This window comes from Streptomyces sp. NPDC057253, assembly GCF_042669125.1.
Taxonomy (GTDB): Bacteria; Actinomycetota; Actinomycetes; order Streptomycetales; family Streptomycetaceae; genus Streptomyces.
Map to the genome: position 1 here is coordinate 1 of NZ_JBHUXV010000056.1, position 57,302 is coordinate 57,302.

At 70.1% G+C, this 57,302-nt stretch carries 49 protein-coding genes; 33 read left to right on the top strand and 16 right to left on the bottom strand.

Features of this window, described 5'->3' with window-relative positions; translation table 11 throughout:
• Window positions 1-189 precede the first annotated feature (189 nt).
• The gene (locus ACFULQ_RS27475; RefSeq protein ID WP_383548532.1) at window positions 190-1,179 is read right to left on the bottom strand and encodes an LLM class flavin-dependent oxidoreductase; all 990 of its coding nucleotides are present in this window, start codon (window positions 1,177-1,179) and stop codon (window positions 190-192) included.
• Between the two features lie 114 nt (window positions 1,180-1,293).
• Here ACFULQ_RS27475 and ACFULQ_RS27480 point away from each other — a divergent pair, with 114 nt between their 5' ends.
• The 11 genes from ACFULQ_RS27480 (at window position 1,294) to ACFULQ_RS27530 (ending at window position 11,747) form a co-directional block, all read left to right on the top strand.
• Window positions 1,294-2,556 carry a MaoC family dehydratase N-terminal domain-containing protein gene (locus ACFULQ_RS27480; protein WP_383548534.1) on the top strand — a complete coding sequence of 421 codons (1,263 nt, stop codon included), beginning with the start codon at window positions 1,294-1,296 and terminating at the stop codon, window positions 2,554-2,556.
• A gap of 50 nt (window positions 2,557-2,606) precedes the next feature.
• Window positions 2,607-3,911, top strand: a complete 1,305-nt coding sequence (locus tag ACFULQ_RS27485) for a class I adenylate-forming enzyme family protein (protein ID WP_383548537.1) — start codon at window positions 2,607-2,609, stop codon at window positions 3,909-3,911.
• 138 nt (window positions 3,912-4,049) lie between these two features.
• Entirely contained in the window at window positions 4,050-4,814 is a 765-nt protein-coding gene (locus ACFULQ_RS27490) for an SDR family NAD(P)-dependent oxidoreductase (RefSeq protein WP_383548540.1), read from the top strand.
• Between the two features lie 35 nt (window positions 4,815-4,849).
• Window positions 4,850-5,614, top strand: coding sequence for a crotonase/enoyl-CoA hydratase family protein (locus ACFULQ_RS27495; protein ID WP_383548543.1), 765 nt, complete (start codon window positions 4,850-4,852; stop codon window positions 5,612-5,614).
• Window positions 5,615-5,643: 29 nt separating this feature from the next.
• The gene (locus ACFULQ_RS27500) at window positions 5,644-6,414 is read left to right on the top strand and encodes an SDR family NAD(P)-dependent oxidoreductase (RefSeq protein WP_383548545.1); all 771 of its coding nucleotides are present in this window, start codon (window positions 5,644-5,646) and stop codon (window positions 6,412-6,414) included.
• 11 nt (window positions 6,415-6,425) lie between these two features.
• Window positions 6,426-7,529 carry an acyl-CoA dehydrogenase family protein gene (locus tag ACFULQ_RS27505; protein WP_383548548.1) on the top strand — a complete coding sequence of 368 codons (1,104 nt, stop codon included), beginning with the start codon at window positions 6,426-6,428 and terminating at the stop codon, window positions 7,527-7,529.
• A gap of 5 nt (window positions 7,530-7,534) precedes the next feature.
• Window positions 7,535-8,659 (top strand): acyl-CoA dehydrogenase family protein, encoded by a 1,125-nt coding sequence (locus ACFULQ_RS27510; protein WP_383548551.1) that lies wholly within the window; start codon window positions 7,535-7,537, stop codon window positions 8,657-8,659.
• Between the two features lie 169 nt (window positions 8,660-8,828).
• Complete coding sequence (locus ACFULQ_RS27515; RefSeq protein ID WP_383548554.1) at window positions 8,829-9,431, top strand: acyl-CoA dehydrogenase family protein; 603 nt, start codon at window positions 8,829-8,831, stop codon at window positions 9,429-9,431.
• Window positions 9,428-10,231: an enoyl-CoA hydratase/isomerase family protein gene (locus ACFULQ_RS27520; RefSeq protein WP_383548557.1), complete on the top strand. Its 804-nt coding sequence runs from the start codon at window positions 9,428-9,430 to the stop codon at window positions 10,229-10,231. The genes ACFULQ_RS27515 and ACFULQ_RS27520 overlap by 4 nt, the downstream gene beginning before the upstream one ends.
• Before the next feature lie 270 nt (window positions 10,232-10,501).
• A complete protein-coding gene (locus ACFULQ_RS27525; protein ID WP_383548560.1) occupies window positions 10,502-10,993 on the top strand; it encodes an acyl-CoA dehydrogenase family protein in 492 nt (163 codons plus the stop codon).
• Window positions 10,994-11,126: 133 nt separating this feature from the next.
• The gene (locus ACFULQ_RS27530; RefSeq protein WP_383548564.1) at window positions 11,127-11,747 is read left to right on the top strand and encodes a TetR/AcrR family transcriptional regulator; all 621 of its coding nucleotides are present in this window, start codon (window positions 11,127-11,129) and stop codon (window positions 11,745-11,747) included.
• A gap of 38 nt (window positions 11,748-11,785) precedes the next feature.
• Here ACFULQ_RS27530 and ACFULQ_RS27535 read toward each other — a convergent pair whose 3' ends face one another.
• Complete coding sequence (locus tag ACFULQ_RS27535) at window positions 11,786-14,452, bottom strand: glycoside hydrolase family 78 protein (protein WP_383548566.1); 2,667 nt, start codon at window positions 14,450-14,452, stop codon at window positions 11,786-11,788.
• A 114-nt stretch (window positions 14,453-14,566) separates the two neighbouring features.
• Here ACFULQ_RS27535 and ACFULQ_RS27540 point away from each other — a divergent pair, with 114 nt between their 5' ends.
• The 10 genes from ACFULQ_RS27540 (at window position 14,567) to ACFULQ_RS27585 (ending at window position 29,446) form a co-directional block, all read left to right on the top strand.
• Window positions 14,567-15,580, top strand: a complete 1,014-nt coding sequence (locus ACFULQ_RS27540; protein WP_383548569.1) for a LacI family DNA-binding transcriptional regulator — start codon at window positions 14,567-14,569, stop codon at window positions 15,578-15,580.
• A 248-nt stretch (window positions 15,581-15,828) separates the two neighbouring features.
• A complete protein-coding gene (locus tag ACFULQ_RS27545; RefSeq protein ID WP_383548572.1) occupies window positions 15,829-18,276 on the top strand; it encodes a beta-glucosidase in 2,448 nt (815 codons plus the stop codon).
• A gap of 82 nt (window positions 18,277-18,358) precedes the next feature.
• On the top strand, window positions 18,359-19,915 hold the full coding sequence (locus ACFULQ_RS27550) for an ABC transporter substrate-binding protein (RefSeq protein WP_383548575.1): 1,557 nt from the start codon (window positions 18,359-18,361) through the stop codon (window positions 19,913-19,915).
• A gap of 13 nt (window positions 19,916-19,928) precedes the next feature.
• Window positions 19,929-20,870, top strand: a complete 942-nt coding sequence (locus ACFULQ_RS27555; RefSeq protein ID WP_383548578.1) for an ABC transporter permease — start codon at window positions 19,929-19,931, stop codon at window positions 20,868-20,870.
• Window positions 20,867-22,678, top strand: a complete 1,812-nt coding sequence (locus ACFULQ_RS27560; protein ID WP_383548581.1) for a dipeptide/oligopeptide/nickel ABC transporter permease/ATP-binding protein — start codon at window positions 20,867-20,869, stop codon at window positions 22,676-22,678. Before ACFULQ_RS27555 ends, ACFULQ_RS27560 begins: the two co-directional genes overlap by 4 nt.
• Window positions 22,675-23,526: an ABC transporter ATP-binding protein gene (locus ACFULQ_RS27565; RefSeq protein WP_383548584.1), complete on the top strand. Its 852-nt coding sequence runs from the start codon at window positions 22,675-22,677 to the stop codon at window positions 23,524-23,526. Before ACFULQ_RS27560 ends, ACFULQ_RS27565 begins: the two co-directional genes overlap by 4 nt.
• Window positions 23,527-23,639: 113 nt before the next feature.
• Window positions 23,640-26,060, top strand: coding sequence for a CaiB/BaiF CoA transferase family protein (locus ACFULQ_RS27570; protein ID WP_383548586.1), 2,421 nt, complete (start codon window positions 23,640-23,642; stop codon window positions 26,058-26,060).
• Window positions 26,061-26,194: 134 nt separating this feature from the next.
• Window positions 26,195-27,256 carry a DUF2889 domain-containing protein gene (locus tag ACFULQ_RS27575; RefSeq protein ID WP_383548589.1) on the top strand — a complete coding sequence of 354 codons (1,062 nt, stop codon included), beginning with the start codon at window positions 26,195-26,197 and terminating at the stop codon, window positions 27,254-27,256.
• 154 nt (window positions 27,257-27,410) lie between these two features.
• Window positions 27,411-28,784, top strand: coding sequence for an MFS transporter (locus ACFULQ_RS27580; RefSeq protein ID WP_383548592.1), 1,374 nt, complete (start codon window positions 27,411-27,413; stop codon window positions 28,782-28,784).
• Window positions 28,785-28,834: 50 nt separating this feature from the next.
• Window positions 28,835-29,446, top strand: a complete 612-nt coding sequence (locus tag ACFULQ_RS27585) for a TetR family transcriptional regulator (protein WP_383548653.1) — start codon at window positions 28,835-28,837, stop codon at window positions 29,444-29,446.
• A gap of 78 nt (window positions 29,447-29,524) precedes the next feature.
• Here ACFULQ_RS27585 and ACFULQ_RS27590 read toward each other — a convergent pair whose 3' ends face one another.
• Window positions 29,525-31,420: an RICIN domain-containing protein gene (locus ACFULQ_RS27590; RefSeq protein ID WP_383548656.1), complete on the bottom strand. Its 1,896-nt coding sequence runs from the start codon at window positions 31,418-31,420 to the stop codon at window positions 29,525-29,527.
• 299 nt (window positions 31,421-31,719) lie between these two features.
• On the opposite strand from ACFULQ_RS27590, the gene ACFULQ_RS27595 reads away from it, so the two are divergent.
• Entirely contained in the window at window positions 31,720-32,652 is a 933-nt protein-coding gene (locus ACFULQ_RS27595) for an MBL fold metallo-hydrolase (protein WP_383548595.1), read from the top strand.
• Between the two features lie 69 nt (window positions 32,653-32,721).
• Here ACFULQ_RS27595 and ACFULQ_RS27600 read toward each other — a convergent pair whose 3' ends face one another.
• Window positions 32,722-33,672 carry an AraC family transcriptional regulator gene (locus ACFULQ_RS27600; protein WP_383548598.1) on the bottom strand — a complete coding sequence of 317 codons (951 nt, stop codon included), beginning with the start codon at window positions 33,670-33,672 and terminating at the stop codon, window positions 32,722-32,724.
• A gap of 122 nt (window positions 33,673-33,794) precedes the next feature.
• Here ACFULQ_RS27600 and ACFULQ_RS27605 point away from each other — a divergent pair, with 122 nt between their 5' ends.
• Window positions 33,795-34,547, top strand: coding sequence for an SDR family NAD(P)-dependent oxidoreductase (locus ACFULQ_RS27605; RefSeq protein WP_383548600.1), 753 nt, complete (start codon window positions 33,795-33,797; stop codon window positions 34,545-34,547).
• A gap of 123 nt (window positions 34,548-34,670) precedes the next feature.
• Here ACFULQ_RS27605 and ACFULQ_RS27610 read toward each other — a convergent pair whose 3' ends face one another.
• Both ACFULQ_RS27610 and ACFULQ_RS27615 read right to left on the bottom strand, forming a co-directional pair.
• Entirely contained in the window at window positions 34,671-34,892 is a 222-nt protein-coding gene (locus tag ACFULQ_RS27610) for a hypothetical protein (protein WP_383548603.1), read from the bottom strand.
• A 130-nt stretch (window positions 34,893-35,022) separates the two neighbouring features.
• Window positions 35,023-35,967, bottom strand: a complete 945-nt coding sequence (locus ACFULQ_RS27615; protein ID WP_383548605.1) for a LysR family transcriptional regulator — start codon at window positions 35,965-35,967, stop codon at window positions 35,023-35,025.
• Between the two features lie 107 nt (window positions 35,968-36,074).
• Between ACFULQ_RS27615 and ACFULQ_RS27620 the strand changes: the two genes are divergently transcribed.
• Entirely contained in the window at window positions 36,075-36,971 is an 897-nt protein-coding gene (locus ACFULQ_RS27620; protein WP_383548608.1) for an NAD(P)H-binding protein, read from the top strand.
• Window positions 36,972-37,040: 69 nt separating this feature from the next.
• Entirely contained in the window at window positions 37,041-37,415 is a 375-nt protein-coding gene (locus ACFULQ_RS27625; RefSeq protein ID WP_383548658.1) for a darcynin family protein, read from the top strand.
• A gap of 204 nt (window positions 37,416-37,619) precedes the next feature.
• Here the strand turns inward: ACFULQ_RS27625 and ACFULQ_RS27630 are convergent, their stop codons facing one another.
• Window positions 37,620-38,225, bottom strand: coding sequence for a TetR/AcrR family transcriptional regulator (locus ACFULQ_RS27630; RefSeq protein ID WP_383548611.1), 606 nt, complete (start codon window positions 38,223-38,225; stop codon window positions 37,620-37,622).
• Between the two features lie 84 nt (window positions 38,226-38,309).
• Here ACFULQ_RS27630 and ACFULQ_RS27635 point away from each other — a divergent pair, with 84 nt between their 5' ends.
• Window positions 38,310-39,227, top strand: a complete 918-nt coding sequence (locus tag ACFULQ_RS27635; RefSeq protein WP_383548613.1) for an alpha/beta fold hydrolase — start codon at window positions 38,310-38,312, stop codon at window positions 39,225-39,227.
• Between the two features lie 206 nt (window positions 39,228-39,433).
• On the opposite strand, the gene ACFULQ_RS27640 is transcribed toward ACFULQ_RS27635, so the two are convergent.
• Window positions 39,434-40,036: a TetR/AcrR family transcriptional regulator gene (locus ACFULQ_RS27640; RefSeq protein WP_383548616.1), complete on the bottom strand. Its 603-nt coding sequence runs from the start codon at window positions 40,034-40,036 to the stop codon at window positions 39,434-39,436.
• Here ACFULQ_RS27640 and ACFULQ_RS27645 point away from each other — a divergent pair.
• From ACFULQ_RS27645 to ACFULQ_RS27670, 6 genes are all read left to right on the top strand, one after another.
• Window positions 40,016-41,368: an aminotransferase class III-fold pyridoxal phosphate-dependent enzyme gene (locus ACFULQ_RS27645; protein WP_383548619.1), complete on the top strand. Its 1,353-nt coding sequence runs from the start codon at window positions 40,016-40,018 to the stop codon at window positions 41,366-41,368. The genes ACFULQ_RS27640 and ACFULQ_RS27645 overlap by 21 nt on opposite strands.
• Window positions 41,365-42,630 carry an MFS transporter gene (locus ACFULQ_RS27650; protein WP_383548622.1) on the top strand — a complete coding sequence of 422 codons (1,266 nt, stop codon included), beginning with the start codon at window positions 41,365-41,367 and terminating at the stop codon, window positions 42,628-42,630. The genes ACFULQ_RS27645 and ACFULQ_RS27650 overlap by 4 nt, the downstream gene beginning before the upstream one ends.
• A gap of 26 nt (window positions 42,631-42,656) precedes the next feature.
• The gene (locus ACFULQ_RS27655; protein ID WP_383548624.1) at window positions 42,657-44,090 is read left to right on the top strand and encodes an amidase; all 1,434 of its coding nucleotides are present in this window, start codon (window positions 42,657-42,659) and stop codon (window positions 44,088-44,090) included.
• Window positions 44,087-45,058, top strand: a complete 972-nt coding sequence (locus ACFULQ_RS27660) for a carbohydrate kinase family protein (RefSeq protein ID WP_383548627.1) — start codon at window positions 44,087-44,089, stop codon at window positions 45,056-45,058. The genes ACFULQ_RS27655 and ACFULQ_RS27660 overlap by 4 nt, the downstream gene beginning before the upstream one ends.
• Window positions 45,045-45,683 carry a class II aldolase/adducin family protein gene (locus tag ACFULQ_RS27665; protein ID WP_383548629.1) on the top strand — a complete coding sequence of 213 codons (639 nt, stop codon included), beginning with the start codon at window positions 45,045-45,047 and terminating at the stop codon, window positions 45,681-45,683. The genes ACFULQ_RS27660 and ACFULQ_RS27665 overlap by 14 nt, the downstream gene beginning before the upstream one ends.
• A 232-nt stretch (window positions 45,684-45,915) precedes the next feature.
• Window positions 45,916-47,088 (top strand): glycoside hydrolase family 64 protein, encoded by a 1,173-nt coding sequence (locus tag ACFULQ_RS27670; protein WP_383548660.1) that lies wholly within the window; start codon window positions 45,916-45,918, stop codon window positions 47,086-47,088.
• Between the two features lie 150 nt (window positions 47,089-47,238).
• On the opposite strand, the gene ACFULQ_RS27675 is transcribed toward ACFULQ_RS27670, so the two are convergent.
• From ACFULQ_RS27675 to ACFULQ_RS27685, 3 genes are all read right to left on the bottom strand, one after another.
• Entirely contained in the window at window positions 47,239-48,243 is a 1,005-nt protein-coding gene (locus ACFULQ_RS27675; RefSeq protein WP_383548631.1) for a helix-turn-helix domain-containing protein, read from the bottom strand.
• A 122-nt stretch (window positions 48,244-48,365) separates the two neighbouring features.
• Window positions 48,366-52,166 carry a S8 family serine peptidase gene (locus tag ACFULQ_RS27680; RefSeq protein WP_383548663.1) on the bottom strand — a complete coding sequence of 1,267 codons (3,801 nt, stop codon included), beginning with the start codon at window positions 52,164-52,166 and terminating at the stop codon, window positions 48,366-48,368.
• A 168-nt stretch (window positions 52,167-52,334) separates the two neighbouring features.
• Window positions 52,335-53,336: an alpha/beta fold hydrolase gene (locus tag ACFULQ_RS27685; RefSeq protein ID WP_383548633.1), complete on the bottom strand. Its 1,002-nt coding sequence runs from the start codon at window positions 53,334-53,336 to the stop codon at window positions 52,335-52,337.
• Between the two features lie 63 nt (window positions 53,337-53,399).
• Between ACFULQ_RS27685 and ACFULQ_RS27690 the strand changes: the two genes are divergently transcribed.
• Window positions 53,400-54,347 carry a helix-turn-helix transcriptional regulator gene (locus ACFULQ_RS27690; protein WP_383548635.1) on the top strand — a complete coding sequence of 316 codons (948 nt, stop codon included), beginning with the start codon at window positions 53,400-53,402 and terminating at the stop codon, window positions 54,345-54,347.
• Between the two features lie 286 nt (window positions 54,348-54,633).
• Here ACFULQ_RS27690 and ACFULQ_RS27695 read toward each other — a convergent pair whose 3' ends face one another.
• From ACFULQ_RS27695 to ACFULQ_RS27715, 5 genes are all read right to left on the bottom strand, one after another.
• Window positions 54,634-54,801: a hypothetical protein gene (locus ACFULQ_RS27695; RefSeq protein ID WP_383548638.1), complete on the bottom strand. Its 168-nt coding sequence runs from the start codon at window positions 54,799-54,801 to the stop codon at window positions 54,634-54,636.
• Between the two features lie 99 nt (window positions 54,802-54,900).
• Window positions 54,901-55,254: a hypothetical protein gene (locus ACFULQ_RS27700; RefSeq protein ID WP_383548641.1), complete on the bottom strand. Its 354-nt coding sequence runs from the start codon at window positions 55,252-55,254 to the stop codon at window positions 54,901-54,903.
• A gap of 280 nt (window positions 55,255-55,534) precedes the next feature.
• Window positions 55,535-55,891: a hypothetical protein gene (locus tag ACFULQ_RS27705; protein ID WP_383548644.1), complete on the bottom strand. Its 357-nt coding sequence runs from the start codon at window positions 55,889-55,891 to the stop codon at window positions 55,535-55,537.
• Between the two features lie 190 nt (window positions 55,892-56,081).
• Window positions 56,082-56,840 (bottom strand): SDR family NAD(P)-dependent oxidoreductase, encoded by a 759-nt coding sequence (locus ACFULQ_RS27710; RefSeq protein WP_383548647.1) that lies wholly within the window; start codon window positions 56,838-56,840, stop codon window positions 56,082-56,084.
• A 116-nt stretch (window positions 56,841-56,956) separates the two neighbouring features.
• Entirely contained in the window at window positions 56,957-57,223 is a 267-nt protein-coding gene (locus ACFULQ_RS27715; RefSeq protein WP_383548650.1) for an Atu4866 domain-containing protein, read from the bottom strand.
• Between the last annotated feature and the right edge of the window lie 79 nt (window positions 57,224-57,302).

The window sequence follows — 57,302 nt, forward strand, 5'->3', positions numbered from 1 at the left end:
CCTTCTGCTGTGCGGGCCACGGGGGGCGGCTCCGCGCGGGCCGCGGGTAGCGGCTCTGTGCCGGCCCCTGGGGGCGGCTCTGCGGGGCCAAGGGGGCGGATTCGTGCGGGTCACGGGGGGTTCCGTGCGAGCCGGGGGGCCGCTCTGTGCGGCTGACGTAGGCGGCTCTGTGCGGGCCAAGGGGGCGGCTCAGTCCAGCAGCGCCAGACTCGCCCGCGCGTACGCCTGCCGGCGGCGCTCGCTCACCAGGAACGACGGGGGTGCGAGATAGGCCACGTCGTGGGCGAGCGAGTCGCCGCGCCGGCGCAGGGTCTCGCGCGCGTCCGCGGTCGTGCCGCAGACCGCGATCGCCTCCAGCATCTCGTCGGTGACCGCGGCGGCCATGGCGTCGGTGTCACCCCGCCGGAAGGCGTCCCGGAGCTCCTCCACGGGCTTCTGCCAGCCGTGGTGCTCCACATAGGGGTCGTACGTCTTCACGGTGAGGTAGAAGGCGATCATGCGGCGGGCGTCCCGGATCGCGCGCTCGGGGTCGTCGTCGTTCACGGCGGTGATCACCCATCCGTGCTCCACGGGCCGCGTCTCCCGCTCGCCGCGCTCTGCTCCGCGGGCGACCGCGGGCCGTACCACCTCGTCCCACCAGCTGCGCGTGAACAGCCCGTGCCCGATGACCCCGTCGGCGACCCGCCCCGCGGCGGCGGCCATCTGCTTGTTGAAGCCGGCGAGCAGGACCGGCACGTCGATGCGGCCGAGGACCGGCGCGCGCACGTCGGCGTCCACACGGTAGAACTCGCCCGCGTAGCGCACCGGCTCGCCGTTCTCGGCGTGCAGCCAGGTCCGTACGGCGCCGACCAGGTCGGCCATGCGGGCCACCGGGCGGTCCGCCTCCACGCCGAACCAGTCGCGGTTGATCCGGTACGCCCCCGAGCCCAGGCCCAGGAACAACCGTCCCGGGGCGTGCTTCCACATACTGCGCAGAGCGGCGGCGTGGGCGTACGGAGTGCGGGCGAACGCGTAGGCGATGGCGGGGCCCACCGTCGCCGTGCGGGTGCAGAAGGCCATCTCCGCGAGGGTCGTATAGGCCTCGTGGTCCACGAACTCGCCACTGCAGAACGTCGTCATGCCGGCCGCCTCCGCTTCGGCGGCGACGGCGGCGCCCTGCCACGGCATCCCGTACTCCATGCCTGGTCCTCCTCATTCCCAACCGTGTCAGACTCATCTAACCTAGTTCACTATGATAGCTCTGTAAGGGCTGGATGTGACAGCGACGTCAGCCGAGGCAAGGGAGAAGGACACGTGAGCAGCAGCGCGCAGCCGGCGGCGCGGGAGGAAGCCTTCGGCGTCCTGACCGAGGCCGCACTGGAGCGGTCCCGCAAGCGGCTGGGCGTGCCGCAGCCACAGCGGAACCCCCCGCACAACTACGAGGTCACCTGGGACGCCGCACGCCACTTCGCCTTCGGCTACGGCGACGACAACCCGCTGTACTGCGACCCCGAATACGCGGCCGGCACGCGCTGGGGCAAGCTCCTCGCCCCTCCGACCTTCCTCTACACGATGGGGGAGGACGCGGCGCCGACGCCCGATCCCGAGACCAAGGCGGTGCTCAAGGGCGACCCGTTCGCCGGGCTGGGGTCGTATCAGGCGGTGATGGAGTTCGAGTGGTGGCGGCCCCTGACCCTGGGCGACCGCTGCCGAGTGCTCCAGGCGCAGGTCGGGGTCGAGGAGAAGAAGTCGAGTTTCGGCGGCCGTACCGCGCATGTCACCAACGACTTCCTCTACGCCGACGGCCAGGGCCGGATGCACGCCGTGCGCCGGGGCACGTGGATCAACGCCGAGCGGCACACCTCGAAGAAGCGGGCCAAGGAGCAGCTGGAGCAGCCGCCCTACACGGCCGAGCAGTTGGCGGAGATCGACGCGGCCTACGCGGCCGAGACGCGCCGTGGCCCCGAGCCGCGCTACTGGGAGGACGTGCGCATCGGCGACGAGCTCCAGCCGCGGGTCAAGGGTCCGCTGACGACCACGGACGTGGTGGTGTGGCATCTCGGCTGGGGCATGCAGCTCACGCCGCCCGGAGCCTTCCGGATCCAGTACCGCACCCGCCGCAAGGCGCCGGGCCTGTATCCCCGGAACGCCCTCAACGTGCCCGACACCGTGCAGCGGCTGCACTGGGAGCCCCACCGCGCCCAGGAACTCGGTCTGCCCACGTCCTACGACTACGGCGGCATGCGGGAGACCTGGCTGGTCCACGCGGTCACCGACTGGATGGGCGACGACGCCTGGCTGTGGAAACTCCGGTGCGAACACCGCAAGTTCAACTACCTCGGCGACACCACGTGGGTGCGCGGGAAGGTCGTAGGCAAGCAGGAGGTGGACGGGCGCCACGAGGCGCACCTGGAGCTCCGGTGCGAGAACCAGCGGGGCCAGATCACGACGCCCGGCACGGCCGTCGTCCTGCTGCCGACCCGGCGTGCTCCACGGGTCGCCCTGCCGCAGCCGCCCGCCGCCGACCTCGACGGCATGGTCCAGCACGAACTGCGGCGATTCCAGGTCACGGACTGACCCTCGGGTCCGGCCCGCGAGCGCGCACAGCGAGGAGTGGAGCGAACGTGATGTCACAGCGAACCATGGCCGACGAGGCTCTGGCGGCGCGTCTGCCGACGACACTGCCCGAGGCCCTGCGGGTCGCCGCCAGGGAGCACGGTCATGTGAGGCTGGTGTTCCACGGGTCCGCTTCCGTCGCCGAGGCCACGGTCGCCGAGATCCACCGGCGTGCCTGTGCTGTCGCCGCGGGCCTCGGGGCCATGGGTGTCGGGCGGGGCGAGGTGGTCGCGGTGCAGCTGCCGCACCGCGTCGAGGAGGCCGTCGCCCACGTGGCCGTGCTCCTGCGGGGCGCGGTGCTCATGCCGCTCGATCTCTCCTGGAGCGCCGCGGAGGTACGTCGTGTGCTGCGGAGCTCCCGGGCGGCCATGCTGATCACCTCGGCCTGGCGCTCCCATGACGTGCTCCGGGTCCGTCATGCCAGGGACGGTCTGCCGCATCTGCGGCACGTCGTCGCGGTCACCGGGACCTGGCCGACAGCGGGGGTTCCCGCCGACGGCCTGGAGTGGGAGACGCTCGAGCGGTTCCGGCCGCTGCCTCCCGAGACGATGTCCCGTGCCGGGGACGCTGCACTGCTCATCCACACCCCGACGAGTCGTGGTGGCCGGTCCCGCGGAGTACTGCACACCCACGCCTCCCTGCGTGCCGAACTGGCCCTGACGGGTGCGGTAGCCGCTGGTGTCGGCCGCCATGTCCACCTGGCCTCGCCCACCTCGGGTGACCTCGCGGGCACCACCGCGCTGCTGCGCGCCCTCGTGACCGGAGTGCGCTCGGTGTTCCTGGAGCGCTGGGACTCCGTCACCGCGCTGCGGGCGCTGCACCGGCATCACGTCACCTCGGCGGCGCTGAGCCGCTTTCATCTCGCGGGCCTGCTCGACGCGGCTGCCCGTTCGCGCGACGGCCTCGCCGGGCTGGCCGAGTGCCGGGTGCTCGGAGGGGTCACGCGCGCGGTGGTGGAGGAGGCCGACCGGGCGGGAGTCGCGGCCTACGGCGGCTACGGCCGTGCGGAGCACCCGACCATCGCCCTGGGGTCCCCGCGTGACGCGCTGCACCTGCGGAGCGCCGGCACGGGGCGCCTGCTGCCGGGCAACGAGGTGAGGATCGTGGACGCCGCCGGCGAGGAGGTCCCCGCGGGACGGGAGGGCCACATCCTCAGCAGGGGGCCGGCGCTGTTCCAGGGCTACCTGGAGCGGTTCGCCGAGCCGCTGACGGCTGACGGCTGGTTCCCGACCGGCGACCGTGGCGCGCTCGACTCCGACGGACGGCTCCGCATGACCGGTGTGTTCCAGCCGGAAGGGGCCGCAGATGCCGCGTGAGAGGCCGCCCCACCGGTCGCACGGCGCCTTTGACCCCGGCTTCTGAGCCACAAGCGATACCTGACATAGGTTACTAGGTGAGCTGGCGCGGGTTATGGTGGACCTCAGCCGCTCTCCTTCACCCCCAAGGAGATCTTCATGCACATCGAGGGAACGTCCGCGCTGGTCACGGGTGGCGCGTCCGGTCTCGGGCTCGGCACCGTCAAGCGGCTCGCCGCGGCCGGCGCCCATGTGGTCATCGCCGACCTGCCCTCCTCGCCGGGGAAGGGCATCGCCGAGGAACTGGGCGAGCGCGTGCGCTTCGTGCCCACGGACGTGACCGACGAGGACCAGTTCCGCGACGCCGTCACGGCCGCGGGCGAGAAGGGCCCGCTGCGCGTCCTGGTGCACTGTGCCGGGATCAACCACACCCTGCGGGTGGTCGACCGGGACGGCCGGCCCGGGGAGCTCGCCGGCTTCGAGAAGGTCGTCAAAGTCAACCTCGTGGGCTCCTACAACGCCCTGCGGCTGGGCGGCGCGGCCATGGCGCGGACCGAGCCCGTGGACGGCGAACGGGGAGTCATCATCCTCACCGCGTCCGTGGCGGCGTACGAAGGGCAGATCGGGCAGATCGCCTACAGCGCCTCCAAGGGAGCCGTGGTGGGCATGACGATCGTCGCCGCCCGTGACCTGGCCGGCCGCAACATCCGCGTCAACACCATCGCCCCCGGTCTGATGAAGACCCCGCTCTTCGACGCCCTGCGGGAGGACGTCCAGGAGTCGCTCGCAGCGACCGTGCCGAACCCCAGACGCTTCGGCACACCCGACGAGTACGGCCGGACGGCACAGTTCCTGATCGAGAACGCGTACGTCAACGGCGAGACCCTCCGCCTCGACGGGGCCATCCGCATGGCGCCCCGCTGACCCCCAGGCCGACCCAGCAAGGAGACCACCGCGCCATGTCCGACGAGGTACTGGTCGAGCACGCCGCCGGCGTCACGCTCATCACCATCAACCGCCCCCAGGCCCGCAATGCCGTCAACCGTGCCGTCAGCGAAGGCGTCGCGGCGGCTCTCTACGAGTTCGATTCCCGCAAGGACCTGACCGTCGCCATCATCACCGGGGCCGGCGGCACCTTCTGCTCCGGCATGGACCTCAAGGCGTTCGTGGCCGGGGAGAAGATGGCGTTGGAGGGCCGCGGCTTCGCCGGCATCACCCGCAGGCCCCCGCGCAAGCCCGTGATCGCCGCGGTCGAGGGGTACGCCCTGGCCGGCGGCTGCGAGATCGTCCTCGCCTGCGATCTGGTCGTGGCCGCCGAGGACGCCAAGTTCGGCATCCCCGAGGTCAAGCGGGGCCTGATCGCCGGAGCGGGCGGGCTGTTGCGGCTGCCCAGGCGGATCCCCTATGCCGTGGCCATGGAACTCGCCCTCACCGGTGACTTCCTCGGCGCCTCCGACGCCCACCGCCACGGCCTGGTGAACCGGGTGACCGAGCCGGGCAAGGCCCTGGAGGGCGCCCGGGAACTTGCGGCGCGCATCGCCGCCAACGGGCCCCTGGCGGTCGCCGCCACGAAGGAGATCATCGTTCGCTCGGCCGACTGGTCCGCGGACGAGGCGTTCGACGAGCAGGCCGTGATCATGACTCCGGTGCTCGAGTCCGTCGACGCGCGCGAGGGTGCGATCGCGTTCGCGGAGAAGCGTCCGCCGGTGTGGCGCGGCGAGTAGAGACACCGATACTGAGACGAGGAGCAGCAATGGAGCTGGCTGGTGGAGTGGCCCTGGTCACGGGCGGCGCCGGGGGACTCGGCGAGGCGACGGTACGGCGGCTGGCCGCGGCCGGTGCCAAGGTGGTCGTCGCCGACCTCGCCGACGAACGCGGCGAGGCACTCGCCAAGGAACTCGGTGACGACGCGGTCTTCGCCCACACCGATGTCACCGACGAGGACAGCGTCCTCGCGGCACTCGAGGTCGTGCGGGGCCTGGGCGAGCTGAGGGTCGCCGTCAGCGCGCACGGCGGCCCGGTGGCGCACGCCCGGGTGCTGGACCGCGACGGCAACCCGTACGCGCTGGACCTGTTCAAGCGCACCGTGGACGTGTACCTCACGGGCACCTTCAACGTGCTGCGCCTGTCCGCCTCGGCGATGGCGAAGAACACGCCCAACGAGTCCGGCACCCGCGGTGTGGTGATCAGCACCGCCAGCATCGCCGCGTTCGAGGGGCAGATCGGTCAGTCCGACTACAGCGCGGCCAAGAGCGGCGTCGTCGGCCTGGGCTTGGTCGCCGCCCGCGACCTGGCGGCCGTCGGCATTCGCGTCATGACCATCGCTCCGGGCACCTTCTTCACCCCGGCCTTCCGCATGCCGGAGGAGCAGGCGCAGGAGACCTGGGGTGCAAAGGTCCCGTTCCCCCAGCGCATGGGGCGGCCCGAGGAGTACGGCGCCCTCGTCCAGCACATCGCCGAGAACGACTACCTCAACGGCGAAGTGATCCGCATCGACGGCGCCCTGCGCTTCGGCCCGAAGTGAGGTCGGCGACGATGAGCACGGCAGCCGAAGAGCTCCGGGCCTACCTGGACGGGATCGCCCCCGCCCTGCACCGGGCCTGGCCCGACAACCGGTCCTTCGCGGCCCGGCTCGCCTGGCAGCGGGCCCTCCACCTGGGCGGCTGGGCGGCCCCGCACTGGTCCGTCGAGGACGGTGGCCGTGGCCTCGGCATCGTGGACCGCCTGGAGTGCGACGCGGAACTCGCCCGCGCCGGGGCCCCCGACATCGCCGGCGTCTTCGGCATCAAGAACGTCGGCCCGACCATCTCCCGCTTCGGCACCCCCGAACAGCGCGCCTGTCTGCCCCGGATCCTGTCCACGGAGGAGATCTGGTGCCAGGGCTTCAGCGAGCCCGACGCGGGCAGCGACCTGGCGTCCCTGCGCACCCGGGCGGAGCCCGACGGCGACGGCTTCCGGATCAACGGCCAGAAGGTGTGGACCTCGGACGGCATGCGGGCCACGCACTGCATGCTGCTGGTGCGCACGGACCCCGCGGCCCGGCCGCACCAGGGCATCTCGGTCCTTCTGGTCCCGCTGGACACGCCCGGCATCGAGCGCCGCCCGCTGCGCCAGATCACCGGCGAGTACGACTTCGCCGAGCTGTTCTTCACCGACGTGCACGTCCCGGCGAGCGCCCTGCTCGGTCCGCTCCACGAGGGCTGGCGCGTCACCATGACGACCCTCGGCCACGAACGGGCCGGCGTCGTCGAACTCGCCAACTCCCTTCAGCGCGAGGTGAAGAAGGCGGTGGCCGGCTTCCCGGACGGGGTCGCCGACCCCGTACTGCGCCAGGAGCTGGCCCGGCGCTACGTCGAGGCCCGCGTCCTCGGGCTGCTCGGCCGGGACGTGCTGCGCGCCCTGAGCGCCGGGGAGGAGCCCGGCCCCGCACAGTCCGTCATCAAACTCGGCTGGAGCCGGACCACCCAACGTCTCGGCGAAACCCTGCTGGAGGCCGCGGGCCCCGCCGCCATCGCGGCCGGTAACGGTCCCGAGGTGCACCGCTTCCTGCGAGGACGCGCCTCGACCATCGCCGCGGGCACCACCGAGGTCATGAAGAACATTCTGGCCGAACGCGTCCTCGGCCTCCCGAAGGGATGAGTGCCGTGAGTGACCGCAACGACGGGCACGACGACCTGCGCAAAGTCGTCCGTGCCTTCCTGGAGAACGCCTCGCCGAGCAGCGAGGTGCGGCGGCTGATCGGGACCGACGAGGGATACGACCCCGAGGTCTGGCACCGGCTCGCGGACGAACTGGGCCTGGTCGGCCTGATCGTCCCCGAACGTTTCGGCGGCGCCGGCGCCGGCCTGCCCGAACTCGCCGTCGTCATGGCCGAGATGGGCCGCACGCTGCTGTGCTCCCCCTACCTGTCCTCGGCGGTGCTCGCGCCCGCCGCGCTGCTGGAGAGCGGTGACGAGGCGGCCTGCGCCGAGTTCCTCCCCGGGATCGCGGACGGCTCGACGATCGCGACCCTCGCCGTGGCCGAGGGCAACTCGGACATCCGTGACCTCGACGCCGTGTGGACGACCGCGCGGGCGGACGGAGACCGGTATCTGCTCCACGGAACCAAGGAGCGGGTCACCGACGGCAGCACCGCGGGGCTCGTGCTGACGGTCGCCCGCACGGACAAGGGTCTCTCCCTCCTCGCCGCCGATCCGGACGCGGTGGAACGCGAGCCGCTGCCCGCGCTCGACCCCACCCGCAAGCTGGCCCGTCTCCACTTCGACCGGACTCCCGCCCGGCTGATCGGCACCGAGGGCGGCGCCGCCGCCGCGGTCGCGAGGGTGCTCGACCTGGCGGCCGTCGCCCTCGCCGCCGAACAGGCGGGCGGGGCCGAGCGATGCCTGGAGCTGTCCGTCGAGTACGCCAGGACCCGCGAGCAGTTCGGACGGCCGATCGGATCCTTCCAGGCGATCAAGCACAAGTGCGCCGACATGCTCTACGAGGTGGAGTCGGCGAAGGCCGCCGCCCAGGACGCTGCACGCCTCTGGTCGGACCGGGACGCGAGCGAGCGGGGCCTCGCGGCTTCGGTCGCACGGGCGTACTGCTCCGAGGCCTATGCCCATGCCGCCGCCGAGACCGTCCAGATCCACGGCGGCATCGGCTTCACCTGGGAGCACGACGCCCACCTCTACCTGCGCCGGGCCACGTCCTCGACGCACCTCCTCGGCAGCACCTCCTGGCACCTCGAACGGGTCGCCGCGGAGATCGGCCTCGTCCCCACCGCCTGAGCCCCGGCAACCCCTAGACCCCGAGGAGGCCTGATGCCCGGCGCCACGGCACAGCACACCGCCACGCCGCCCGCCCAGGCGGCACCCTGGAGCGTGCGACTCGCGCGGTTCCTGGAAGCCCACGCGGGCCGGCCGCCGCGCGACCGGACCGAGCGCCTGGCCTGGGCCCGTGCCTTCCACGCCGACCTGGTGGAGGCCGGTCTCGCCGCCCCCGGCCGGCCCGCCGAGGCCGGCGGAATGGAACTGGACCTGGCCGACGGCCGCCCGCGCTCCGAAGCACCCCTGCGGGCTGTCGTTCATCGTGGCGCCCACCCTCATCATCGGCGCCGGCATCTCGTACCTGCTCATCCCGATGCGGAGCGAGGGCATCACCGTACGTCCCCTGAAGGACATCAGCGGCGGAACGCACTTCTCCGAGGTGTACCTCGACGAGGTGCGCGTGCCGGTGAGCAACCTCGGTACGGGTCCTCGCCACAGCCGCCGTGCCCTCGACGCCGTGCTGGAGGGCCGGGACCCCGGGCCCGCGGCGTCGGTCAACCGGCTGGTGCGCGCGGAGTTCGACCAGCGTCTGCACGAGGTCGCACTGCGGGTCCTCGGATCGGACGCCGTGCTCGGCCAACGCGAGCCGACCGCCCCGGAGGGCGGACGATGGACGTACGGGTATCTGATGAGCCGTTCCTCGACCATCGGGGCCGGCACCGGGAAGATCCAGCGCAACACCCTCGCCGAGAAGGTCCTTGGCCTGCCCTCGCGGAGGAAGGAAGCACGATGACGCCACCGGATACGAGCAAGCTGCCGGACTTCGGCACGATCCTCGCGGAACTGGGCGACGACCACGTCCTGACGGTGACCCTCAACCGGCCCGAGAAGCTGAACGCCTTCAACCAGCAGACCCTGGACGACTTCTCCGCCCTGTGGCGGTACGCCGCCGACGAGGACGCCGTGCACGTGGTCGTGCTCCAGGCGGAGGGGGAGCGGGCCTTCTGCACCGGCGTCGACGTGGTCGAGGGCATCGAACGGCACACCAACCCCTTCAGCGACCTCGATCCCGGCACCAGCCTGTCACCCAAGCTGAACCGGTGCTGGAAGCCCCTGGTGTGCGCGGTGCACGGCATGGTGGCGGGTGGAGCCCTCTACTGGCTGAACGAGGCCGACATCATCGTCGCCGCCGAGGACGCCACGTTCTTCGACCCCCACACCACGTACGGCATGGTCGCGGCCCTGGAACCCATCGGACTCGTACGCCGCATCCCCCTCGGGGAGGTCCTGCGGATGGTGCTGCTCGGCAACGACGAGCGGATGTCCGCGCGCCGGGCACTCGAGATCGGCTTCGTCAGCGAGGTCGTGGCGGGCGACCGACTGCGGGAGCGAGCACACGAGCTGGCCGCACTGATCGCGGCCAAGCCGCCCGTGGCCGTCCAGGGCAGTATCCGGGCCATCTGGGAGTCCCTGGACACCGGACGGAGCCAGGCACTGGCCACGGGTCTCGCCTACACCCAGATCGGCAATCCCGTCGGCAAGGCGCAGGTCGACCGCCAGGCCGTCAAGAAGCGGAAGTACGAGGTGCGGTGATGACCGCCGACGCGGAGATCGAGAAGGAACTGCGGGAGTCACTCGGCGCACTGCTGCGCCGAGGGACTCTGCGACCTGGAGTCGGCGTCCGCGCTGGCGGACGGCGGCGGGGACCGACGAGGCCGCGGCCTGGCTGCGCCGCATGGCGGGTGAGGGCACGCTGACGGGAACCGTCCCCGTGGTCGCCGACGCGCCGTGCGCGGCCGTGTTCCTGGTCGCCGCCGAGACGACGGCGGGCTCCGCGCTGTTCTCGGTGGAACCACAGGATGGGTGCGTGACGAAACCCGTGGAGGCGCTGGATCCGACGCGTCCGCTGGGCGCCCTCCTCCTGGCGGACTGCCCGGCCTCCCTGGTGGCCGGACCGGACGAGTTCGACGACGCTCTGCGGGCCGCCGAACGGGCGGTCCTCGTGCTCCTCGCTGCCGCCGGGACCTTGCCGTCGCCTACGCCACGACCAGGCACCAGTTCGGCCGTCCCATCGGCTCCTTCCAGGCCGTCTCGCACCGCTGCGCGAACATGCTGATCGCGGTGGAATCGGCGCGGGCCCTGGTCGCCGCGGCGGCCGGCGCACTCGACGATCCCGGGCCGGACACCGACACCACCGTGTGCCTGGCCGCCGCCGAGGCACTGGAGACCGCGGTCGCCGTCGCGCAGGGCTGCCTTCAGGTGCACGGCGGCACGCGCTTCACCTGGGAGCACCCGGCCCATCGCTACGACCGGCTGCGGGAGCGGGCGGCGGTCGATCTGCTCGCCACGGCGTAGGCCGGGGGACCGGCCGCGCTGTGGTCAGGAGCCCGGGATTCGGCGACCGCCGCCCGTGTCCGCCGGGGTCGGAGATGGTTACCCTGGTCGTCCCGCCTCTGCCCTGCGGGATCGTTCAAGAGGAGGCCGCCCCGTGCCCACGCAGTCCGCGGAGCGTGAGCGGATCATCAAGGCGGCCTACCGCTGTCTGGCCGAGGCCGGAGGCGCGGGCGCCTCGGTGGGGGACATCCTGCGCACCGCCGGGCTCGGTACCCGAGCCTTCTACCGGCATTTCGACTCCAAGGACGACCTGCTGCTCGCGATGTTCCGGCGGGACAGCGAACGGCTGCTCTCCGAGCTGCAGAGCGCCGCGGCGAGTGCGGCCACGCCTGTCGAGGCGCTCCAGGGCTGGATCGAGGCCATGCTGCGCCTGACCTCGGAGGCACGCCGGCGCCAGCACGTGCGCATCCTCTCCTCCGAGGGGGCCCAGCGCGCCACCGGGTACACCGCGGAGCGGGCCCGGGCGGCGGCCGGGCAGGAGGCGGCCCTGGCGCAGATCCTGCACCGAGGGCGCCAGGACGGATCGTTCCCGTGGACCGAGCCCGAGTCCGACGCCCGGTTCATCCGAGCGGTCATCGCCCAGGCGTTCGACGAGCAGATGGCGGCGACGGCGGCCATGAGCGCGACCGAGGCCGCCGCCCGGGTACGCGACTTCGTACTGCGGGCGCTGGGGGCGGCGGCACCGGCTGTCGCCGCCGAGCCGCAGGAGCGCTGACCTTCGTACCCGGTGGCGAAACGTCAGATGCCGTCCTGTCACTGCGGTTCGGGGGGCGAGGGCAGACTCGGGAAGACCAGGCCCTCGGGGCAGACGGGCGGGTAGGTGTCCGGTGCGTACGGCACGCTGTACTCGTGCACGCCCGAGCCGGCCTCGAACACGTCGGTGCCGTCCGGCAGATGGACCTCCGCCGTGGTGTTGGGCGGGATCTCGATCCGCAGGTCGAAGACGCCGTCCTTGAGTGTCCAGCCCGCCGAGGCCCTGCCGTACGGCGTCTCGTGCTCCGTCCTCGCCCACGACAGCTCGCCGCCGGGACGTGGCCGTACGGTGAGGCGACGGTAGCCGGGGGACGCCGGCGCCAGTCCGGCCACCACCCGGTGGAGCCAGTCCGCGACCGCGCCCAGGGCGTAGTGGTTGAACGAGGTCATCTCGCCGGGGTTGATGGTGCCGTCCGGGAGCATGCTGTCCCAGCGTTCCCAGACGGTCGTCGCGCCCATCGTGACCGGGTAGAGGAACGACGGGCAGGTCGTCTCCAGCAGCAGCCGGTAAGCGAGTTGCACCTCGCCCACGTCGGTCAGCGCGTCGTTGACCAGCGGTGTGCCGACGAATCCGGTGCCGATGTGGTAGCCGCCCATGTGCACCAGCTCGGCGAGCCGGGTGCCCGCGCGGGTGCGTTGGGTCTCGCTCAGCAGGCCGAAGCGCAGTGCCAGAGCGTAGGCGGTCTGGGCGTCGCTACTGATGCGGCCGTTGGGCGAGACGTACTCCGCCGCGAACGCCTCCCGCACCTGCTCGGCGAGCGCCGTGTACTTCTTCGCGTCGTCCGTCCTGCCCAGCACCTCGGCCACCTGGGCGACGACCTGGGCCGAGCGTGCGAAGTGGGCGGTGGCGACCAGATGGCCGTCCGTCCTCGCGTCGCCCGGCCGGTCCGGCGGTGCGCTCGGGTCCAGCCAGTCGCCGATCTGCCAGCGGTCCGTCCACAGCAGGTCGTCCCCGGCCAGTTCGTGGACCCGGTCGACCCAGGCCGTCATCCCCTCGTAGTGCCGTTCCAGGAGATCCACGTCGCCGAACCGCTCGTACAGCGCCCAGGGCGCCAGCGTGACGACATCGCCCCACACCGCGAGCGCCGCGTTGCCCATGCCCGGGTCGGGCACGGTCAGCGGAGGTGTCCGCTCGGGGAAGGAGAGCTGCTCGGCGGAGACGTCCCGCAGCCACGAGGCCAGGGTGCCCGAGCAGTCGTAGAGGTAGGCGGCGGTCGGGGCGAAGACCTGGAGGTCGCCGGTCCAGCCGAGGCGTTCGTCGCGCTGGGGGCAGTCGGTGGGGACGTCGAGGAAGTTGCCGCGCATGCCCCATACGACGTTCTGGTGCAGCTGGTTGACGAGCGGGTGCGAGCACTCGAACCAGCCGGTGCGTGCCATGTCGCTGTGCACCACGACCGCGGTCAGGTCGCCCGGCTCCAGTGTGCCCGGCCAGTTGTCGACCTGCGCGTACCGGAAGCCGTGGAAGGTGAACGACGGCTCCCAGGTGGTCGCCGCGCTCTCCGTGCCCGCCGTGATGTAGCGGTCCTCGGCCTTCACCAGACGCAGCGGGCGTAGTCCCAGCTCACCGTCCTCCAGTACTTCCGCGTGCCGAAGGACGATCTCCGTGCCGGCCGGTCCCTTCGGGCGGAGGCGGATGCGGCCCACCAGGTTCTGGCCGAAGTCGACCAGGGTCTTCCCGCTCGGCGAGGTGAACACCTTGACCGGTTCGACCAGTTCCGTGCGGCGCATGGGCGGTCCCACGGGGGCCACCAGCCGGCTGCGGTCCAGCGGGGCCACCGGCGCGAGGGCCCAGCCGGAGTCGTCGTATCCGGGGGCGGTCCAACCCGTGGGTTCCAGGCGGGCGTCGTAGACCTCACCGTCGTAGATGCTCGCGCTGCGCACCGCGCTGGGCGCCGTCCGCCATCCCTCGCCGGTACGGACCACCTGCGAGCTGCCGTCGGCGTACGCGATCTCCAGCTGGACGAGCAGGGCGCTGCGGTCTCCCCAGATGTCGCGCTTGCCGCCGCCGAACCCGATACGGCCCCGGAACCACCCCTCGGCCACCAGCGCGGCCAGCGCGTTGGGGCCTTCGCGCAGAAGGCCGGTCACGTCGTGGGTCTCGTAGCGCAGCCGGTGGCGGTAGCTGGTCCAGCCGGGGGCCAGCACATGGTCGCCGACCACCGCGCCGTTGAGGCGCAGTTCATGGGCGCCGTGCGAGGACACATACAGACGCGCCTTCGAAACGTCCCTGCCCACCCGGAACTCGTTCCGGAAGGCCGGGACCGGGTCACCCTCGCCCAAGTGCTCCTGGGTGGTGATCAGTTCGGCCGTCCAGTCGTCCGGGGCGAGCAGTCCGGCCTCGACCGTGTGTGGTTCGCTCCACTCGGTGGCGGTCCCGTTCCGGTCCCACGCCCTGACTTGCACCTGCCTGCGTTCCCTTGAGGCCAGCGGGGTTCCGGGCCAGTCCACGAGCTGTGACTCGGAGCTCTCGATGCGGCCGCTGGTCCAGGCCTCGGTCGTGTCCCGTGGGCTGTCGCCGACCTGGACCTCACGGATCTCGTAGGCGCTCTGGTACCAGCCGGAAGCCGGGGTGGCGGTGCCGGCGAAGCGCCAGGAGAGCCGGGGGCTGGCCTCGCCGATGCCGAAGGGTTCACGATGATGCTCGAAGCGCAGGTCGACGATGCGCAAGGGATCCTCCAGAGGTCCGCTGATACGATTCAGTATTACCAGAGCGGGGCCCGGACGTACCCTGTCCGGCTGGACGAGGACACGCTGGGACTGCGACAGGACGGAGTTTCTACGGTGGCTGCGAAGAGCCGGGTGACCGCGACGGATGTGGCCCGGGAAGCGGGTGTCTCGCAGACGACGGTCAGCTATGTGCTGAACAACGTAACCCACCAGAAGATCTCCGAACAGACCCGGCAGCGCGTCCTCGCGGCCGTGGCCAGGCTCGGCTACTCCCCGTCGGCCGCCGCCCGCACCCTGCGCAGGGGCCGCAGCGACATCGTTCTCCTGATCCTTCCCGACGTGCCCATCGGGCCTGCCGTGGCCGAGATGATGGAGCGTGTCAGCGACGATCTGGAGCGGCACGGTCTGACCGTGATCAGCCGCCGTGACAAGGGGCACACCACCATCGCGGGGCTGTGGCGCGAGCTGATGCCGGCCGCCGTGGTCAACTACGCGGCGGCCGTCTCGCCGGAGGACCTGGCGGAGATGGACGCGGCCGGCATCCACACGGTCGGCACGCGTCTCGATCCCGTCGGCGAGGACCCTTTCTCGCTGTCCCAGATCCGGGTCGGTCGTCTCCAGGCCGGGCATCTCGCGGGGCGGGGTCACCAGCGTCTCGGGTACGCGGCGCCGGACGATTCCCGGGTGCAGTACCTCTACGACCTGCGGCTCGACGGTGTGCGCCAGGGCTGCGCCGAGGCCGGGCTCGAACCGCCCGTGGTCTATGAGGTACCGCTGGAGACCGGGGCGGCGACGGACGCCGTCCGCGCCTGGCACGGTGCGGGAATCACGGGGATCTGCGCCTACAACGACGAGGTGGCGTTCGCGCTGCTCGCCGGCGCACGGGCGGCGGGGCTCACGGTCCCGGGGGACCTGGCGGTGATCGGGGTGGACAACATCCCGCTGGCGCGGTTCGCCGCACCGCCGCTGACCACGGTCGACCAGCACGTCGGCACGATCGCCGCGGCTCTCACCTCCGAGGTCCTGGGCGGGATCGAGGTGTCGCCCGTGGTGGGCAGGAGCGGGTCCCGGCCGCCCAGGGCGCCGCGCGCCGAGGCCGTGGCGCTCGTGGTGCGCGACTCCGCCTGACGGGTCCTGCCGGGGGCGGCGGCGGGGTGGCACGGACTCCGGCCGTCGCCGCCGATCGCCACGTTAAACCCGCGTTTCCGAGGGCTGACTAAAACGTTTCAATCAACCTCTTGTGCTCTGTCGCGGCCGGAGCTACCTTACCGAAAAGCGTCACCCATACGTATCAGTGGCGTGAATTCGACGCTCTGTTTCTGGCTTCGGGTTGTCATCACCCGCTCCCAGCCCTCCTCACGATTCCGGGGAAACACATGTCTGTTCCTCTTCCGGAGGGGCGCCTCGGCGCTCTCTCCCTGGAGCAGAAGGTCAGGCTCCTCACCGGTGCCGACTTCTGGTCGCTCCATCCCGAACCCGCCGCGGGTCTTCGCCGTCTCGTGGTCTCGGACGGCCCGGCCGGGGTGCGCGGCGAGGTCTGGGACGAGCGCGACACGTCGGCCAATGTGCCCTCACCGAGCTCCCTGGCCGCCACCTGGGACGAGGACCGGGTCAAGGCCGTCGGCGGGCTGCTGGCCGCCGAGGCGAGGCGCAAGGGCGTGGACGTCCTGCTCGCACCCACCGTCAACCTGCACCGGAGCCCTTACGGCGGGCGCCACTTCGAGTGCTTCAGCGAGGACCCGCTCCTCACGGCCCGTATCGGCGTGGCGTATGTGCGCGGCCTCCAGGAAGCCGGAGTCGGCGCTACCGCCAAGCACTTCGTCGCCAACGACTCCGAGACCGAACGCATGACGCTGGACGCGCAGGTGGATGAACGGACACTGCGCGAGCTGTATCTCGCTCCCTTCGAGGCGCTGGTCCGCGAAGCCGGGGTGTGGGCGGTGATGGCGGCGTACAACAAGGTCAACGGCACGACGATGACCGAGAGCCCCCTGCTGCGCGACGTCCTGAAGGAGGAGTGGGGCTTCGACGGGGTCGTCATGTCCGACTGGTTCGCGACCCGCTCCACCGAACAGGCGGGGGCCGGCGGGCTCGACCTGGTCATGCCGGGTCCGCTCGGCCCCTGGGGCGACGCCCTGGTCACGGCCGTACGGGAGGGGAAGGTCGCGGAGGCCGCCGTCGACGACAAGGTGCTGCGCATCCTGCGGCTGGCCGCGCGGACCGGTGCGCTGGACGCAGCACCGGGCACGGACCGGACCCCGCCCGCATACGGTGCCGACGAGATCGCCGCGGAGCTGCGCGCGGCGGCTGCCGCCGGAACCGTGCTGGCCAGGAACGACGGCGTCCTGCCGCTGACGCCCTCCGGCGTCGGCCGGATCGCCGTGCTCGGCCCGAACGCCCGCACCGCCAGGACCCTCGGCGGCGGCAGCGCCACCGTGTTCCCGCCGTACACCGTCTCCCCGCTGGACGGCATCAGGGCGGCCGTCGAGGCCGACACGGAGGTGACACACGCGGTCGGCGTGGTCCCGCACACCCGAACGCCGATCGCCGCCGCCCCCTGGATGGAGGTGGCGGAGATCCGCTACCTCGACGCGGACGGCGAACTGCTGGGCGTCGAACGGCGCCGGGCCGGTGCCTTCAACTGGATCATGGGCGGGCACCCCGACGGCGTCACCCTCGACGGCGTCGCCGCGCTGGAGGTGAGCTTCCTGCTGCGGGCCACCGATCCCGGCACCTATCTCGTGGGCTCCTCCGGTCTCGGCCGCCACCGGCTGCTGGTCGCGGGCGAGGAGGTCTACGACGTGGACCTCGTCCTGCCGCCGGGCGCGGACATGGTGGTCGGCATGCTCACCCCGCCCCAGCACACCCACCCGGTCGAGCTGGCGGCGGGGGAGTCCGTGGCGGTCACCCTGGTCCACCAGGTCGGCACGGGCCGGAACCAGGACGGCGGCGATGTGGGCACCAACGTCCAGATCAACATCGAGCCGCCGCACGGAACCGACGAGCAGGAGATCGCGCGGGCCGTGGCGCTGGCCGCGGAGGCCGATGTCGCCGTCGTCGTGGTCGGCACCAACGAGGAAGTCGAAAGCGAGGGGTTCGACCGTACCGGCCTGGCACTGCCGGGACGACAGGACGAACTGGTCCGCCGGGTCGCGGCCGTCAATCCGCGCACCGTCGTCGTGGTCAACTCCGGCGCTCCGGTGCTGCTGCCGTGGGCGGACGAGGTCGCGGCCGTCCTGCTGGCCTGGTTCCCCGGCCAGGAGTTCGGCAACGCGCTCGCGGACGTGCTGTTCGGGCTGACCGAGCCGGGCGGGCGGCTGCCCACCACCTGGCCGCTCGCGGAGGGCGGCCATGAGGCGACGCAGCCGGTCGACGGCGTCCTGCGCTACGACGAGGGCCTGGCCGTCGGGCACCGGGGCGGAGCCGCCGCCCGCTACCCGTTCGGGCACGGACTGTCGTACGCGACCTGGGAGTTCACGTCCGCAGAGCTGTGCGGCAGGCCTCGGAGCGACGAGGTCGACATCGACGTGCATCTGACCAACACCGGCGGCCGCCCCGGCCGGGAGGTCGTCCAGGTGTATGCGAGCCGCGCCATGGGTTCGGTCACCCGCCCCGTGCGCTGGCTGGCCGGCTTCGCGGCCGTCGAGGCGGCACCGGGCGAGCACGTCACCGCTCGCGTGACCGTACGGCGCAGGGCCTTCGAGCACTGGGACACCGAGGCCGGCGGGTGGGCGCTGGAACCCGGTGAGTTCCAGCTGGAGATCGGTTCCTCGTCCACGGCGCTGCCCCTCGGTCTGTCCGTTTCCTTCCCTTCAGTCCACTGATCCGCCTCATCGCGATTTCTCGCGCCCAGGCTCCTCGGATCCCCGTGATCCGGGCGGGCCGCCACATGCAAAGGAGCATCCCATGGTGAACATGGACCGGCGTACCTTCGGCAGAAGCCTGCTCGGACTCGGCTTCGGTGCCGCGCTGATGGGCACCACCTCGGCCTGCACCAGCGCGGGCACCGGCAGCTCGGGCGGGGGCAGCACGGGGTCGAAGACCCTGACCCTCGCCGTCGACCAGGAGATCGCCTCCCTCGACCCCGCCAAGCAGCAGAGCGGTTCCTCCGTCGTCCAGGTCTGGCAGGCATGCTTCGACACCCTGCTGCGCTACGAGGCCGACGGCTCGATCTCCCCCAACGCGGCCGAGAGCTTCACCTTCAACAAGGAGAAGACCGAGCTGACGCTGAAGCTGCGCCAGGGCATGAAGTTCACCGACGGCACCGCCGTGGACGCCCAGGCGGTCAAGGCGTCGCTGGAGCACATGAAGTCCGGCGGCGGCTCCGACGCCAGTCGCCTGGCTGGCGTCACGGTCACCGTCAAGGACGCGGCCACCGTGGTCCTGACGACGCAGAAGCCGACCGGTCTGCTGCCGACGTTCCTCTGCCTGGCCCCCGGCATCCTGGCGAGCACCGCCTCGCTCAAGGCCTCCGACCGCGACACCAGGCCGGTCGGCTCGGGTCCCTACAAGCTGGACGCGGCGGCGACCACCTCCGGCTCCACGTACACCTTCGTCCGCAACCCCGACTACTGGAACAAGGCGGCGTACCCGTACGACAAGGTCGTCATCCGGCAGATGACCGACATCACCGCCCGCCTCAACGCGCTCAAGTCCGGACAGGTTAACGCCGGGCTGATCAGCTCGCAGACGAAGACGGAGGCGCAGAGCTCCGGACTGACCGTGCTCCAGAACTCGGTGAACTGGGCCGGGCTCTTCCTCAGCGACCAGCAGGGCAAGGTCATCCCCGCCCTCAAGGACGTCCGGGTCCGCCGCGCGATCAACATGGTCTTCGACCGGCCGGCGATCCTGAAGTCGCTCTTCCAGGGCAACGGCACGGCCACCAACCAGATCTTCAACAACAAGAGCGACGCCTACCTGCCCGGCCTGCTGGACTACTACGCCTACGACGTGGCGAAGGCGAAGGCGCTGATGAAGGAGGCGGGGTACGAGAAGGGCTTCTCCTTCGACCTGCCGGCCATCACCGGTCTCGACTTCGCCAACCCGATCATCGTCCAGCAGCTGGCCCTGCTGAACATCAAGGCCAACCAGGTCAAGATCGCGGGCAACCAGGTCATCACAGCGCTGTTCAGTGGCAAGTACCCGATCTTCTACTTCGCCCTCGAGTCGCGGTCCGCGCTGTGGGACATCGTGCAGGCGGTGGCGCCGGACGCGATCTGGAACCTCAACAAGGTGTCGGACCCGCGGCTGCAACCGCTGGTCGAGAAGGCCCAACTGCTCAGCGGTGCCGCCGAGAAGGCGAACGCGCGGGCCATCAACACCTTCCTCGTGGAACAGGCGTGGTTCTGCCCCTGGGTGCTCCCCGCGAACCTCTACGCCACCGACAAGTCCGTGACGGCACAGCCCTTCCTGGGCAGCGCCGCGCCCTACGTGCAGAGCTTCAAGCCTGCCGCCAGCGCCTGACCGGAGGTCTGTTGTGCTCAGGTACGTGGTACGGCAGGTGCTGGCCGGCATCCTGCTGACGTTCGCCGTCACGGCGATCACCTTCGCGCTGGTGTTCCGCGACGGACCAGGTATCGCCCGTCGCGTCCTCGGCCAGAACGCCACACCGGCCCAGGTGCACGCCAAGGTGGTGGAGCTGGGGCTCGACCGGTCCGTGATGGAGCAGTACGCGCAGTGGCTGGGCCATCTGTTCCACGGCGATCTCGGGTCCAGTTTCTTCACCGGGGAGCCGGTCTCGGAGATGCTTCAGACACGGATTCCCGTCACGCTGGCCGTGGTTCTGCTGGCCCTGCTGTTCACCGTCGTCCTGAGCGTCCTCATCGGTGTCACCGCCGCCGTGCGCGGCGGTGCGCTCGACAGGTTCCTCCAGGTGGTCGGGGTCATCGGGGCGGCCGTGCCCAACTTCGTGGTGGCGATCGTCCTCGTCCTCACCTTCGCGATCGCCCTGCCGTGGCTGCCCGCGACGGGCTATGTCTCGCCGGACGTCGATCCGGTGGGCTGGGCGCGTTCGCTGGTGCTGCCGGTCGCCGCCGTGCTCATCGGCTCGGTCGCGGGCGCGGCCCAGCAGCTGCGCGGCGCGGTCATCGACACGCTGAGCCAGGACTTCGTACGGACACTGCGCTCACGCGGGATCAGTGAGCGGGCGATCATCTTCCGCCATGTGCTGCGCAGTGCGGCCGGGCCCGGTCTGACGATCCTCTCCCTCCAGACGATCGCCCTGATGGGCGGCGTCGTGATCATCGAGCGGGTGTTCGCGATGCCGGGCATGGGTCTCCTGGCCAACAGCTCCGCGCTCCAAGGCGACGTTCCGGTCGTCATGGGGTCGGTGCTGTTCACCATCGTGGTCGTGGTCGTCGTCAACATCGCCGTCGACCTGCTGGCCGGCTGGCTCAACCCGAAGGCGCGTCTGTCATGACCGAGACCCCGACCGCACCCGCGTCCGCCGACGCACCCACGAGCGGTACGTCCGCCTTCCGGCGGCTGCTGCGCAATCCCCTGGGCCTGTTCAGCTCGGTGGTGCTGCTGCTGATCGTGCTCTTCGGGCTCGCCTCGCCGTTCTCGCCCCACGACCCGAACACGGCACGGCTGGAACTGACCAACGCCCCGCCGTTCTCCGGGGACTTCGTCCTCGGCGGCGACCAGGCGGGCCGCGACATCCTCTCCCGGCTGATGCACGCCACACTCGGCACGCTGACCGCCTCCCTGGTGGTGCTGGCGGTCTCGCTGGTCCTCGGTGTGGTCACCGGCCTGGTCGCGGGGTACTTCGGCGGCTGGTTCGACACGGTGAGTTCATGGGTGGCCGGCGCGGTCATGGCACTGCCCGGTTTCGTGCTGCTCATCGCCCTGTACACGGTGATCGGCCCGTCGATCCTCACGGCGATGGCGGTGTTCGGGGTGCTGATCGCGCCGTCGTTCTACCGGCTGGTGCGAGGGCTGGTGATCAGTGTGCGGCAGGAGCTGTACGTGGACGCCGCCAAGGTCTCCGGGCTGTCCGAGTACCGGATCATCTCCCGGCACGTCCTGCGGGCGGTCCGGGCGCCCGTCATCATCCAGAGCTCGTTCGTGCTGAGCGCCGGCATCGCGATCCAGGCCGGCCTGGAGTTCCTCGGCCTCGGTGACCCCACGTCCGCGTCCTGGGGCGGCATGCTCCAGGACGCCTTCAACAACCTCTACATCGCGCGGGCCAACGTGATCTGGCCGGCGGCACTGATCTCCCTGACGACGCTCTGCCTGGTGCTGCTGGGCAACGCGCTGCGCGATGTCCTCCAGGCGGGCGGGACACAGGTGCAGCCGCTGCGGGCGTCGGTCGTGACCCGGCTCAGGGCCGAGCACGAGGCGTCGGGAACGGCGCGGCCTGCCTCCTTCGCGGAGGCATCGGCCGACGGCGAGCGGGCGACGGCGCTGCTGACCGTACGGGACCTGGTCGTCGCCTACCCCGTCTCGGGCACCGAGGTGAGGAGCGTCGTCCACGGGGCCAGTCTCGACGTGCGGCGCGGCGAGATCCACGGCCTGGTCGGGGAGTCCGGTTCCGGCAAGTCGCAGACGGCCTTCTCGGTGCTGGGCATCCTGCCGCGCGCGGCGGTCGTCCTGGGCGGTGAGATCACCTTCGACGGTGCCGACCTGCGTGACCCGGCGCGGCTGCGCGAGGTGCGCGGCAAGCGCATCGGCTACGTCCCGCAGGAGCCGATGTCGAACCTCGACCCGATGTTCAGCATCGGCGCACAGCTCACCTACGGGCTGCGCGCGGGGCGGCCCCTGAGCAGGGCGCGGGCCAAGGAAGAACTGCTGGAGCTGCTGGCCCGGGTGGGCATCAGGGACCCGCGGCGCATCTACGACTCGTATCCGCACCAGATCTCCGGCGGGATGGCGCAGCGTGTGCTGATCGCCGGTGCGGTCGCCGCCGGGCCCGACCTCATCATCGCGGACGAGCCGACGACAGCGCTCGACGTCACCGTGCAGGCCGGGGTGCTGGAGCTGATCCGCGAACTCCAGCAGGAACGGAACCTGTCCATGCTCCTCGTGACGCACAACTTCGGCGTGGTGGCCGACATCTGCGACCGGGTGAGCGTGATGAAGGAAGGGCTCGTCGTGGAGACCAATGACACCGAGGCACTGTTCCGGGATCCGCGCGACCCGTACACCCGGATGCTGCTCGCGTCGACCCTGGACGGCTCGGTCGTACGGGAGCCGCTGCGCCTGAACGAGGGGAAGGCCGCCATATGAGCACCGAGAACGTGAGTCCTCTGCTGAGCGTGAAGGACCTGCGGGTCGCCTTCCGGGGCCGAGGGCGACGCGGGGCGGGAGTGGACGTCCTCAAGGGCGTGTCCCTCGACATCCGGCCCGGTGAGACCCTGGGCCTGGTGGGTGAGTCGGGCTCGGGGAAGACGACGGTGGGCCGGGCGATTCTCGGCCTGGCACCGGTGACCGGCGGGTCCATCACCTTCGACGGGGTCGATCTGACGAAGCTGGCACCCGGGGAGCGGCGCCGGGCGGCGGCACAGATCCAGGTCGTCTTCCAGGACCCGTACTCCTCCCTGAACCCCTCGATGACGATCGAGTCGATCCTGTCCGAGCCGCTCCTCGGGCAGGGCAGGCAGGTGGGCAGGGAACGGGTGCGGGAACTGCTGGACCGGGTGGGCCTGCCCGCGGACTCGGGCGGCCGGCTGGCCCGCGAGTTCTCGGGCGGCCAGCGCCAACGCATCGCGATCGCACGGGCCCTGGCGCTGCGGCCGAAGCTGATCATCTGCGACGAGCCGACCAGCGCGCTCGACCTGTCGACGCAGATCAAGGTGCTCGATCTGTTCCTGGAGATCCAGGAAGCCACCGAGTGCGCGTACCTGTTCGTCACGCACGACCTGGCAGTCGTACGGCGGATGAGCCATCGCATCGCGGTGCTGCTGAACGGCGAGATCGTCGAGGAGGGCGACGCCCAGCAGGTCTCCGACCGGCCGGACCACCCCTACACCCGGCAGCTCCAGATGGCGGCGCCGGTCGCCGACCCGGTGCTCCAGCGGCAACGGCGCCTGGCCCGGCGCGAGTTCCTGGAGAAGCAGGACCTTCCCGTCGCCTGAGTTCAGCGGGCGGGCGCGGTTGGACCGTACACGTGTCTTGACGCGCTCTTCGGGCTGCGGTCAGACTCCCCGTAGGTGAAAACGCTGTTTTCGCACCGATCGGAGAGCTGCCGATGGAGTCGCAGGGACATGCGGGAACCGGGCCGCTGGAAGGGCTGCTCGTGGTCGACCTCTCCACGACGCAACCAGGCGCTTTCGCCACGCAGTTCCTCGCGGACGCAGGCGCGGACGTGATCGGTGTCGAACCGCCCGGCGGGAGCCCGCTGCGCTCCCTGACGGCGTGGCCCGCGCTCGCTCGCGGCAGGCGCAGCGTGGTGCTCGACGTGCACGACGAGGCGGATCGCGCCGCCCTCTTCGGACTCGTCGAGCACGCGGACGTGGTCGTGACGACGATGCGGCCCCGGACGGCCGAGCGGCTGGGCCTGGACGGGGAGACCTTGCGGCGCCGCAATCCGCGGCTGGTCAGCGCGTCCGTGACCGGCTGGGGGCCGGGCGGCCCGTGGGCCCGTCTCAAGGGCTACGAGGGGCTGGTCATGGCCAAGTTGGGCATGTTCCACGTGAAGCGGGACATCGTCGCGCGACCCGGCCCCGCCTTCCTGTCCGTGCCGTTCGCGTCCTGGGGGGCCGCTCACACCGCGGTCCACGGGATCCTGGCCGCGCTGCTGGAGCGGGAGAGGAGCGGGCACGGTCAGCACGTGGACGCCGACCTGGTCCGCGGCGTCGGCACGCTGGACACCTGGACGTGGTTCACCGAACTCGTCGGGCTGCGCTGGCCGGAGGCGTACCAGACGGTGGACGCCTACACCCCGGAGGGGGAGCCGCGTTCCCCCATGGTCTACGCACTGCTCGTGGCGCCGACGAAGGACGGCCACTGGCTCCAGTTCGCCCAGCACGGCCCCCGGCTGTTCGCCGCCTTCCTCGCGGAGCTGGGACTGACGCGGATCCTCGACGAGCCCAGGTGGCAGGGTTTCCCGGACCTGCCCACGCAGGAGCTGCGGACGGAGTTCTGGGAGATCATGCTGGGGAAAGTCGGTGAGCGCACCCTCGCGGAATGGCAGCACGTCTTCGACACGAACTGTGACGTCAACGCCGAACTCTTCCGGGCCGGCCCGGAAGTGCTGGAACACCGCCAGCTCACCCACGACGCGCGCGTGACCACGGCGGGCGGCGTGCGACAACCGACGACGCTGGTGCACGCGGGCGGCAGGCCACTGACAGCGGCGGGGCGCGCTCCCTCCCTGGACGAGCACGCCGACGTGGTCCGAACCCTGGGGGCGCCGGCCCGCCCGGCCGTGTCGGGTCATGGGGGCGTCGGCGGTCTGCCCCTGGAGGGAGTGACCGTCCTGGACCTCGGTGTCATGTTCGCGGGCCCGTTCGGGGCCTCGCTCCTTGCCGATCTCGGGGCGAGGGTCGTCAAGGTCGAGCCCCTTGAAGGCGACCTGATCCGCCGGGTGTTCCCCTTCCCCGAGGCGGGCGGGGCCAAGGTGATGCAGGGCAAGGAGAGCATCTGTCTCGATCTGCGGTCGGAGGACGGGCGCGCGATCGTCCTCGAACTCGCCCGCCGCAGCGACGTCGTCCTCCAAGCGTTCCGAGCCGGAGCGGCCGAGCGGGTCGGTGTGGACGCCGCGTCGCTGAAGGCGGTCAATCCAGACCTCGTCTACGTCGACGCCTGCGGTTATGGCGACAGCGGTCCCTATGGGGCGCGCCCCGCGTACGCCCCGTCCATCGGTGCGGCGGGCGGGGTGGCGCTCACCGACGCGCCGCACGCGGGCGTCGAGTCCGACGGTCTGGCGGAACTCAAGTGGAGCGCCATGCAGTTGTACGGCGCCGCCGCGAAGCCCAGCCTCCAGTCCGACGGCCTGGCCGCGCTCGCGGTGGCCTCGGCCGCGCTGCTCGGCCTGCTCGCCCGAGCCCGGGACCGCCCATTGGCCCCTCTCACCACGTCCATGCTCGCCACCGTCACGCACACCCTGCTCGACCGTGTCGTGGACTACGCGGGCCGCCCGGCCTCACCGACGGTCGATGCCGACGGCTGCGGCTTCCATGCTTTGTACCGGATGTACCGGGCCGCCGACGGGTGGGTATTCCTCGCGGCACCGGCGGAGAAGGAGTGGGCGCCGCTGGCCGCCGCACTCGACCTCGCCGACGACGAGCGCTTCCGCACTCCAGCGACGCGTGCCGTGCACGACGTGGACCTCGCGCGGGCACTCGCCGACCTGTTCGCCCGGCGTCCCGCGGCCGAGTGGGAAGAACTGCTCACCGCCTGCGACGTGGGATGTGTCCAGGTGACCGAACGGCCCCCCGAAGTTGTGCTCCAGTCGAACCCGGAGTTGGCCGCCGAGTACGCGGCCACGGCCTGCAGCCCGGTCTTCGGTGAGCACCTGCGCCCCGGGCCCGCCGTCCGCTTCTCCCGGTCCGCCACACAGGCCGGAGGCGGCTGCCTCGCGGGAGAGCACACGGACGCCATCCTGCGCGAACTCGGGTACGGGGACGGAGAGATCGCCTCGCTGCGGGAACGGGGAGTCGTCGGCTGACCGGTGTGGGGCCCGGTCGTGGGTTGACAGGCACGAGGTTCCGGCAGATTATGAAAACGGCATTTTCGATGCAGTGTGCAAATGCGTGAACCCTCACGTCGCCGTCGTCGTGCCTCGCTCAGGGGAGTGGAACCATGGCCATGCCCGGCCTCCCGCGTGAACTGCATCCCCGGCACGGCATCCATGAGCCGACGGCGGGCAGTCCTGCGCGGACGCCGGGATCCGTCCGGCGCACCACCACGATCGACATGCTCAGGCCGGCCGGTCTGGACGGCCCGCTCGTCCTGGTCGGCGCGGGGCGCGATCTGTGCACCGACGCGCACGGGACGGCGCGGGTGACCTCGGAGGCCGCCTGCCGTGCCGTGGTCGACTACACCGGTGACTGGGCGCTCCGGGAACTCACGACCGAACCCGCTCGCCCTGGTCTCGCCGCCCTGGTCGGTGGCGGGACCTCCTCGGGGTTCAGGGCCCGTATGAACGCGTCCGACCCGGCTCTGGCCGCCGAATGCGACCTGCTCCATCTCCTCCTCGACGACCTCCCCGTGACCACCCTCGTCTCCGGCCAAGCCGTGAACGCCGGCCGCGGGGGAGCAGTTCCGTCGCGAGGCCGTCCGGCCTTCCGGGAGAACCAGTGCGCCGGCTTCGCGACGGGAGGAACCATCATGGTCGAGTTGCGACGCAGTGGGAAAACCCCCGTCGTCACAGGCCCGGACGCGCCCCGGCTGACGGTCGCGAATGATCCGCTCGCCTGGCACGTCACGTCGCCCCTGCCTCCCGGAGCCATGCGCCGCGCCCGCCGCACCGATGTGCGCTCCGGACGCCGTGCGACGGTCGACGCCGTCTTCCGGGATTCCTACGTACTGCCTGGCGGCACCGAGACCGTCATTCACGAGTACACGCTGAGCGCCCTCATCGACACGCAGCTCGGCGTCGTCGTCACCTGTGAGGCGACGCCCCGTGTCCTGCCCTGGACCGAGTGTCCGGTCGCGGCGGCCGGCGCCACCCGCCTGGCAGGGCAGCCGGTCGCCGGGTTGCGTCGTCACGTACGGGAGACGTTCGGGGGCACGAGCACCTGCACCCACCTCAATGACATGTTGCGCGGGCTGGCCGATGTGCCGGCCCTGCTGGACGTGCTCGGGGGCGACGTCCGAGGGGAGGGCAGTGGATCGGCGGCGGCCCCGCAGAACCATGGGTGAAGGGCGATCCACCGAGCCCGCCCGGAGGGGATTGCTCGGGCCCGAGCCGTTGCCACGCGAAACCGGGGCAGGGTCCGCGACGACCACGAGCGATGGGGGAACTGCGTCGACCGCGGACGCCCCGCCCGGGCGAACCGAGCGGCTGCGCGCGCGTATGTCGGTTCCGGTACTGGCCTTCGGCGGAATTCTGATGGCGGTGATGCAGACGACGGTGGTCCCGCTGCTGCCGCATCTGCCCCGGCTCACCCACTCCTCGGTCGGCGCCGTGTCATGGATGGTCACCGCGACTCTCCTGGCGGGGTCGGTCCTGAACCCCGTCCTGGGCCGGGCCGGTGACATGTACGGCAAGAAGCGCGTCCTGCTGCTCGCCCTGTCGCTGATGACGGCCGGATCGGTGCTGTGCGCCCTGACGTCGGACATCCGCCTGCTCATCGCGGCGCGGGCGCTTCAGGGCGCCGCCGCGGCGGTGGTGCCCCTCTCGATCAGCCTGCTGCGGGACGAACTGCCCCCCGAGCGCACGACGTCCGCCGTCGCACTGATGAGCTCCACGGTGGGGATCGGCGCGGCCCTGGGCCTGCCGCTCGCGGCCGTCATCGTCGAGTACGCCGACTGGCACACGATGTTCTGGGTGTCGAGTGCCCTGAGCGCGGTCGGACTGACCCTGGCCGCATGGACCGTACGGGAGTCGCCCCTACGGCAGCCGGGGCGGTTCGACGTGAGTGGTGCCCTCGGACTGGCGGTGTGGCTGGTGTGTCTGCTGCTCGCCGTCTCGCAGGGCGGCGCGTGGGGCTGGGGAAGCCCGTCCGTCGTCGCGGTGTTCTCGGGAGCCGTGCTGGTGTTCGCGCTCTGGTCGTGGCGGCAGTTGCGGGCCCCGCAGCCGTTGGTCGACCTCCGCCTCGCCATGCGTCCGCGCGTGGCGCTCCCGCACTTCGCCGCCCTTCTCGTCGGGTTCGCCTTCTACGCCAACACCCTGGTCACGGCCCAGCTCGTGCAGGCACCCACCGCCACCGGATACGGCCTCGGCCTGCCGATCGTCGCCGCCGGACTGTGCCTGCTGCCCGGCGGCGTCCTCATGCTGGTGCTGTCTCCGGTCTCCGCCCGCATCTCCACGGTGCGCGGACCGCGCGTCACGCTGGCGCTCGGTGCCACCTCCATCGCGTCCGGATACGTCATCCGGATCCTGGACAGCCACGAGTTGTGGGTGATCATCATCGGCGGCGCTGTCGTCTCGACGGGCACCGCGCTGTCCTACTCCGCTCTGCCCACGCTCATACTGCACGCCGTGCCCGCCGAGCAGACCGGCTCGGCCACCGGGGTCAACGTACTGCTGCGGACCATCGGGCAGTCGGTGTGCAGCGCAGCGGTGGCGGCCGTACTCATCCACCACACCGCCGACATCGCAGGACAACCGATCCCCACCCTGCACGGGTACCTCCTGGCCTTCATGATGGCGGGCTCGGTCGCCCTGGTCGCCTGTGCGGTCGCCCTCGCGATACCCCGTGACGGCGACCCGGTGCGGGCTTCATGAGGACAAGACGGCTGGGGGACGGCAAGAGTGATGCGGCCTCCGACGAAGACATGACCGCGGGCAGGTCCGATCCCGCGAACCTCTCAGGCGGAACGGGACGACGCACGGCCGCGGCCACCAAGGACGCCATCGTGCACGCCGCCCGCTACTTCCTGTCCCGTCTCCCGCACGAGGCCATCACCCTCCAGGCCGTGGCCGAGCGAGCCGGGGTCAGCCCGCCGCTGATCATGAAGTACTTCGGTAACAAGGACCGGCTTCTCGCCCAGGTGATGTCCTTCGAGACCGATGCCGCGGTGCTGCTGGACGCGGCCCTGGAAGATCTCGGCCGCCACATGGCACACCATGTCCTGGCCAGCCACACGGAACACGGGGTGGACCCACTCCTGCGGGTGGTGTTCGCCCCGCTTCAGGGCGGTCGGGGCGACGTCCTCCGGGAGAACTTCCGTGTCCAGGTACGCGATCGCCTCGCCGCGCGCCTCGACGGTCCCGACGCCGGCCTGCGCGCCGAACTCGCCGTCGGCATGCTGCTGGGCCTCGGCGTGATGTACGGCATAGCGCGGGGCGAGGCCCTGCGGGCTGCCGCCGTGACCGACATCGTGGAGCGGTACGCACCTGCGCTCCAGCAGCAGCTGACGCCGGGTGCGCAGTGCGGCCGTGACTGACCTGGCTGTGGTCCGAAGCCCCGGTGCCATGACCCCGGCACCGGGCTGTGGTGGGTCGGTCGCCGACGACGTGCCTGTTCAGGACGCCACGATCTGCCACTGTTCCTGCGGAACGCCGTTGTAGGCCCACTGGTTGACGGTGGCGCCGTCGGCGGTGGAGGCGCCGGCGACGTTGAGGGCGAGTCCGCTGAAGCGGTTGATGAGGATGTGGTGCCCGTCGCCGATGGGGGTGATGGCCCAGTGCTGCTGGGGGACGTCCGAGTCGGTCCAGATGTCGGTGCCCCCACCGTCACTGCGGGAGAGGCCGGCGACTTCCAGCAGTCCACGACTGGCAATGTTGCGGATCTTGAAGTAGCCGTCGCCGGTGGGAATGAGGGTCCACTTCTGGGTCGCCTTCTGGCTCCACGTGGTCTGGGACAGGGGCGTGCCGTTGACGGTGTCGGTGGCGGACAGCACCTTTTGGCTGTGGCGGGCGACGATGCGATAGGCGGTTGAGCCCTTGGGGAAGGTGGTGCGTCGAAGTGCGGGCTTGGCCGTGCGGCCACCGATGCGAAGGTTTCCGATGTTGGCGTAGTCGCCGGTGGCGCGATCGACCCGGATGCGGATGAAGCCGGCGTCGCGCGCCGCCCATTCGGCCAGTTTGAGGGTGCGGTCACCGTCCCATGTGCCGGTGGCGGCCTGGGTGAAGGTGACGCCGTCGGTGCTGGTGTGGATGGTGTACGAGGTGATGTCGCCGTCGGTGGTGTTGGTGCGGTTCCACTGTTTGGGGAGGTACTCCAGGGTGGATATGTTGCTCCAGACCCCGCCGAGGTCGATGGTGATCGTCTGGGGGAGCGGCAGACTCCAGGTCGACCAACAGGTTTCGAAGCCCCTGTCACTGAGCCCGTCGATGGCGTTCAGCGGCCCTTCCCCGGTGTGGTGGTCGGTGGCGTACGCGTTCACCGGTGTGACGGGGTGTTCGGCGCGGCGGGGCTGAGCGGGCAGTGGCGGTCTTGAGGTGTCGGGACTCCAGGCGGCGCCGACCTCGGTCAGCCGGTCGACGATGTTGGTGTCCAGCCGGCCGTTGCGGTTGGGCGGGCAGTTGAGGATGAAGGACGTGTACTTCGGCTCCAGGTCGGCGAGATGCGACAGGATCGCCGCCTTGCTCATGGGATCCTTGGTCGGCGTGCCCGGATGCCAGAACCAGCCGTCGCTGATCGTCTGCCCCTGGAGCGAGGCGTAGGTGTTGCCCGCGGGCGAGGTGACTCCCAGCGGTTCCTCGAAGTAGATCGCGTCACCGAGGAAGGGCACCGACAGTGCTCCGTGGTCGATCATCACGATGTCCGGCTGGAGCGACAGCACGTGCTCGCGGACCCGCTGGTAGGACAGGGCTTGTTGGCCCATCTGCCACGCGTAGCCGTCGGTGACGAACATGTCGATCTTGCCGTAGTTGGTGAGCAGTTCGGTGATCTGGCCCAGGACGTAGGGGAGATCGGAGGGCTGAACGGCCTCCTTGCTGCCGACGCCGTGCCGGGTGTCGTACGCCTCCACGGTGTGGGTGCGGTCCCAGATTGAGAAGTACAGGCCGACTCTGAGGCCTTCGGCGCGGAAGGCGCGGACGTACTGGGCGACGATGTCGTGCCGGTACATGCTGTGGGCGACGCTCTGGTCCGTGTAGGCGCTGGGCCACAGACAGAAACCGTCGTGGTGCTTGGTGGTCAGGACGCCGTAGCTCATCTTCGCCGCGGCGGCGGCCGCGGCCCACTGGGCGCAGTCGACGGTCGGCGGGGCGAACAGGGCGGGATCCTGGTGGGGTGCCGCCCACTCCTCGTCGGTGAAGGTGCCGAGATTGAAGTGGTTGAACATGCCGAAGCGCAGATCGGCGAGCCTGCTCAGCTTGTCCTGGGGGGTGGCCGCGGAGGCCTGAGCGAGGTTTCCCAGACCTGGTGCGACGGGCAGTGCCGCCATGGCCGCGGTGGCGCCCGCGACTCCCATGAGCCGTCGGCGGGACAGACTTTGAGACACGTTCACTCCCGGTACTTCGGATGGGGGAGGGGCTGACGTGACCTATGAATCTCATCCGTGTGACGGAGAGGTCAACCCTCGTGCATGGATGACATGCTGTGAGTGGACGGGGAGTTGGGGATCTAAGTCGCATTTGTTCCTCTTTTTGCCCGGCAGACATCACATGAATGTGGGTCGGTGGGTGTCCAGGGGCCCCGACTTGCTAAAAGATGAACTATGGTTCATGATGGATCTTGTGCCCAGTTCGCCGTCCGGACCAGGAGTCGGAGATGACCACCGCCGATATCGCGAGCATCGGAAGCCTGAACAGCCAGGCCGCCGTGCGCCGCTTGCAGCTCGATGACGTCACGTTCACCTACATCGTCGACGGTGCGATGGCGATGCCGCCGCACCAGTTCCTGAGTTCGGTGCCCGCTGAGTACTGGGCGGACCATCCGGAGACGCTCGACGCAGATGGGCGGCTCCTCATGTCCGCCGGAGGCCTGCTGGTCGAGCGTGACGGTCTCCGCCTGCTGATCGACGCGGGCCTCGGCGCTGTCACCATGGCGACGGACCTCGGCCAGGGCGACAGCGGTGCGTTCCTGGAGACGTTGGCAGCGGTAGGCGTCGGCGTGGCGGACATCGATCTGCTCGCGTTCACCCACCTGCACGGTGACCACACGGGCTGGGCCTTTGCCGCTGCGACCGAAGGCCCGCCACGCCCCACCTTCCCGCGTGCCCGGTACGTGATCGCCGACACCGAACTCGCGGGCCCGACGGGCGATGACGCGGGCGACAGTGCCTCCCAAGAGCAGTTGCCCATCGTCGAGACGCTCCGCAGGAGCGCGAACCTGACCGTGATCCAGGACGGCCAGGAGGTCGCCGCGGGGGTCGTGGCACTGGTGACGCCGGGGCACAGCCCGGGCCACACCTCATACGTCGTCACCACGGCGTCGGGGAAGCGCCTGATTGCCTTCGGCGACACCTTCCACACGCCGGCTCAAATGGCCTCCACCGACTGGGGTTCGGCCCCGGACTCCGACCCGCACGCGGTTCCTGGGGCGCGCGAGAGGCTTCTCGCCGAGCTGAGTGAACCGGGCACCATCGGCTTCGGGATTCACTTCGGTGATCAGCCGTTCGGGGAAGTGCGGCGCGACACGGGGGCGGCCGAGTGGCATCCGGTCGAGACCACCGTGCTGTTCCCGCCACCGCGCACCTGCTGACCTCCGAGGAACTGCCCGAGCCGCGGTCAGTGGAGCTGCCGCGGCGTAGCTGAGCGCAGTTCGCCTCCGTCAGTTTCCGTTCGTGGCCGAGCGCGGTGGTTGCCGTGCCTGGTTGCGGAATTGTGCGGGTGATGAGCCGACCACGCGGCGGAACGCGGTGCTGAACGCGCTCTCGGACAGGTAGCCCGTGGCCCGTGCGAGCTCGGAGATGGTCAGAGTGTCGCGGGCGAGGGCGTCGCGGGCGAGGCTCATGCGCCATTGGATCACGTACTCCAACGGTGGGACCCCGACGTGGCGCTTGAAGGCCTGGGCGAACGCGGAACGCGACATGTGACTGATCTCCGCGAGCTCCTTGAGGCTCCAGGCGTGGGCCACGTCCTGGTGCACGGCGCGCAGGGCGGCACCGATGCCGTCCTCGTTCAGGGCGCTCAGCCAGCCGGTGGGCCGGTCTGTCCGACCGGCGTGAGCACGCAGCATGTGCACGAGCAGGATCTGTGCGAGGTGGTTCTGCACCAGCGGGCCGCCGGCGGCGGCGACCCCGACCTCGGTGGCCAGGAGATCGATCAGCTGCGCGAGTTGCCTGCCATGAGGATCGGTCACGCGGACGATCACGAGCGGCGGCAGAAGGTCGGTCAGCAGGGCCGCGTTCCTGTCGTCGAACGCGATGTGCCCGACGCAGAGGTAGAGGTCCTCCTCGGACTCCGGGCCGATCTGCACGAGCCCGTCTTCGGCGCCCGCCAGCACCGGCTCCGCAGGGCGTGGGCTTGCGTCGGGTGTGCCGGCCAGCACGTAGGGGGGCGGGTTGCCCAGCATGAAGGTGTCACCCTCCTGCAGGAGCACCGGCTCGTGCCCTTCGAGGATCAACCAGCACGTGCCGCGCACGAGGCCTCCTACCCGCACGTGCAAGAACGTGTCGAAGCGCAACGCCCACTCTCCCGTGGCCCGGAGGCTGGGCCCGATCACGGTGCGGGGCCGGAGCAGGCCGATCGCGTCAGCCACAGGATCCCGAAATCCGAGCACCGAGGACCCCTCCTGGACGATACGTAAAGAAAGCCGGACTCTGCATTATGGATAGTATCCCGGATCTCTCGCACTCTCGATGTCGAACGGATCGGCATCGAGACAGTGATGGAGACACCCACATGGGACAGCTGGAAGGCAAGACGTCGGTGGTCACCGGGGGCAGCACCGGTATCGGCCTGGCCACCGCCGTACGGCTGGCGGACGAGGGCGCGTACGTGTTCATCACCGGCCGACGCCAGCACGAACTGGAAGCCGCCGTCAAGACCATCGGAGCAGACCGGGCCACCGCGGTCGTCGGCGACATCTCGAAGCCCAAGGACCTGGACCGGCTCTACGAGGCGGTCCGAGCGCGAGGCAAGGGTTTGGACGTGCTCGTGGCGAACGCGGCGGTCGGTGCGTTCGTGACGCTGGAACAGACCACCGAGGAGCACTTCGACCAGATCTTCGCGGTCAACGTCCGAGGCACGCTGTTCACCGTGCAGAAGGCCTTGCCGCTGCTCAACGACGGAGCCTCGGTCGTCCTGGTCGGTTCAGCGGCCGGCGACCGCGGAGTGGAGGCGTTCGGCGCATACGCGGCCTCGAAGGCGGCCGTCCGGTCCTTCGCGCGGACATGGTCCAACGAGCTCAAGGACCGTGGCATCCGGGTCAACGCGGTCTCCCCGGCATGGATCGAGACTCCCGGGGGCACCGCCGCTTTCGGCGACGAGGAGACGGCCCGGGCCGTCAAGGAGAATGTCGCCGCGACCGTGGCCAAGGGCCGCATGGGTCAGCCTGAGGAGGCCGCCGCCGTCGTGGCCTTCCTGGCCTCGGAACAGAGCAGCTACGTCGTCGGCGCGAACATCTCCGTCGACGGTGGCGCGAACCAGATCTGAGCAGACACCACACGGGGGGCGGCATCTCAGGCGTTCCAGGTTCGATGCCGCTCCTACCAGGAGCGTGCGGTGAACCGCCCATCGCCTCGCTCGCGCAGCCAGCCGCGGTCGGCGAGTTGGTGGTCAGCGGGCAGCGAGCGCGGCCTCGTCGGGATTCTCGCTGCGGTGCGGGATCAGCAGGACTGCCCGCCCAGCCACCCGGGCGGGATTCGGGGCCACGGTCGCGGCGGCCTCCGCCGCGGCCCGGTCCTGCTCGGCCGGCCGGTTCAGGACCCGCTCTGCGATCAGCAGCTCCTCCCGCTCGGCGTGAACCTCCTCCAGCTGCTTGGCCAACTCCTCGGCCAACGCGACCAGTTTCACTCCGGCAAGCCGTGATCCGCTCCAGCTCCTGCATGCCCACGCGACAACGACTCCGGCCGGCATGCGGCCGGCCCCGGCACTGTCCGACGCACACCCCCCCGCGCCTGAGATCTCGTCAAGTGGCCGTGGACGCCCGGAGCGTGCGTCGGACAGCGGTGCGGAGCCACTGGTGGGCGCCGTCGGCTGCGTGTCGGGGGTGCCAGGCCATGCCGATGGTCAGGGGCGGTAGCGGCAGGGGAATGTCGAGCAGGCACAGGCCGAGGGCTGTGGCGGTGTGGGTGAGAGGTGACTCGGGGTTGTCGGGAAGTGCGGCGGGGACGAGGCAGACGACATCGCTGCGGGCCGCGAGAGCCATCGCCGCCAGGTGGCTGGGGAGGACGGCGGTGACGCGACGATGGAGGTTCCGCTCGGCCAGGGCGGTGTCCAGAGGGCCGGTGAACCGGCCTCGGCGGCTGACCGCCACGTGCTCGGCGGCAGCCAGCCGCGCCGGGTCCAGGGCCTTCCCGGCGAGGGGGTGTCCTGGGCGGACGGCCGCCACCATCCGGAGCGTGAGCAGTTCTTCGACCTGGGTCTCCGGGTCCACGTGGTCGATGGATCCGACCTCCAGATCGATCTGACCGTCGCGGAGGGCCGGACCGGCCTCCAGTTCCTCGGCCCGGAGCCGGAACGAGACGCCCGGCGCCTCCTGCTGAGCCAGGGACAGCAGTCCGGGCGCCAACGCCGCACCGACCAAGTCCGCGGCCTGGAGGGTGAAGGTGCTGCGCAGCGTGGCGGGGTCGGCGCCTTCGCCGGGGCTGAGCAGCGCTCCGAGGCGGCGCACCACTGCGGCGGCTTCGTCCCGCAGGGCCAGGGCGCGGGGAGTGGGGACCATGGTCTGTCCGGCCCGCACCAGGAGCGGGTCCTGGAGGGTACGGCGCAGGCGGCCGAGGGTGCGGCTCATCGCGGCGGGTGAGGTGCGCAGGCGGGCGGCGGCGCGGGTGACGCTCTGCTCGGTCAGCAGTGCGTCCAGCGCGACGGCGAGGTTGGCGTCAAGGGACGAGTGCGGGCTGCTCACCAGCATAATTCCGTTTCTGGCAATGAATCCTTGCTGAAGTTCCCATTGTGGCACGGGCGTTGAGTTCTCCACGATGAAGACCTACGGACCCGACACGGACCCATGAGGTTTTCATGATCGTCATCACTGCCCCCACCGGGAACATCGGCCGCCACCTGCTCACCCGGCTCCTGGAGTCCGCCCCCGCCGCCGGTGAGGACCTGCGCGTGATCGTGCGTGACCCGGCACGGCTGCCGGACGCGGCACGCGGACGAGTCGAGGTGATCAGTGGCTCGCACGGCGACGCCGAGGTGGTCGACCGGGCCTTCGAGGGCGCGGACGCCGTCTTCTGGCTCGTCCCCCCGGACGCCTCCCGGGCTCCGGAGGACGCCTGGACCGGTTTCACCCGCCCCGCCGCGAAGGCGATCGCCGCCCACGGGGTCGGCCACGTCGTCGGCGTCTCCGCGCTGGGCCGCGGCACCTCGCTCGCCGGCCGGGCCGGACTCGTCACCGCCTCTTTGGCGATGGACGACCTTCTGGCCGGCACCGGTGTCGCCTACCGTGCCCTGGCCTGCCCGTCCTTCTTCGAGAACCTCCTGGAGGAGGCCGCCTCGATCCGCGACAAGGGCGTCTTCACCGATGCCGTCGACGCCGACCGCAAAGCGCCCCTGGTTGCCGTCGCCGACATCGCGGCCGTCGCCGCCGGCCTGCTGCTGGACCGTTCGTGGACCGGCACCGGCGGCGTTCCGGTCCTCGGACCGCAGGACCTGTCACCCAACGACCTCGCCCACATCATGACCGAGCAGCTCGGCCGCCCCGTCCGCTACGAACGCCAGTCGCTCGACGAACTGCGCACCACCCTCGTCTGCTACGGCCTCAACGAGGCGTTCGTCCAGGGCATCGCCGACATGAAGCGGGCCAAGGACGAGGGCCTCGACGCCGGCGTCACCCGCACCCCGGACACGACGGGCCCCACCACCTTCGAACGCTGGTGCGCCCAGACCCTCAAGCCCGCCGTCCACTCCCGGTAGCCACCAACCGCTCACCGTCCCGTGCGGCGCCCAAGGCGCCGGACCATCCGCCACTTGGAGACATCCATCATGCCCACCCAGCAGTCTCAACCGCCGGTCACCGCGTTCATGCTTGTCAAGACCACGCCCGAGTGGCTGGCGCTGACCGTCCCGGAGCGGATCGACGCCTTCACCACCCAGGTCGTCCCCACGATCGAGGCCAAAGCCACCGGTGTGCGGTCACGCTTCTACGACACCGAGTTCTACTCCGCGCGCGTCACCGACGTCTGGGTCTGGGAAGCGGACGACCACCACGCCTACCAGCTCCTCATCGACGCACTACGCGAAACCCCCTTCTGGGACCGCTACTTCGAGGTCGTCGACCTCCTCGTCGGCGTCGAGAACGGCTATGCCCGCAACTACGACGTCGCCGCCGTAGCCACCATCAGTACTGGCGGTGCCTGACCGCCGGCAGCAGGCAGGCGTCTTGGAGAGGTTGTTCCTCATCTTGCTCGCGGAGCTGAATGAGGCCGGCGAACTCGACTGGACGCACTTGAGCGGACGGCTCCCATGTCCGCCGGCCAAAAAGGGGGAACGCGACTCCCAGCCGAGCCGCCGGCTGCCCCGGGGTCTCTGCATCACCATGGGCGACGGAGCCGTAGCCGCCCATCACGGGCCAGATGCCTCGGCCGGTCGATTCGGCGAAGCCTCGGCGTTCTTGGCGGCGGCTGCTGCGACGGTTGCCAGGTCTTCGGCCGAGAAGCCGGCGCGGCTCAGCACTGCCAGGGATTTGTTCGTCGCCAGCGTGCACAACGCCAGCTCTGCCGCCTCCTGTTCACCCGCCCCCGCTGCCAGCAACGCCTGCTCCAGCCTCGCCCGCAACTCGTCGATCATGGCGCGGACCATCGCTTGGCCCTCCGCGTCGAGCGCCGGGAACTGCGTTGCCGACACCGTGAGCAGGCAGCCGTCGGGGACTGTCGGGTCGGCGATGCGGTTGAGGGAGACCTGTAGATAGTTGGCCACAACGGCGCCCGGGCTCGGGTGAGGGCCGGACATTGCCTGTTCGTACTGCGGGTGGTAGGTCTGCGCGTACCGCTGGAGGCTCTTGCGGAAGAGGGTGCTCTTGTCGCCGAAGGTGGTGTAGAGCGAACTGCGGCCCAGGCCCGTGCCCTCCGTCAGGCGGTCGATCGAAGCCTCCGAATACCCCCAGCGCCAGAAGACGTGCATCGCGCGTCGTAGTGCCTCGTCCACGTCGAATTGCTTGCGGCCTGCCATAGTCCGTCAGCTTACACATCTTGCACCGATCGTTCCAACATGCGTATGGTCTGCGGTATGACATCTTGCGCCGATCGTTCCAAGATGAGTGCGGTCGACGGCACGGCAAGCCTGCGTGCCCTGCGACTGCCCGACGGGTTCACCGACACCTTCACCAGCCGGCTCGTCGAGGTCAACGGGCTGCGGCTGCACGCGGTCACCGGCGGGGACGGCCCGGCGCTGCTGCTGATCGGCGGCTGGCCCCAGACCTGGTACGCCTGGCGGGAGGTGATGCCCGAGCTCGCCCGCCGGCACACCGTCGTCGCCGTCGACTCGCGCGGCGCCGGGCTCTCCGACAAGCCCGACGACGGGTACGACGCCGGCACGCTGGCCGCCGATCTGGTCGCGCTGATGGCCGCGCTCGGGCACGACCGGTTCGACGTGGTCGGCCACGACATCGGCACGTGGACCGCATACGCCCTCGCCGCCGATCACCCCGAACGGGTGGGCCGGCTCGCCATCCTCGAAGCGGTGATCCCGGGTCTCACACCGTCCCCGCCGTTCTTCGCCCCGGCCGCGGCCAACCTGAAGCTCTGGCAGTTCGGCTTCAACCGGCTCACCGACCTCAACGAGGAACTGGTCCGGGGACGGGAACGGCTCTTCTTCGGCTGGCAGTTCGCCACCAAAGCCGCCACTCCGACCGCGATCCCCGCCTACGCCGTCGACGTCTACGTCGACGCGATCACCGCGGACCCTCGCGCGCTGCGGGCGAGCTTCGCGTACTACCGGGCGCTGGACGAGACGATCGCCCAGAACGAGCAGCGCAGCAAGACCCGCCTGACCCTGCCGGTGCTCGCCCTCGGCGGCGCGCTGTGGAGCGGCGCGAATGCCGCCCAGACGATGCGGCTGGCGGCGGACGACGTCACGGAGGTCGTCCTCGACGACTGCGGCCATTACCCGGCCGAGGAGCAGCCGGCACGGTTCGCCGAAATCCTGGAGGACTTCCTTGCGGCCAACCGCTAGCAGACACGCCACGGGATGAGCAGCCCGGTGCCGCGGTAGCGCCTTCCCGCAGTTGAGGTGGGCGTCATCACCGAGAACATGCGTGACGAGGAGCCGACGTTCCGGCTGTGGACCGGGACCAGCGTGCCGTCCACGATCCACAGCCAGCTCGTAAGGCCCCAGCTACGCAAGGGAGTTGCCCAGCTCAGAGCCTTGTGCAACACCCTTTATCGCTGCGATGCCCCGACGGCCTCGGCCAGGAAGATTTCAACCAGCTCCCGTTGACGTTCGGGCGTCGCAATGTGCGGTGTGACGACGGCCTGCGCAGACAGGGCATCGATCAACATGAGCGCCTGATGCGCAGCGATGGCGTCACTGCGATCGCCGCCTGCGCCCGTCTCCTTGCGGGAGTCGGCGATGAGTTGCTCGAGGAGCGCCAGCCACTGGTCGACCCGTTCTTTCCGCATGGCGCGGAAGTCCTCATCCGTGGCGGCGAGGTTCCACGCGCTGACCTCGACGCGCGCCTCCAGGAGGCGTTCGTCGTCCAGCGGCAGTGCTTCCAGGAGGACGGCGCGCAACGCGGCCACGCCCTTCAACTCGCGAACACGATCGGCGATCCGCTCACCGGCGCGCGAATACGCCAGCTCATGCGCGGAGACGATCAGCTCACGCTTGTTGGGGAAGTAGTGCTGAAGCGTCCCTGTCGACCATCCCGTCTCCGCCGCGATGGCCCGAAGCGTCACGTTTTCCACGCCGTCGCGGGCTGTCACCTTCCACACTGCGGGGAGCAACTCCTTTCGGCGGTTGCTGTGGTCAACCACTTTCGGCATCGGGCGCTTCCTCTCCTCGCGAAACATGTTTGTCATACGCAGGTATTATTTTGGACGTATGAAATAAAGTACGCTCACGCCATGGTACTTGCAGCCAGCGATCTCGAAACGAGCGCCGTCCTGTCGGCTCGAGCCTCCCAAGTCATCCCCGGCCCGGGCGGTATGTACGGTCACCTCTCGAAGGGCGTGAACCGGCTCACGCCCAACTTCCCCCAGTTCTACGAGCGCGGCCTGGGGGCCACCGTCTGGGATGTCGACGGGCGCCCGATCCTCGACGCGATGTGCGCATGGGGGCCGATGGTGCTGGGGTACGCCGACCAGGGCGTGATCGCGGCACAGGAGCGACAGCTCCGCCTCGGTGACACGCTCAACGGACCCAGCCCCCTGATGGTCGAGCTCGCGGAGCTCCTCGTCGACACCGTCGATCACGCGGACTGGGCCCTGTTCGCCAAGAACGGCAACGACGCCACGGCGTCGGCCGTGCGCATCGCCCGCGCCGCGACAGGGCGGTCGAAGCTGCTCAAGGCCCGCAAGGCCTACCACGGTGCGAGCGACGCGTTCACGCCGATCCCCGTCGGGGTCGCTCCCGGCGACCGCCAGAACATCATCGAGTTCGACTACAACGACCTGAACTCCCTTGAGGCCGCGGCAGAAGCGCACGCGGGAGACGTCGCCGCCATCATCGTCACTCCCCATCAACACGACGGCATCGTGCCGCAGGCCGGTGTCGACCCCTCCTTCGCCCGTGGTGTGCGAGCGCTCTGCGATCGCACAGGCGCCGTGCTCATCCTCGACGAGGTGCGCACCGCGATGCGGATCGACCTTCGCGGCGCCTGGACCCCGCTCGGGGTCGCCCCCGACATCACCTGCGTCAGCAAGTCGATCGGCAACGGTGCGGCGATCTCGGCCGTGCTGGGTGTCGATTCCCTGAAAGAAGCGGCGGGCTCGATCTACGTCACGGGATCGTTCTGGTTCTCCGCCGCCCCCATGGCAGCGGCCATCGAGACGGTAACTCGCCTGCGCGACAACGACGGCATCGCAGCGATGGTCGCCGCCGGTACCCGCCTGCGCGAAGGCCTGCAGACGGCAGCAGCCGACCAGGGGGTCGGGATCCTGCAGACCGGCCCGGTGCAGATGCCCCTGCTGACCTTCGACGACGACCCGGAGCTGAGCAAGGCGTTCCTCTTCGCGTCGGTGGCGCTCGACCACGGCGCCTACTTCCACCCGTGGCACAACTGGTTCATGTCCACCGCGCACACTCCCGAGGTGATCGATGCCATGGTCGCCGCCGCTGTTCCCGCCTTCACCGCAGTCGCAGAGGAGCACTCATGAAGCAGATCGCAGAACTCCAGGTGGCGCCGCCGGCGCAGCCCACGCGTGGCCGGTGGCTGGTCCTCGCTGTTCTGGTGGCGCTGAACCTGGTTGTCTGGCTCGATGAGCTGAAGTTCTCACAGCTCTCGCCGTTCTGGTCCAGTGCGCTCCACCTCGACGCGACCCAGACCGCGTCGATCCTGTCCGCGTACTACATCGGCTACGCCCCGGCCCTGCTGGTGGCGGGATTCCTCGCGGACCGCTTCGGGCCCCGGACGCTCCTGATCGTCGCGGCGGGGGGAGTCACCGCACTCTCCGTCGCCATGGTCGCGGTGACGACGGCGGGTGAGATGTTCTGGCGCAACGCCGTCTTCGGTGTCTTCTTCGGCTTCGTCTGGGCGCCCAGCAACCGCATGATCGCCAACTGGTTCGATGCCGTCGACCGGACTCGTGCGACATCGATATGGCTCGCTGGTTCCAGCGTCGCCGGCGTGCTGACACCGATCATCGCGCTGCCCATCGCCAAACATGTGTCCTGGCAGGCGGCGTTCGTCATCATCGCGATCATCGGTGTGCCCGCGCTCATCGCGCTGTTCTGGACGCCGAGCTTCCCCAAGGGTCATGTCCCGCAGGCGGCCGACCGCCTCACGCTCAAGCAGATCGGTGCGCTCACGAAGACCCCCAGTCTGTGGATCATGACTGCGGTGGCCCTTCTCGCAGGCGCCTTCGCGCTGTCACTGGCCTGGTCCTCGTACGGGCTGATCACCATGGAGGGTGTCGACCCGGACACGGTCGCAGCGATCGCACCACTGTTCGGTGTGTTGCCGGTGATCTTCGCTTTCGCCAACGGTGCGATCCTCATCCGGGTCTTCCGCGGACGCACGAACCTCTACATGGCGACCGGCCTCGTGCTGTGCGCGCTCGGCTACCTCGCGGCGTCGGCGCTGCCGCTGGGCTGGGTGGTCTGGGCCTTCTGCATCCTGCTCCCCATGAGCCTGGCGAACTCGATGTTCTACGGCACGCTCACCGCCTACTGGTCCGTGTTGCTGGGAGCCCGGGCGACCGGCACCGCGACCGGTCTCGCCACCTGTGCGCAGATCGTCTCGGCGTACGTCCTCGTGCATTTCAGCGGGGGCTGGTTCGACACGTCGGCCACCGGTCTGCACCAGCTCAACCCGATCTTCATCGTCGGCGGCGTGCTCCTGCTCGTCGGGGCAGGCCTCACGCTGCTCGCCAAGCGCATCACCATCCAGACCTCCGAACACCTCGCCGCCCGCCACTGAGCCGACCGACGAAGAACGAGACCCACATGTCACACGAAATCACCTCGCTCACCGCTGCCGAGCTCGCCGATGCCTACCGCGCCCGTACGTTGTCGCCCGTCGAGGTGACGGAGGCGGTCATCGGCCGGATCGATGCGCTCGAACCCGACGTGCACGCCTTCTTCACCCGCACCGACGACATCGCCCTCGAAGAGGCCGCAGCCTCGGAGAAGCGCTTCGCTCAGGGCGTCCCGCTCGGCCTGATGGACGGCATCCCCTACTCGATCAAGGACCTCGAGGAGACCGCGGGAGTGCGCACGACGGGCGCGGACCCGGCTCGTCGGGATGAGGTTCCCGACTTCGACACCGCCGTGGCGGGTCGCCTGCGCCGCTCGGGTGGGGCGCTGCTCGGCAAGACCTCCGTGCCCCACATCGGCTACAAGGACTCGCCTGAGAATCTCCTCTTCCCCGACACGGGCAACCCCTGGAACACCGGTCGCAATCCGGGCGGCTCGTCCAGCGGCGCGGCCGCGGCCGTCGCCGCCGGCTTCGGCCCGCTCGCGCAGGGCTCGGACGGCGCGGGGTCGATCCGCATCCCGGCGGCACTCTGCGGCGTCGTCGGATTCAAGGCGACCCTGGGCCGTGTGCCCGTCTGGCCCAACGCTCTGCCCTACGGCTCGACCGTCCACAACGGCCCCATCGCCCGCACCGTGCGCGACGCCGCCCTGATGCTGGACGTCATGGCCGGGCCGGACCCCCGCGACCCCAACAGCCTCCTTCCCGTCGACGACACCTCCTATGTCGAGGCGGTCGAGAAGGTGCCCGTCTCGCCGCGGATCGCCTACTCGATCGACTTCGGCTACGGCACCGTCAGCGACGCCGTCCGGAGCACGATCGAGAACGTCGTACCGGCCGTGGCCCGCGAACTGCACTGGAGCATCGAGCAGCGAGACCCCGGTTTCGGCGACCCGGGAGACGCCCAGGAGACGAGGTGGGAAGCCCTCATGGCCGCGGCCTTCGGCGAGCGCCTCGTCGCTCGGCCCGACGACTTCGAGCCGATGTTCCAGGAGATCATCCGCGCCGGGCTCCAGCACAGCGCCCTCGACCTGATGCGCGCGGAGTGGGGGCGCTCCCTCGTCCACAACGCGCTGGTCGACTTCTTCAGCGAGGCCGACTACCTCGTGTCTCCTACGATGCCGATGGGGGCCTGGCCGCTGCGCACCTATCCCACGACGGTGGACGGCCGTGACCTGCCCGGCGGCGCCGTACTGCGTCGTGCGTTCCTGTGCTGGCCGTTCAACCTGACCGGCAACCCCGCCATCACGATTCCCTGCGGCCTCGACGAGGGGATGCCGATCGGACTGCAGGTCGTCGGGCGCAAGAACGACGATGCGGGCGTGCTGCGCGTCGCAGCAGCCATCGAGCGGGTCCTCCAGTTCGACATCGCTCCGGCGCACGCCCCTGTGGCGGTGACGGAATGAGCTCGTCGACGACGCCCAGCGTGGTCTCCTTCGGCGCGCACATCCTGGACTGCCTCGTCGCTCCCGTCTCGCGCATCCCCGACGGGCAAGGAGGAGAGCTGGTCGATGAGATCGCGCTCAGCCCCGCGGGCCCCGCGGGAGGGACGGCGCTGGTGCTGGCGAAGCTCGGCGTGACGGTCCGCAGTGCCGGGTGCGTCGGAACGGACGCATCCGGAACCCTGCTCCTGTCGCTCCTGGAGGAGGCCGGTGCCGATGTCGCGCACCTGCGACGTATCGACGGTGCCACCACGTCCGCGAGTGTGCTGCCGATCCGGCCCGACGGCTCACGGCCGGCGTTGCATGTCATCGGTGCGAACGCCGCGTTGAAGGACGCGGTTCCGTGGGACGCGATCCGCGAAGCGGATCATCTGCATCTCGGGGGACCTGAATTTCTGGGTCCCGAGGAGACGGCACGGGTGCTCGCGTTCGCCCGGGAACATGGAGCGACCACCTCGGTCGACTCCCTCGCGGCCTCCTCGCCCGAGGGGTTCGCCCTCTTCGCCGACGCTCTTCCGCTGGTCGACTACCTGCTGCCGAACGACGAACAGGCGCTCGGGTGGACGGGGGCGGACTCGGTCGCCGAAGCCGCCCGCCGTCTGCACGCGCGCGGTGCAACTGCCGTGATCGTCACCGCCGGCGCCGACCCCACGACGATCGTCGACGCCCGCGGGGAGCGCACGGCGCCCGTCTTCGACGTCGATGTGGTCGACACGAGCGGCTGTGGCGACTCCTTCTCGGCCGGCTTCCTCGCCGCCGTCCTGCAACACGGCGCCGGTCCGGACGAGGCGGCGGTCATCGGCGCCGCCACCGCCGCCCAGGTCGCGGGCGGTCTCGGAACGAGCCACGGACGGTACACGTTCGCGTCCGTCACGGACTTCGCGGCATCCGCTGCGAGGAAGAAGGAAGCGGTCGCCCATGCGGGAAGTTGACGAGATCGTTCACACGTGCCGGCACCTGGCGGCCGAGGGTCTGCTCGTCGGCACGGGCGGCAACGTGTCGATGCGCACCGGTGGCAGCATCCTCATCACCGGGACCGGGGTGGTCCTCGCCGAGGCCGTCCCGGACGACATCGTGCGCATCGACCTGACGGGCCGGCAGGTCGACGGCCGGGTGCGGGCCTCCTCGGAGTCGCTGCTGCATGCCCGCCTCTACGCGGGGACCGACGCGGCCGCGGTCGTGCACACACACTCGCCGGCCGCCACCGCGGTGACGCTGCTCGCGGATGAACTGCCCGCCCTGCACTACCAGCAGCTCCAACTCGGCGGGAGCACACCGGTCGTCGATTTCCACGTGTTCGGCACCAGCGCGCTGGCGGATGCGGCGGCCGCGGCGATCACCGGTCGCCAGGCGGTGCTGCTGGCGCACCATGGCGCCGTCGCCATCGGGCGCTCGCTGACGGATGCGGCGAAGAATGCCTCCCTGCTGGAGTGGGCCTGCAACCTCTACTTGCGGGCAGCTGCGGCAGGCACACCGCGATCACTCTCACCGAAGCAGCTCGCCGGAGTTGCCGAGGCGGCGACCGCGCGCGGCTACGGCACCCGTCAGCCACGCTGACATGGCGGCAACTTGCGCCTGACAACGGTCGATTGCTGCCGCTCGACAGCACGCTCGGGGCCGCTACGGCGCAGCGCCTGTCGGTGTTTGGGCGAACGGCTCATGTGCATCAGTTGACATGTACGTAATAAGAGTGTCACTTTGAGAGCGCTCTCAGAACAGGTACGGACCAAACTCCCCCAGTGCCCCCACACGGAGGTGGAGCGTGCTCAAGAAGCTCACTCGCCGGATCATGGCGCCGACGGCGGCGGCCGCGCTGCTCGGCGCCGCCCTCACGGTCCTCGCACCGTCTTCCGCCGACGCGGCGGTGCCCGCCACGATCCCCCTGAACATCACCAACAACTCCGGTCGCGGGGACGCGGTCTACGTCTACACCCTCGGCACCCTGCTGAGCACGGGGCAGCAGGGGTGGGCGGACGCGAACGGCACCTTCCACGCCTGGCCGGCCGGCGGCAATCCGCCGACGCCGGCACCCGACGCGTCCATCGCGGGTCCGGCGAACGGGCAGACGAAGACCATCCGGATCCCCAAGTTCTCCGGCCGGATCTACTTCTCCTACGGCCAGAAACTCGTCTTCAAGCTCACCACGGGCGGACTGGTGCAGCCCGCGGTCCAGAACCCGTCCGACCCGAACCGCAACATCCTCTTCAACTGGTCCGAGTACACGCTCAACGACTCCGGCCTGTGGATCAACAGCACCCAGGTGGACATGTTCTCCGCGCCCTACGCGGTCGGCGTGCAGCGCACGGACGGGAGCACGCTCACCACCGGCCACCTCAAGGCGGGTGGCTACAACGGGTTCTACAACGCACTGCGCGGCCAGGCGGGTGGGTGGGCGAACCTGATCCAGACCCGGTCCGACGGCACCGTGCTCCGTGCCCTCTCTCCCACGTACGGATTGGAGACGGGAGCCCTGCCCGCGTCGGTGATGGACGACTACATCAACCGCGTATGGCAGAAGTACGCGACGACGAACCTGACGGTCACCCCGTTCACCGACCAGCCGAACACCAAGTACTTCGGCCGGGTGTCGGGCAACGTCATGAACTTCACGAACAGTTCGGGCGCCGTCGTCACCAGCTTCCAGAAGCCTGACGCGGCCAGCGTCTTCGGCTGCTACAAGAACCTCGACGCGCCCAACGACCAGGTGCGCGGCCCCATTTCACGCACACTGTGCGCGGGCTTCAACCGTTCCACCCTCCTGGTCAACCCGAACCAGCCGGACACCGGAACCGCGAACTTCTACCAGGACTCGGTGACCAACCAGTACGCGAAGAAGATCCACGCGCAGATGGCGGACGGCAAGGCCTACGCCTTCGCCTTCGACGACGTCGGCAATCAGGAGTCCCTCGTCCACGACGGCAACCCGCAGCAGGCAAATCTGACGCTGGACCCCTTCAACTGACGGACTCCGCTCAGCGCATACCGCCGATAAGCGGCATGCGCTGAGTGTCCCGTCACGTGGGTGTCGGCTGAGGTACCCCCGACAGGCCCGCGGCCCATCCGGAAACGCCTCGGGAACCCTCTTGGGGCTTCCCAACCCAGCCGCCCCCGGCTACAGCCACCCTCGGCGGGCGGCCTGCCAGGCCAACTGCATACGGGTCCCCGCTCCGGCCAGTTCCATCAAGCGCTGGATGTGCCTTTGCACCGTACGGCGGCTCAGGCCCAGTTGGGTGGCCATCGCCTTGTCGGTGACCCCTACCACCAGGAGGGCGAGCAGGCGCCTGTCGAAGGCGGACAGCGGGTCCGGCCCGCCGACCCCGTCCGTACCGGCGACCGTACCGGATGCGTCGATGGCCAGGGGGACGGCGTCCTCCCAGTAGCGTTCGAAGAGGGCGATGAGGGCGGCGAGCAGACTGCTGTCGCGCAAGAGGGCTGCGGTCGGTTCGTCGGGATTGCCCTGGGGGCCGCCGGGCACGAGCGGGCAGACCGCGATGGCGCGGTCCGCGATCGCCAGGCGCAGCGGCAGGTGCGGGACCGCGCGGGCGACCTCCCCAGCGCGCATCCCCGTAACAACGTTGTCAACGGCCCCTTCGTCATCGAAGAAGGCCTTCTCGTACAGCACCCGGTAGTGCACGCCCCGCCCCAGGGCCTCGTATTCCGAGTCGTTGCTGCCCGACGGCATGGCCACGTACTGGGCCTTGCAGAACCAGAGCATCTCGTGCTGGGCACTGGCCTGGATCTGTCGCAGATGCTGGCGCAGGGCTTCGGCGCCCGTGATGACCTCGATCAGTTCGCTGGCGTCCCGCCGACGCATGGTGTCGCGGTACGTCTGGAGCAGGTTGGTGACTTCGGCGCGGGCGACGTCGAGTGCGTCGGCATTCTGTTTGAGACGGGGCAGCAGTGCCACATCGGGGGGAGTGGCGCGGAAGTGCCGCGGCACCATGTCGGTGTGGCTCGCCAGTCCCTTGGCGGCCAGCGCATCGAGGACGGCGGCAGCCTCGGCCGGACTCAGACCGGTGTGCGAGGCAACGTCCTCGGCCGATGCCTGACCGACCGTCATGAGATGCCGGTAGACGGACTCTTCGGCGTCCGACACCCCCGCAGGCCCCAGCGTCATGGCATCCTCCCCGCGACCGATCGGCTTCGATGGTCGAACACCGTACTGCACGGTTGTTACCGCGGGGTGAGGGTGAGCGGGGCCGTCCTTCGCCCGCCCACCCTCCGCTGAGCTCCAGGTCACTATCCGCGGTGCAGGAAGGCCCGGTGCACGGTCTGTCGCACCGAGTTGCCCTCCTTGTCCCGTGCCGTCACCCTCAGTGTCACGTACGCGTCTCCGCGTACCCGGGACGGCTTCCTGACGGCGGCCTCGAACACGTTGCGCCCGCGGCTTTGCACTTCGGCCCTGCTCCAGCTGTTGCCGTCGTCGTAAGAGACCTCGACCTGGAGGCTCACGCCGTGGGGCGCGGCCAGCCCGTCCTGCGCACGGACCGACAGGCCGAACCGGTGTGTACGGCCGGAATCGACGGCGTTGTCGGCGTCGACCGGTACGTCGTAGTCGAGTTGGAGCAGGGGCAGTGGCGTCGCCTCTCTCGCGCTTGCCGAACGGAACGACCAGGACGTCTCGGTGTCGGTGCCGTAGGCCCACTCCTGCGACCGCCGCGAAGTGGTGAGGTCCAGCCGGTAATCGGCGGCACCGGACAGCACCTCGAAGTCCGCGAAACCGCTGTCCGCCTGCGCGATCATCCGTCCGTCGCGGTACAGAACGGCGGAGGCCGAGTCGCCCTGCGCCGTCTTCGCCGTACCGGAGGTGCCGATGCCGCCGCCGTCGGCGAGGAGGCGTGACTGATGGCCGGCCTGCGAATCGGTGAACTCCGGTATGCGCAGGCTCAGTACGTCGCCCGAGCGCACGGACGGAAATGCGGTGAAACGCGGGATCGACGGCCGTACGACGGCTCCCTGCCAGGTTTCACTCGTTCGCTCGCCCGCACGGTACGCGCGCGGTGCGTCCGCCATCCCGACGCTCAAGGGCGCGTCCTGGTCGAACGTGGTCTCGTGATGCACCAGGTGCCGCCAGACGGTGTCACCGGAACTCACGTATTCGGTTCGGTCGAAACCGGTCGGTACATAGCGGGTGTACTGCAGCCAGGCGGTGTCCTGGTACGGCCGCCGGGCGAAGCGCTGCTCACTGGCCCAGCGCGTGCCGCCGTTGTCCGCGTATCTGGCCTTCACCACCGCGCTGTTGCGCTCGGACACCGTGTACACCACCTTCGCGGGAATGCGCTGGGACGACACCTGCATGACGTCGTACAGGTACGGGCTGCGAGCGGTTCCGGTGAACCGGACGGTGGTGTCCCCCTTGGCGATCCGCTTCAGCAGGGCGGCTCCCGCCTTTGCCCCGATCCTGACGGTCGGCACCCCCCAGCGGTCGCCGGCCGGGTGCCAGCGGGTCCATGCGATGTCGCTGAAATGGACGAGCACGATGCCGCGCACCCCGGCGGCTGCGGCCTTTGCGGCCAACTCCCTTTCGTCAAGGTTCTGTTCGTTGGTGAGGACGGCGAGTTTGCCACGCGCTCGACGGAAGGCCGGAGAAGCCGCGTCTCCCGCGTCCACCGCGGTCAGACGTGTTCCCTTCTCGTCGAAGAGGGGCGAGGACGGCATGTAGTAGGCGTCCGGTGTCTGCTTGCCGCCCTTGCCGCCCGACACGGTCATCTCAAGGAGAGGCGCGACGAGTTGCCAGCGCGAGGCGAACTCGAAGGTGCCGTCGGTGACGGCGGCCGTGGGGCTGACGTACAGGCGCTTGCCGACATCGAAGTACATCGTTCCCTGGAGCAGACTGTGCCCGTCGATCTTCCGGTACGTCTGGTAGCTGAGGATGCCGCGCTGCTCGGCCGGCCGCGGCGTGCGGATGTCGACCAGAGTCGTCCTGCGCAGGTCGAGCGTGACGGACATGTCCTTGGTGACCTTGACCTCCGGCAGGACCACGTGCCGCAGTTCCTGTCCGTCGGCCGCCGGGTCCAGGGACGAGTAGTCCAACTGGTAGGTGCCCTCCTCCACTTCGGCGACCGCGGCATCGGTGCCGGTGTAGTCGACGAAGCCGTCGGCGCCCCAGATCGTCGGCAGCGCCTCCACCTGCTTGCCCTGGAGGTCCACGGTCTTGACGGTCAGACGATGTGTGGGCCCCTGCACCGCCAGGCTGACCGTGGTGTGCACGGTGACCTTGCCGTCCTCGGAGACCGCGGTCACGTACCCGTAATAGTCGCCCTGCTGGACGCGGGCCGGATCGACCGTCAGCGGCACCTCGGCGGTGGCGCCCGCGGGTACCGCCACGGAGCCGGATCCGAGTTCTACGGCCCCGTCCCCGGGTGTGCGGCCCCCGGCTGTGGCCAACCGGGCCGTGAGAGCCAGTTTGATGTCGGCGTCGGAGGTGTTCGTGTACCGCAGTTGCGTCGTACGGGCCTCGCCGCCGCTGCTCTCGAACGGGCCCAGAGTGACGGTGCCGGTCGCGGTCACGGGACCCAGAGCTGCCGCCGCCACGTCGACGAGCCCGCCGCCCTGCTCGGTCACCGCCTGATCGGATGCCGTGCGAGCGGTACTGACCAGCGCGTCCTTCAACTGGGCCCCGCTCCAGTTCGGATGGCGCTGAGCGAGCAGCGCGGCCGCTCCTGCCACGTGCGGTGTCGCCATCGACGTACCGGAAGCCGCTACATGCAGTGCGTCGACCGGCTCACCCATCGTCGTCCCGGCCGCGCGAGCCGCGACGATGCCGACACCCGGCGCCGTCAGGTCGGGCTTGACCGCGTCGTCTCCTGAACGGGGACCACGGCTGGAGAACGACGCGAGCTTACCGGCGCGGTCGACGGCCCCGACGGTCAGGGCCGCGTTCGCGGCGCCGGGGGAGCCGATCGTGCCGAGGCCCTGCGCGCCGCTGTTGCCCGCCGCGACAACGAACAACGTGCCCGTGCGCTCGGAGAGTTCGTTCAGCGCAAGGCTCATCGGGTCCGTACCGTCGCTCGGACTGTCCGAACCCAGGCTCATGTTGACGACCTTGGCGCCCGTGCCCGCCGCCCATTCCATTCCGGCGATCACTTGGGACTCGCTGCCGTAGCCGTCGTCCCCGAGCACCTTCCCGATGAGCAGATCGGCGGCGGGCGCCACACCCTTGCCGCCCTTGCCCCCGCTGGACGCGGCTCCGCTGCCGCCGACGATGGACGCGACATGCGTACCGTGCCCGAAGACGTCCCCGGTACCGGAACTACCGGAGAAGTCCTTGGCCGCGGCGATCCGCCCGGCCAGGTCCGGATGGGACTGGTCCGCGCCGGTGTCCAGCACCGCGACCTTGACCGACTCGCCGTGCAGCCCGGCGTTCCATGCCGCGGGCGCGCCGATCTGCGGAACACTGCGGTCCAGGGTGGAGCGCACCCGGCCGTCCAGCCAGACCCGCGGAGAGCCGGCCGTCGCGGCGGCGTGCGGCTGACGTTCCTCGCTCGCCAGTTGCTTCCAGAACCGGCCCAGGTCCTCCTTGCCGACCCGCACGGACCGCGCGCCGATGCTGTCCAGCCGACGGACCGGGGAGCCGCTCTCGGCGAGGCTGCTCAACCGCTGTACGGCGGACGCCGTCGCCCCCTCGGCTCCCGCCACGATCAGCGGGAGCGCATCGCTGTGCGCCTCGTCGTACCGCTGGGCGAGGAGGCCGCTCACATCGAACAGATTCCGGTCCAACAGCCCCGCCGCGACCAGGTCCCCGGCGTCGGAAGGCAGGACCGTCAAGCGCCCGTCCTCTTCGTACGTGCGAAAGACGATGTGCCGTCGTCCGGGTCCGGGCGCGACCGAGGCAGTCCGCCGGCCCTCCGCGTCCGTGCTCACGGTCACCCGGTCACCGGTGATCAGACGAACGCTGCCGGCGCTCTTCGATGCGGCCTCGTCGGTCACCGCCTGCGCCGTGTGCTGTGTACCACCGGTATCGGCTGCCACCGGCGAAACGGCGCCGGCAGCCAGGGCAAGTCCCGTCGATATCGCCGCCGCCAGGCGGATCCGTCTCATCAGTGTCATGCCTTCCGTCGTACGCGCAGGGAAGTTCACGCGGTGGACAGAATCTGGCGGCACCGATCTGGATGTCACTTGTTTTCGCTGGCACAGGTGGGACATGTCGCAACCACGACAGCCTCATCCCCTCCAGGCGTGTGAGTGGTTCAGCGGGCAGGCCCCGTCCTACCGCAAGCAGGCCGTCCACGGATGAAGACCGGCTCCATGCGCGGTGCTCCCGTCGGCCATGGGCTGGTCCTGCTGTTCCAGCCATTTCGTGATCGCTCGGTTCGTTTCCTCGGGCTTCTCCTGCTGGATCCAGTGGCCGCAGTCCAGACTGACCACCTCCACGTCGGGGACGAACTCGCTCAGGTTCTCGGACCTCGCGACCAGGTCCCGGTCGCCGTAGATCATGAGCGTGGGCTGGTGGATGATCGGGTCCGCGTCCGCCAGCAGGCGCCAGTTGCGGTCGAGGTTCCGGTACCAGTTGATGCCGCCGGTGAACCCGGATGTCTTGAAGGCGGAGACGAGGACGGCCAGTTCGCTGTCGCTCATGACGGGCTCACCGAGGGGTGTGTGCGCTCTGGCGAGATTGATCAGCGCCATGCCGGGCTGCGGTTCCGCGGCGGGTACGTTCTTCCGGTACAGATTGCGCAGGAACGGGAAGGTGTTGTCGTCGAAGACGGCGTCGGCGACGCCCGGTTGCCGGTTGAAGTGCACGAAGTAGAAGTCGCCGCCGAGCACCTCCTCCATGGACTCGATCCACGGCTTCTCTCCGCGCTCCTGGTAGGGCAGGCTCAAGTTGATCACCTTGTTGACGCGGTCGGGGTGCAGCAGCGTCAGTCCCCAGACGACGAACGCGCCCCAGTCATGGCCGACGAAGATGGCGTCCTTGTACCCGTAGTGGTCCAGGAGTGCGACGAGGTCGCCCGACAGGTGTGCGATGTCGTAGTCCGTCACGTCGGCCGGGCGGGAGGAGTTGCCGTAGCCCCGCTGATTCGGAACGATCACGTGGTAGCCGGCCGCGGCGAGGGCGGGCATCTGGTGGCGCCAGGAGAAGGCGTGCTCGGGCCAGCCGTGGCAGAGCACGATGGGCCTTCCCGCGTTCTCTTGGCCCGCTTCGAAGACTTCGAGTTCCACGCCGTTGACGGGGATGAGGGTGGGCTCGGGGAAATCGGTTGAGGTCATGGCGCCATCCTGTCGCCCGAAACCGGTCACCTCATGACCGGTTTCCTATGAGAGTTTGTCGGAATGCGAACCGACCGGCTGGTGGCCGTCCTCCTGTTGCTGCAGCGGCGCGAGCAGGTGACGGCGGCGGAGGTCGCCCGGGAACTGGAGGTATCCGAACGCACCGCCCGCCGCGACCTCGACGCCCTGGCCATGGCAGGGGTGCCGGTCTACGCCACGCAGGGCCGAGGGGGTGGGTGGCGCCTCGTGGGCGGCGCCCGCACCGATCTGTCGGGGTTGACCGCGAGTGAGGCGCGCGCCCTGTTCCTGGTCGCCGGTCCGGCCTCGGCCGCGACACCGGCCGTGAAAGCGGCCCTGCGCAAGCTCGTCCAGGCCCTGCCCGAGCCGTTCCGGGCGCAGGCCGAGGCGGCGTCGTCGTCCTTGGTGATGGACCCACGACAGTGGGGAGCGAGCCGGGTCGAGCACCGACCGCCCCCCTTCCTCGACGACCTCCAGGACGCGGTGATCCGCGGCGTCCAGGTGCGGCTCGGCTACGTCGACGGCAAAGGCGCCGAAACGAAGAGAACCGTCCACCCGCTGGGCATCGTCGCCAAAGGCCCCGCCTGGTACCTCGTCACCCATACCGAGGCCGGCCGGCGGACCTTCCGCATCGACCGCGTGTCGTCCGCCGACCCGACGGACGATCTGGTGCAACGGCGGGAGGACTTCGACCTCGCCGCGAGCTGGCGCGAGATCGCCGACGAGGTCGACCGCAGACGAACGCCCCTGGAGATCCAGGCCCTCTGCACACCCCACGGCATCGGCATACTCCGGATCGGACTCGGCGATCGACTCGAAGTGGGGGGTACCACGACCGACGGCCGCGTCGAAGTCGTGATCCGCGGCCGCGACGAGTACACGCTCGCCGGCGAGCTCGCCGGGCTGGTCGAATGGCTTGAGGTGACCGCCCCTCCGAGCGTGCGACACCACCTGGCCTCGATCGGCGACGCGCTCGCCGAACGCTACGGCTGAGACCGTCCCGCCCCCGATTGCTGAGGCGCTCACGCAAAGCCCGATCCGAACGAGGCGGAGCTTGTTGTTCCAGCGCGCGGCTACGGCACCCGTCCGCCGCCAGGCTGACACACTGCCAGGGGCGCGGCCGGGGCAGGCAGGACTGGCTGTGTGCGGGGGAGGACAGGCAACGGGGGGATGTGTGCCTGTCCGCCCCCGCACGAGACGCGCTCACGGGGGGAAAGCGGGTCTCGCGGGGTCGCTCGCGCGCGACCCATTTGCTACAGCGCACCGCTGGTCCGGGGTGTCACACCCCCGGGGGATGCCGCTGGTCGAGCGGGTGGCTGCCCAACAGCTGAGCAGCCTGGTACTGCGCCTGCTCGGCAGCGGCCTGGGCGTCTGCCACGACGTCTCCCCGCTCGCGCACCAGGTCCTCGTAGATCGGTGGGGTTCCCTCGTTCGAACTGTCTGTCACTGTGCTGGCCTTTCTACCTCGGGCGCTTTCTGCAGTACTGGTTCCGGCACGGAGCTCGGCTGTCGCGAGGCCCCACAGAAGCGCCACGTTCACGTCACATCAGGTTCGGTTGATCCGCGCGGCAATGCCGTGGCCGATCAGCAGATAAATGGCGGCCGGAAGTCCGTAATTGAGGATGGTGCGTAGCGCCTCTGTGTCCATGGTGAAAATGTCTTGTGCCCATTCGGACAGCCAGTCCGCCGCTCCGTGCACGAATTCGACGAAGGGGTTCGCCTGATTGGCGTCGAGCAGGTGGAGCACGATCCACAACCCCAGCAGACCAGCCGCGATGTCGGCGATCGTGCAGATGGTGAGGGCCGTTCTGCGTGCTGCGGCCTGGTTGCGGGCGGAGTGGTCGGGCGCTGGCGGTTGGTCGTAGCTCTGGTATCCGGAAGCCGGGCCGTTGTTGTTCATGGGGAATCCGCTCTGACGGGTTTGCTGCCTCCTTCTACAGCGCCCGGTATTCGCCGCCGCGTTACACCCGGGACCTGGAACACCACTATGTCGCGGCCTATTCGGTCACGTACGCAAAAGGCCACACTGCGCCGTACATTCCGGGCACCGGAGAGCGATGTCCAAAGCGACCCGCGCCCTCACATTGATCAGCTGGCGTGCGCGTCGTGGCCGTCTGTTGCTATCCCTGCCCTGGCAGGAGTGGGGCGACCGTTGAAGCGTTTCCGCTGGTGGCAGATGCTCACCCTCGGAGGGCCACGTCAAGGCCCACCTGTACCTCGACGGCAGGCATCACGCCGAGTCCAAAGGCCCTGCCGTCTTCCCCGTCCACGGCGGCACCGTCGAGGTAAGGGCGAGCGCCTTCGGGCTCAAGCGCTGCCACTACGTCACCGTCGAAGGGGCCGAGCACCAACTCGTCCCGGACCCCGCCTTCGCCGAAGGGCGCCGCGCGCGCCTCGACCGCGCGCACCCCGCACTGAGCCGCTGGATCGGTTTCCTCTCGTCGGTCGTGCTCGTCATCGGCCTGGTTCTGCTGATCCGGCATCGTCCGGGACGGCGCGATTTCGGCGGCCGAGCACTTGAAGAGGGAGAACTTCACGGGCAGACGTAGGTGCAGGTGTCATGGTGCGGTCCCTGAAAAGGCGAGCGTGAGTGCAGGCGCCGGTGCGGGACACCTGAAGTGCTGTGCAGTGGCGTGGTGAACGGGCCAGCTGGACCTAGCAGTTGACGCCGTCACGGGGGCGCAGCGTTCACGGCAGGCCGTCGTCGCCGTCGCGCGGCCGGGCTGTTCAGTGCGCGGTGAGCCCGCCGTCGACCACCAGCTCCGAGCCGGTGACGAACGAGGAGTCGTCGCAGGCCAGGAAAAGGATCGCGGGTGCGACCTCGTCGGCGCGGCCGGCTCGGCGCATGGGGGTGCGTTGGATGTCCGGCTGCTGGTCGCCCTGGTCGTCCAGGAGTTCCTGGATCATCGGCGTGGCGATCACGCCGGGATGCACCGAGTTGATCCGTACTCCCTGCCGGGCGTACTCGACCGCGGCGGTCTTGCTCAGCAGGCGCACGGCCCCCTTGGACGCCTGGTAGGCCGCAGCCGCACCGCTTCCTACCAGACCGAGTACGGACGACGTATTGATCACCGACGCGTTGCCGCTCGCACGCAGGAGCGGCATCGCCGCCTTCATGCCGAGCCATGTGCCTTTCTGGTTTACGTCGATGACTCTGTCCCAGGCCTCTTCCCGCGTGTCCTCGATACCTGGCCAGTCCAGGATGCCGGCGAGGTTCACCAGCACGTCCAGAGTTCCGAACCGGTCGCGTACGACGGTGATCACCTCGTCCCACTCCCGCGCGGAAGAGACATCGAGGCGGGCAGCGACGACCTCCGCGCCGTGGGTCCCGATCCGGTGGGACAGGTCCCGCAGGGGGCCTTCGGCGACATCGGTGATCACCAGCCGGGCGCCTTCGCGGGCGAAAAGTTCGGCGGTCGCTGTTCCGAGACCGCCGGTCGCGCCCGTGATGAGCGCGACCTTGCCGTCGAGTCGTTGTCCTGTCATGGATACGGTCCTTGATCCTCGTTGATGCTGACTGGCTGACTGCCCTGTCGGGACTTCTTGGCCCGCCGACGGCGCATTCGCCCCCGGTGGCCAGGGCGTCCGCAGCCCGGCCTCCTCTACGACGACTTCTGCTCGCGGTAGAGCACGAGGTGCTCGTGGTAGAGCACTCCGTCCCGGATGTCGCCCGTGGCGGTGAACCCGGTGTCGTCGACGTAGTCCAGGTGGTTGCCGGTCACCGTGTACCGGCCGGTGTACGCGCTGCGCCGCTCGCCGCGGGCTTCGTCGTAGCGGCCGTCCGGCAGCAGCTCCTGACGGATGTGACCGTCCGCGGTCACCCACATCCCGACCACGTCCACATGGTCGCCCTCAACGGTCCCGGCCATGGCGGCCTCCTCTCCTCGAACGGTGCGGTCCTTCCCGCTCCACCGAGTCTGGGCAGGTCAGCGGCCACCGACCAGGACG

Bases quoted from the DNA above. Each gene is read 5' to 3' on its own strand.
- ACFULQ_RS27475 (WP_383548532.1), bottom strand. From the start codon at position 1,179: ATGGAGTACGGGATGCCGTGGCAGGGCGCCGCCGTCGCCGCCGAAGCG.
- ACFULQ_RS27485 (WP_383548537.1), top strand. From the start codon at position 2,607: ATGTCACAGCGAACCATGGCCGACGAGGCTCTGGCGGCGCGTCTGCCG.
- ACFULQ_RS27490 (WP_383548540.1), top strand. From the start codon at position 4,050: ATGCACATCGAGGGAACGTCCGCGCTGGTCACGGGTGGCGCGTCCGGT.
- ACFULQ_RS27495 (WP_383548543.1), top strand. From the start codon at position 4,850: ATGTCCGACGAGGTACTGGTCGAGCACGCCGCCGGCGTCACGCTCATC.
- ACFULQ_RS27500 (WP_383548545.1), top strand. From the start codon at position 5,644: ATGGAGCTGGCTGGTGGAGTGGCCCTGGTCACGGGCGGCGCCGGGGGA.
- ACFULQ_RS27505 (WP_383548548.1), top strand. From the start codon at position 6,426: ATGAGCACGGCAGCCGAAGAGCTCCGGGCCTACCTGGACGGGATCGCC.
- ACFULQ_RS27520 (WP_383548557.1), top strand. From the start codon at position 9,428: ATGACGCCACCGGATACGAGCAAGCTGCCGGACTTCGGCACGATCCTC.
- ACFULQ_RS27545 (WP_383548572.1), top strand. From the start codon at position 15,829: ATGTCTGTTCCTCTTCCGGAGGGGCGCCTCGGCGCTCTCTCCCTGGAG.
- ACFULQ_RS27550 (WP_383548575.1), top strand. From the start codon at position 18,359: ATGGTGAACATGGACCGGCGTACCTTCGGCAGAAGCCTGCTCGGACTC.
- ACFULQ_RS27560 (WP_383548581.1), top strand. From the start codon at position 20,867: ATGACCGAGACCCCGACCGCACCCGCGTCCGCCGACGCACCCACGAGC.
- ACFULQ_RS27565 (WP_383548584.1), top strand. From the start codon at position 22,675: ATGAGCACCGAGAACGTGAGTCCTCTGCTGAGCGTGAAGGACCTGCGG.
- ACFULQ_RS27570 (WP_383548586.1), top strand. From the start codon at position 23,640: ATGGAGTCGCAGGGACATGCGGGAACCGGGCCGCTGGAAGGGCTGCTC.
- ACFULQ_RS27575 (WP_383548589.1), top strand. From the start codon at position 26,195: ATGGCCATGCCCGGCCTCCCGCGTGAACTGCATCCCCGGCACGGCATC.
- ACFULQ_RS27580 (WP_383548592.1), top strand. From the start codon at position 27,411: ATGTCGGTTCCGGTACTGGCCTTCGGCGGAATTCTGATGGCGGTGATG.
- ACFULQ_RS27585 (WP_383548653.1), top strand. From the start codon at position 28,835: ATGACCGCGGGCAGGTCCGATCCCGCGAACCTCTCAGGCGGAACGGGA.
- ACFULQ_RS27590 (WP_383548656.1), bottom strand. From the start codon at position 31,420: ATGGGAGTCGCGGGCGCCACCGCGGCCATGGCGGCACTGCCCGTCGCA.
- ACFULQ_RS27595 (WP_383548595.1), top strand. From the start codon at position 31,720: ATGACCACCGCCGATATCGCGAGCATCGGAAGCCTGAACAGCCAGGCC.
- ACFULQ_RS27605 (WP_383548600.1), top strand. From the start codon at position 33,795: ATGGGACAGCTGGAAGGCAAGACGTCGGTGGTCACCGGGGGCAGCACC.
- ACFULQ_RS27615 (WP_383548605.1), bottom strand. From the start codon at position 35,967: ATGCTGGTGAGCAGCCCGCACTCGTCCCTTGACGCCAACCTCGCCGTC.
- ACFULQ_RS27620 (WP_383548608.1), top strand. From the start codon at position 36,075: ATGATCGTCATCACTGCCCCCACCGGGAACATCGGCCGCCACCTGCTC.
- ACFULQ_RS27625 (WP_383548658.1), top strand. From the start codon at position 37,041: ATGCCCACCCAGCAGTCTCAACCGCCGGTCACCGCGTTCATGCTTGTC.
- ACFULQ_RS27630 (WP_383548611.1), bottom strand. From the start codon at position 38,225: ATGGCAGGCCGCAAGCAATTCGACGTGGACGAGGCACTACGACGCGCG.
- ACFULQ_RS27635 (WP_383548613.1), top strand. From the start codon at position 38,310: ATGAGTGCGGTCGACGGCACGGCAAGCCTGCGTGCCCTGCGACTGCCC.
- ACFULQ_RS27640 (WP_383548616.1), bottom strand. From the start codon at position 40,036: ATGCCGAAAGTGGTTGACCACAGCAACCGCCGAAAGGAGTTGCTCCCC.
- ACFULQ_RS27650 (WP_383548622.1), top strand. From the start codon at position 41,365: ATGAAGCAGATCGCAGAACTCCAGGTGGCGCCGCCGGCGCAGCCCACG.
- ACFULQ_RS27655 (WP_383548624.1), top strand. From the start codon at position 42,657: ATGTCACACGAAATCACCTCGCTCACCGCTGCCGAGCTCGCCGATGCC.
- ACFULQ_RS27660 (WP_383548627.1), top strand. From the start codon at position 44,087: ATGAGCTCGTCGACGACGCCCAGCGTGGTCTCCTTCGGCGCGCACATC.
- ACFULQ_RS27665 (WP_383548629.1), top strand. From the start codon at position 45,045: ATGCGGGAAGTTGACGAGATCGTTCACACGTGCCGGCACCTGGCGGCC.
- ACFULQ_RS27670 (WP_383548660.1), top strand. From the start codon at position 45,916: ATGGCGCCGACGGCGGCGGCCGCGCTGCTCGGCGCCGCCCTCACGGTC.
- ACFULQ_RS27675 (WP_383548631.1), bottom strand. From the start codon at position 48,243: ATGACGCTGGGGCCTGCGGGGGTGTCGGACGCCGAAGAGTCCGTCTAC.
- ACFULQ_RS27680 (WP_383548663.1), bottom strand. From the start codon at position 52,166: ATGAGACGGATCCGCCTGGCGGCGGCGATATCGACGGGACTTGCCCTG.
- ACFULQ_RS27685 (WP_383548633.1), bottom strand. From the start codon at position 53,336: ATGACCTCAACCGATTTCCCCGAGCCCACCCTCATCCCCGTCAACGGC.
- ACFULQ_RS27690 (WP_383548635.1), top strand. From the start codon at position 53,400: ATGCGAACCGACCGGCTGGTGGCCGTCCTCCTGTTGCTGCAGCGGCGC.
- ACFULQ_RS27700 (WP_383548641.1), bottom strand. From the start codon at position 55,254: ATGAACAACAACGGCCCGGCTTCCGGATACCAGAGCTACGACCAACCG.
- ACFULQ_RS27710 (WP_383548647.1), bottom strand. From the start codon at position 56,840: ATGACAGGACAACGACTCGACGGCAAGGTCGCGCTCATCACGGGCGCG.
- ACFULQ_RS27715 (WP_383548650.1), bottom strand. From the start codon at position 57,223: ATGGCCGGGACCGTTGAGGGCGACCATGTGGACGTGGTCGGGATGTGG.